Here is a 57,671-nt window from a genome sequence, read left to right as displayed (position 1 = left end):
CGCCACCTGGAGTGGGGACATTGCCGCCACCTTTGAAGAAATGGGCCGCCAGATTCCGGCTGGTCTTAACTTTTCCCTGTCCGGCCTGCCGTACTGGACCACCGACATTGGAGGGTTCTTCGTGGAAAACAAATATGACCGCGGCCCCATGGCCCCGCAGGCCCAGGAAGAGTGGCGCGAACTGCAGACCCGCTGGTACCAGTACGGCACCTTCACGCCGCTTTATCGCTCTCATGGCCAGTACCCATTCCGGGAGGTCTACAACATTGCCCCCGAGGACCATAAGGCCTACCAGTCTATTGTGTACTACAACAAGCTGCGCTACCGCCTGATGCCATACATCTACTCGCTCACCGGGCAGGTGTACCACCAAAACTCCACCATTATGCGCCCGCTGGTAATGGATTTCGGCGGGGATAAAAACGTGCTCAACATCAGTGACCAGTTCATGTTCGGGCCTAGTCTGTTGGTGAGTCCAGTGCATGAGGCCAAGGCCACCAGCCGCAAGTTGTACCTGCCTGCCAATACCGGGTGGTACAGCCTTTATGACGGAACTTACCAGAAAGGCGGTCAGCAGATCACGGCCGCAGCCCCTTATGAGCGCCTGCCGCTGTTCGTGAAAGAAGGCTCTATCCTTCCTTTCGGGCCTGAAATCCAATACACTACTGAGAAGCCCGCCGAAACCATCACGCTCTACGTGTATGGCGGCAAAGACGCTTCTTTTGAGCTCTACGAAGACGAGAACACCAACTACAACTACGAGAAAGGCAAATTCGCTACCATTCCCATCACCTATAACGAGGCCTCCAAAACCCTTACCATGGGTAAACGCCAGGGCGAGTTCAATGGCATGTTGCAGAAGCGCACTTTCAACGTGGTGTTGGTGCAACCCGCCAAAGCCAAAGCCCTCCAGTTTGACGGCAAAGCAGATGCCACCATCGCTTACACCGGCAATGCTACCTCGGTAAAACTGAGATAATCCTTACCTGATCCTATACCAAATTATTCACGTCATTCTTTTACCTATGAGAAAATACCTACTGCTTACCTGGTTGCTCTGTTTGTGCGGGGTAGCCTTCGCCCAACATACCGTCAGGGGAAGAGTCACGTCCCAGGAAGACGGCGGGGCTGTGATTGGAGCCACTGTGAGTGTGAAAGGCAACGCCACCCTGGCCACAGGTACAGACGTGGAGGGAAACTTTCAGCTGAGCCTGCCCACCGGAAATGAAACCCTGGTAGTCACCTATATCGGGTTTGTCACGCAGGAGGTAGCCGTGAATGGCAGACCACAGGTGAACATTGTGTTGAAGACCGATGCCAAAGCCTTGGAAGAGGTAGTGGTAGTGGGTTACGGGGTGCAGCAGAAGAAACTGGTGACCGGTGCCACTGCCCAGGTGAAAGGGGATGACATCCAGAAGCAAAGCACCACCGATCCTCTGCAAGCTCTGCAAGGCCAAGCCTCCGGGGTGCAGATTTCTTCCACTTCGGGGCAGCCCGGCGAAAGCATGCGCGTGGTGATCAGGGGTCTGGGTACCATTGGCAACGCCAGTCCATTGTATGTGGTGGATGGTGTGTTAACCGGTGATATCTCTTACCTGAACCCCGCCGATATCCAGTCCATAGACGTGTTGAAAGATGCGGCCTCCGCGGCGATTTACGGGTCGCAGGCAGCCAACGGGGTAGTCTTGATTACGACCAGAACCGGCAAGAAAGGGCAACCCGCGCAAATCACCTTTGACTCTTACACCGGGCTGCAGAACCTGGGCAGAAAGCAGGAGATGCTCAATTCACGCGAGTATGCCACCATCATGAACGAAGCCAATGTGAACTCCGGCAGGTTGCCCGCCTTTACCAATGAGCAGATCGCGGCCATGGGAGAGGGCACCGATTGGATTGACCAGATCTTCGTGAAAGATGCCGTAACGCAGAACTACTCTTTAGGTGCAACCGGTGGTACAGACATGACTACTTTCTCTACCGCCTTGTCTTACACCGGGCAAGAAGGCATAGTAGGCGGCAAGAACCTGTCCAACTATGAGCGCTACAACTTCCGGTTTAACTCTGAGCACAGCTTCTACAAGGATATCCTCAAGTTTGGCGAGCATTTAACTTTTTCCTACATCAAGAGAAACGGCATCAGGGTAGGGAACCAGTATAACAACTCCCTGCGAGGTGCCTTCAATACCAGCCCTTTTGTTCAGGTGTATGATGCAGAAGGCAACTTCTTTGATAACAGCAACTCTACCTGGTTCAACGGGGAGGCCAACCCCTACGCACAGCTAGTGTATGACAACCAGAACCGCCGTAACAACCAGCGGCTGCTGGGCGATGTCTACCTGGTGTTGGAGCCCATCAAGAACCTGAGATTCAGAACCAGCTTCGGGATAGACTATAGCGCCAGTGAAAGCCGGTCCTTTACGCCTATCTACAAGTTGTCTATCTATGCCTTCAACAACAACTCACGGGTAAACCAATTCCAGGGCAAAGGTCAATCCCTTATCTGGGATAACCTCTTAACCTATAACTTCAACGTCAACACAAACCACAACTTTGAGGTGATGGCGGGTACTTCTGCTTTCAGAAGCGACGGGGCCCAACTTTCCGGAGCCAACATCAACCTGGTGCTGAGTGACCTGGAACACGCCTACCTGACCAATGCCTCCAATACCGATGGAACAACCATAGACCTCACTGGTGAGCCCTGGGCCCAGGACAGAAGAATGTCTTACTTCGGGAGATTGAACTACAACTTCAAAGAAACCTACCTGATCAACGCTACCTTCCGGGCCGACGGCTCGGCCAGATTCGGGAGAAACAGACGTTGGGGTTATTTCCCGTCCATCTCTGCCGGTTGGGTGGTAACAAACGAGACCTTTGCTGATGGGGCCGGAGATTGGCTGGACTACTTTAAACTGCGCGCCAGCTGGGGCCAGGTTGGTAGCCAGAATATTGATCCTTACCAGTTCGTGTCTTTGGTGACGTTTGCCAATACCAACTACATCTTCGGGGACAAAGAGGGCATCCTCACTCCCGGAGCCTACATCAGCAGATTGGGTAATGATGATGTGAAATGGGAAACCTCAGAGCAAACCAACATCGGGTTCGATGCCAACTTCCTGGCGGGCAAACTGAGTGTCAACTTTGACTGGTATGACAAAACTACCAAAGACTGGTTGATCAGGGCCCCAATTCTAGCCACGGCCGGGGCCGATGCTCCTTTCATTAACGGGGGGGACGTGAAAAACTCCGGGGTGGAGTTAGCACTGGCTTACAACAGCAACGTGGGCGACTTCAATTACAGCATTGGCGTAAACGGTGCCTACAACAAGAACCGCGTACGCGAAATCCCTACCAATGACCAGATCATTCACGGAGATCCTAACGTGTTGTTTGACAACTCCCTGGAGTTCTACAGAGCGCAGAACGGATACCCCATCGGCTACTTCTGGGGTCTGAAAACCGATGGCATTTTCCAGACCGAGGCAGACGTAGCCGCCTACAGAGGGGCAGAAGGCAACCTGATTCAGCCCACTGCCCAGCCAGGCGATGTGCGTTTCGTGGACCTGAACGGCGACGGTGTGATTGACAATGCAGACAGAACCCAGATCGGGAACCCGAACCCAGACTATACCTTCGGGATTAACCTGTCTGCTAACTACAAAGGCTTCGATTTCTCTTTGTTGGCATCTGGCGTGGCCGGAAACCAGTTGGTGCAGTCTTACCGCAACCAGGCCAGCCAGTATCCAAACTTTACCACGGCCATCTTGGACCGTTGGCACGGACCGGGCTCTTCCAACACCATGCCCCGCGTCACCACCGATAACAGAAACTGGGCTACTTTTTCAGACCTGTACATCCATGACGGCGATTTCCTGAGAATCAGCAACATTTCCCTGGGGTATGATTTCGGTAAACTGATCAATAAAAGCTATTTGCGCCAGGTGCGGGTGTATGCCTCTGTGCAGAATCTGTTCACTTTCACCAAGTATGAGGGAATGGATCCGGAGATTGGATACAGCAACGGGTTTGCCAGCGGGGTAGACCTGGGGTACTACCCACGCCCCAGAACTGTTTTGGTAGGCACAAATATTAAATTCTAATTCCAAGGAGGTTCATAGAAATGAAAAATATAAGCAAAGCAATTCTCTTGGCGGGCGTCTTATCCTTAGGTGCCTGTAAGGACAGTTTCCTGGAGGTTGACCCCATCACCAACGTAACGGATACAAACTACTACAGAACCCCGGAAGATGCTTTCAGGGCGTTGGTGGGCTGCTATGATGGCTTACAGATCATTTGGGCCGAAGGGATTAGTTTACCGGTGGCTTCTGAGGTAATGTCAGACAATGCCTTCGGGGGGACCGGGGCCTCAGACGGATTCGGGTACCAGATGCTGGACGAGTTTGACAGAGCCCGCTCTCCCGCCGATCAGAACCTGTTTGGATCTAACTGGACCGCCTACTACAAAGCGGTTTTCCGGTGCAATACCCTGATCGGGAAAATGGACCAGATCAACTGGACCGGAAGCGAGCAACTGAGAACGGCCTATGAGGCCGAAGCCAGGTACCTGCGGGCTTTCCTGTACTTTGACATGGTGCGTCTGTGGGGAAACATCCCCTTGATCACCGCTCCCACCACCGAGAACGTGCCCCAGGCCAACCCAGATGAAGTATACAAACTGATCGCCGAGGACCTGAAGTTTGCCGCCGAGAACCTGCCGGCTACGAATTATGCCGCGCAGGCGGTAGGTAACCGAGGTCGGGTAACCAAATGGGCCGCAGAGTCTCTCATTGGCCGGGTGTATCTGTATTATACCGGCTACTACGGTAAGTCAGATTTGGTGGGTACCGTTTCTCAGGCCCAGGCTTTGGCTTATCTGGAGGATGTGATTTCCAACAGCGGACATGGTTTGGTAGAGAACTTCGCTGACCTATGGCCGGCCGCGTCGGTGGCCAACTATGCCGGCGAAGACAACAAGGAAACGGTTTTTGCGGTGAAGTACACCTACACCAGCGACTACAACGGAAACACCGACGGTAACCACTGGATGGTGATGCTGGGCATGCGCGAGCAATTCAGCTACCCTTACGGAAATGGCTGGGGCGGCGGCACGGTGAACCCTAAACTCTGGACGGCCTACAGCACCAATGATACCCGTAAGGCGGCTTCCATTATTTCCATCGCGGATGAGAACATAGCTTTTGTGAACCAAGGAAAACAGCGGGAGTACACCGGTTACTACAACAAGAAGTACAGCCCCATGGTAGACGAGCAAGGCAACAGCATACCCGTTGAAAATGGCGCAGTGAACTTCATGATCGGTCAGTTCCAGGACTATGTCGCCATCCGGTTTGCAGATGTATTGTTGATGGCCGCTGAGTTGGGAAGCCCCAATGCCCAAAGCTATTTTGACCAGGTAAGAAGACGTGCCTACAAGGAAAACTTCACCCCGGTTGCTGTGTCAAAAGCGGCCATCATGGCAGAACGCCGGTTGGAGTTCGCCAACGAGGGAATCCGATACTGGGATCTGCTCCGCCAGGGCATAGATGTGGCGGCGAACGCAATCGCTGAGAGCACAACCTTGCTTAACGCCGGCTCTCCGGTGGCCAAGGTGATCGCGGCAAACAAGGTCAGAGAAACCCAGGGCTTGCAGCAGATTCCGTATACCCAGATCACCCTATCTAACGGAGTCCTGAAGCAAAATCCAGGTTGGTAATCGCATTGATGCAGGCAAAATAAATAGGAAGCTTTGGGCCTGATTTTCCAGAAACGTGCTCTAAACGAGACCAGGAATTCAGCCCCAGAAAGCTGCCTCAGACAATCAAAACTTATAAAGATGAAAAAGTTAAAAGCTATTTTCTCCCTCATACTCCTGGGCATGTTTGGTGTAACCGCCTGTCAGGACGATGACCATGCACTGGGGGCGCTGCTTTCCCCCTCGGATATTTCCATTAAGGTAGTCCAGGATTTATCCCTTGACCCCGGTGGAAACACGGTTATCCTGATCAACGAAACCCCGGAGACCATTTCCATGTGGGATTACCAGACCGGCAGGTCTACCCGCACCATTGACACCGTTAGATACGCCTTTGCGGGTGACTACACCATCAAGTTCTCGGCGGTGACCGGTGGCGGTATTGTGGAACTTCCAGCCAAAACCATAACGGTCACCCAGAACAATCTCAACTACGTGAATGACCCGCTGTGGACCGCCCTTTCCGGCGGACCGGGCAATGAGAAAACCTGGATTCTGGACATTGATGCCCACCACTTTGACGGTCCTTTGTACTTCTATGGCACAGACACCGGATGGGAGGGCGTATGTACCAAGGCCGGTGGAGACTGCTGGAACTGGAACCCAGACTACAAAGGCAATTCCTGGCTCATGCCGTATGGTGACTACGGCACCATCACCTTCAGCCTGAAAGGCGGCGCTACGGTGACGGCTAACCATCCTATGATCCCCGGCAAAGGCACCGAGACCGGTACTTACTTCCTGGATGCTGCCAAAAAGACCTTAACCCTAACCGGTGCTTCTATCCTGCATGATGCCAGCCGTGATGCTTGCGTAGCCGATTGGGGTAATATCAGGTTGCTGACCCTGACCGAGAACTCCATGCAGTTGGCGGTGCTGCGCAAAAGCTCCTGCGAAGGACCTGCCTTGCTGGTGTACAACTTCGTGCCTAAAGAGTAGTGCCTGAGAATATTTTAATTTATTGCCTATTATTTCATTAAAGGGCAAAAAGCAGAATCGGTTGGTGGACATCTGTAAAGCTGGTGGTCGCCAGCCGATTCCTTTTAAACCATTTCACCCATTATCTACCTCCACAAACATGATGCGGCAAAAACTGCACCTGCATACCCTGCTTATCACGCTAATGACTTTAGGAGCCTGTACTTCCACAGATACATTGGTAAGAGAACGCTCTGATTTCACCAAAAACTGGTCCTTTAACCTGGGAGATAATGCCAACGCCAAGGAAACCATCTTCAATGACAGCCAGTGGCGCAAACTGAGCGTGCCCCATGACTGGAGCGTGGAAGGCAAATTTGACGAGAAGAACCCGGCCGGCGTTGGAGGCGGCGCTTTGCCCGGCGGCATAGGTTGGTACCGCAAAACCTTTACCGTAGACGCTAAAGACAAAGACAAGCTGGTTTACCTGGACTTCGATGGCGTCTACACCAATTCTGAGGTCTGGGTCAACGGCCAATATTTGGGCAAAAGACCCTACGGCTACATCTCTTTCCGGTATGACATCACGCCGCACCTGAAATATGGGCCGGAGCAGAACGTGGTAGCCGTAAAAGTGGACAACGCCCAGCAGCCTAACTCACGCTGGTACTCCGGGTCCGGCATTTACCGCAGTGTGTGGCTGGTGAAAACCAATCCGGTGCACGTAGACCAGTGGGGCACGTTTGTGACCACGCCGCAGGTATCGGAGCAATCTGCGAGGGTAAACATTATTACCAGCATCAGAAATGCCAAACAGCAGGGCGGGAACATCACCTTGCGCACGCTGGTGGTGGATGCCCAGGGCAAGGAAGTCGCCCGCACTGCCTCAGAGAAAGTAGATTTGCAGAGCGAGGTTACGGAGGTGAAACAGGACCTGACCGTGACTGATCCAAAGCTGTGGTCGGTGGAGAATCCGTACCTGTACAAGGTGGTGACGCTGGTGGAGCAGAACGGCAAAGTGGTGGACAACTACGAGACGCCACTGGGCATCAGGACCTTCAATTTCGATGCGAAGACCGGTTTTACCCTCAACGGCAAACCCATTAAGATCAACGGCGTCTGTAACCACCATGACCTGGGAGCTTTGGGCGCGGCCATCAACGTGCGGGCATTGGAACGGCAACTGGAGATCATGAAGGGCATGGGCGTGAACGGCATCCGGACCTCGCACAACCCGCCGGCCCCTGAGCTGCTGGACCTCTGCGACAAAATGGGCTTCATTGTCATGGATGAGTCCTTTGACATGTGGAAGAAAGAGAAAAGCAAGTATGATTACAGCCTGGCCTGGGACCAGTGGCACAAACGTGATCTGGAAGATTTTATTAAACGCGACCGCAACCACCCCAGCGTGTTTATCTGGAGCGTCGGCAACGAGATACCGGAGCAGTGGGCCCCGGAAGGAACCACCATTGCCAAAGAACTGGTAAGCATCGTGAAAAACCTGGACACCACGCGTCCGGTGACGGTGGGCATCAATGAGCCCACGCCCAATAACACTATCTATAAATCAGGCGCCCTGGATTTGTTTGGCTTCAACTACCACCACCAGGATTTTGAGAAGTTTCCGCAGACCTTCCCGGGGCAGAAATTCATCGCTACCGAGACAGTATCCGCTTTGATGACCCGCGGGCACTATGACATGCCCTCAGATAGCCTCCGCCGCTGGCCCATCAGGTGGGATCTGCCTTTCACCACCGGCAACAAAGACCTCACTGTCTCGGCCTACGACAACGTGAGCACGCCTTGGGGTTCTACCCACGAGGAGACCTGGAAGGTGATGAAAAAGCACGCCTACCTGTCCGGACAATACATCTGGACCGGGTTCGATTACCTGGGCGAGCCCACGCCATACGGCTGGCCGGCCCGCAGCTCTTACTTCGGGATTGTGGATCTGGCCGGTTTCCCTAAAGACGTGTACTACATGTACAAAAGCGAGTGGACGAAGGGGCCGGTGCTGCACGTTTTCCCGCACTGGAACTGGGAGCCCGGCAAGACCGTGGATGTGATGGCCTACTACAATAACGCCGATGAGGTGGAGCTGTTTTTGAACGGCAAATCGGTGGGCGTGAAGAAGAAACAGGGCGATGACCTGCACGTAATGTGGCGCCTGCCTTTCCAACCGGGCACCCTGAGGGCGGTGTCCCGCGCAGGCGGCAAGGAAGTGCTTTCCAAAGAAATCAAGACTGCCGGCGCCCCGGCCAAAATTGTGCTGGAAGCCGACCGCACCCAGATTTCCGCCGATGGCAAGGACCTTTCCTTTGTGACGGTGAAGATCCTGGACAAAGACGGCAACCTGGTGCCCCGCGCCGATAACCTGGTTCACTTCACCATAGACGGAAAGGCCACCATCGCGGGCGTGGACAACGGGCTGCAAACCAGCATGGAGTCCTTTAAAGCGAATCACCGGAAAGCCTTCAACGGCCTCTGCCTCGCCATTTTGCAGGCCCAGGAAGAAGCCGGCACCGTGAAGCTGACCGCCACCTCTGAAGGGCTTGCCCCGGCTACCGTGACCATCCAACTGAAAAAGTAAAAGTCAACCCTCTGTTTTAAGCCTGATTCTGAAGAATTAGCCTTAAAATAGAGGGAAAAATATGTTCTTAAAGATAATTTCCTACATGAAAAAACAAGTATCGCTCTTCCTGCTCTTAGTGCTGTTGGTTTGCTACGGAGCCTCGGCACAGAACAAAATCAAGGTGGCCTGCGTGGGCAACAGCATCACCGAGGGGGCTGGTCTTACCCAGCCTTATCCCATGGTGCTGCAGCAACTCTTAGGCGATGGCTACGAAGTGCGCAACTACGGCATGGGCGGCCGCACGCTCCTGAAAAAAGGTGATTTCCCGTTCTGGAACGAGAGCAAGTACCAGGATGCCCTTGCCTGGAACCCAGACATCGTGATCATCAAACTGGGTACCAACGACTCCAAGCCTCAGAACTGGAAATTCAAGGACGAGTTCATCCCAGACTACGTGCAGTTTGTGAACTCTTTCAAAAAATTGCCCTCAAAACCCAAAGTGTACGTCTGTACCCCGGTGCCGGTGTTCGAAGAGAAATTCAGCATCCGGAAAGAGGTGGTGAATACGGAGGTGCTGCCGGCGGTGAAAAAAGTAGCCAAAAAAACCAAGGTAAAGACCATTGACCTGTATACGCCGTTTCTGGGCAAGGCAGACCTCACCTATGACGGTATCCACCCCAATGATGCCGGCGCGGCTTTGCTGGCCCAGGAGGTCTTCAAAGGCCTGAAAATCAAAGCCCCGAAAGCCGCCAGCCGATAACCCCCGTTTCAGGCCTGATTATGCCAAATCAGGCCTGAGACAGAGTTTTTGCTCAGCATAGTTCTGCTGAGAAAGGCTGCGTTTGCCCATTTTGTAACCTATTCTTTACCGTATTCCGCTTTTCAATGCCGCTCCGTTACATTTTCCTTTTGCTGGTTTTACTTTTCACGGGAGGTTCGTTCACGGCCTCGGGCCAGGCAGATTTCTTCAGTCAGCCCAGGAAAGGCTTTGCCAGTTGGCTGCCGGCGGCCAGTTGGGAACACGCGCTGCTTAGCGGTAACGGAGCCATGGGCGCCATGGTCATGGGCAACCCGCATGATGAGACCATCATCCTGAACCAGGCCCAGCTGTATCTGCCCGCCACTGAGCCTAAACCGCCTATTGACCAGGCCAGTCGGCTGGACGAGATTCGCGCGTTAATTCTGGCTGGGAAAGGGGAGGAGGCCGCCAAAGTTCCGGTGGAGCAGAGCATGAAAGAAGGTTACGGTGGCCACCTGTGGTCTAACCCGTACGTGCCCGCCTTTGACGTGCGCCTGCAGATGGAACCATCCAACGTACAGAAATACGTGCGTACCGTAGACTTTGAGACCGGTGAGGCCAACGTCACCTGGACCGATGCCAACGGCACCTACCAGCGCCGCCTGTTCGTCTCCCGCCCAGATAGCGCCATTGTCATTTCCATCAAAGGAACCGGAAAGATCAACGGCCGCCTGTCCTTCGCCCGCCGGCCTGTGGAATGGACCCAGTGGGAGCAGATCAATAAGACCGTGGAGAGCGTGAACATCGGCGCTGCCGATAACAAATGGCTTACCTACAGAAGCGCCTACAAAAAGCGCTGGCCGGGCAGCCTAGAGGGCTACGAAGGCGTGGGCCGGGTAGAGGTGAAAGGCGGTAGCTCACGCACTGAGGGCAACGAGTTCATTGTCCAGAACGCCGATGAGGTGCTGGTGTTCATCAAGATCAACGCGAACTATGACTACGCGCAATCGCAGGTAGACCAGATCAAAGAGCATTTGTCTGGCTTGCCCGCAGATTACCAAACCTTGGTTTCGCGCCACCGCAACGTGCACGGCGAGCTGTTCAATAGAGTAAAGCTTGATCTAGGCGGCGGGGCCGATGCGAACCTGTACACCGAGGCTTTGAACCTGAAAACCAAAACCGGGCAGGTGGCACCCGCCATCATTGAAAAGCAGTTTGATGCCACCCGCTATCACATCATCTCGGCTACCGGCATCAATCCGCCTAACCTGCAGGGCATTTGGGGCGGTACCTGGTCACCGGCCTGGTCGTCAGATTTCACCCATGACGGCAACGTGGAGGTCGCCATCTCGGCGCTGCTCACCAGCCGGGTTCCGGAGTTGATGCTGGCTTACTTTGACTACCATGACAAGCGCCTGCAATTCTACCGAGACAACGCAAAAAGGATGTTCGGGACGCGAGGCATCCACGTGCCCTCGCACACCAGCAGCCACGGTTGGGATAATCACTTTGACCCCATCTGGTGCCTCAGCCTCTGGACAGGCGGGGCCGGCTGGACCGCCAGCTTTTACAACGATTATTGGCTCCACACCGGCGACCGCAAGTTCCTGAAGGAGCGCGCCTACCCGTTCATGAAGGAATCGGCGCTGTTCTATGAGGATTTTTTGAAAACTGGCCTGAATGGAAAGTACGTGTTCAACCCGTCATACTCACCTGAGAACAACCCGGCTAATTTCAAGTCCCAAGCCAGCATCAACGCCACCATGGACGTGATGATCGCGAAGCAACTGCTTAGGAACTGCATCTCGGCCGCGCAGGAGTTGAAGACTGACAAGGCCCAGGTGAAGATCTGGCAGGAGATGCTCACCAAAATGCCCGCCTATGAACTGGACGAGGCCGGTGCCTTGAAGGAATGGCTCTGGCCTGGACTGCAGAACAACCACCAGCACCGGCACATTTCGCACTTGTACAGCCTCTATGACCAGGTAGATCCAGACTTTAAGAACAACCCTCAGTTGCTGGCAGGAGCGCGCAAAGTGGTGGAGGAGAAAATGAAGTTCCGCTACAAAGAAAACGGCGGGGAGATGGTCTTCGGGATGGCGCAATTGGCTTTTGTGACCGCCAACCTGGAAGATGCGCCTACCACCGCCCAACTGATTGACTGGCTCTCGCGCTTCTATTGGACCAACGGCCTGGGCACCTACCATAATCCGGGTTCTTTGTTTAACATGGATTTGAGTGGCGGTTACCCCTCGGTGATCATGCGGGCGCTGGTGTACTCAGAGCCGGGTTTGGTGAAGGTGTTACCGGCGGTGCCGGAGACCTGGCAAACCGGCAGCATCTCCGGTTTGCTCCTGCGCGGCGGGGTGGAAGTAAAAAGCCTTGCCTGGAGTCAGCAGGAGGTAACCCTGGTGTTGCAGGCTCCTAAAAAGCAAAGTGTCGCGCTGCAAGCCCCTAAAAACATGCTATTGGTTTCCGGCGCGAAAGCCGCCAACGGACAAAGAACCAATAAAGTGGATCTACCCGCTAACAAAGAAATTAAGCTTGTTTTCCGGGCGAAGTAGGTTCACCTTCCGGTGATTTTGTGAAAAGCCATTGTTTCTAAAACAGCAAGGGCCGCAGTTTTCCATACTGCGGCCCTTGCTGTTTTAGACCTGTTTTCAGGAAAGTAGCCTTATAATGTGCGGACATCAGCATACTTATTTCGAAAACCCATGCAGATACTGGCGCTAGGATGTTCCTCTTTAAAGCAGTTGGAAAAGTCTCGCCAGCGAACTTGAATGCTTCAGCGGCAAGGGAGCTGTTAAGAAAGTGGTTTGCCACGACAAAAGTAAATGCGATTCGGGGCTGTTTTCATCAAAACACCCCCGAATCGCATTTATAGTATTGGGCTAACCTGGAGGTTGAATATCTATTTGATGAACGCCTGATAGCGGCGGAGGGCTTCAATGTAGTAATAATCGCCGTAGGTGAGGGGCGTGTCTACTTCTGTGCCGGCTGGGTGGTGTCCCACGCCATGCTTCAGGATAAAGCCTCCGTTTGTGCCTGGTGCCGCGCGGTAGGTGTCTGTTGATAAAGTTTGGAGGATGGTCTCAGCGGCGCTGAAGTACTTGCGGGCCGCCGCATTCGGGGCATAGCGGCAGAGTTCCAGCAGGGCGGCCGCGTTGATGGCCCCGGCAGAAGCATCCCGCAAGGCATTCGGAATATTGGGAGCATTAAAGTCCCAATATGGGATCTTGTCTTCGGGTAGGTTGGGATGGTTCAGCATGAAATCAGCCATATGGATGGCTTGGGTCAGGTACTTCGGGTCTTTGGTCTCGCGGTACATGACTGTATAACCATACAGGCCCCAGGCCTGTCCGCGCGCCCAGGCAGATTCATCAGCGTAGCCTTGGGCAGTTCTCTTTTGTTGCACCGCTCCCGTGGCTGGGTCATAATTGATGACGTGGTAGGAGCTGTAATCTAGCCGGAAATGGTTTTTAAGCGTGGTGTTGGCGTGCGTAACGGCAAGTTTGTAGAAAGAAGAATCCCCGGTGGCCCGGGTGGCCCAGAACAGCAGTTCCAGGTTCATCATGTTGTCAATGATCACCAGAAACTCATTCTTGTCAGAGTCCCATGATTTAATGGCTCCAACTTTAGGGTTGAACCTTGAAGAAAGCGATTTGGCACTGTTCACCAGGATGTCTTTGTACTCGGCTTTTGGCGTTATCTCGTTTGCCTTGCCAAAACTGCAATACATCATAAACCCCAGGTCATGGGTGGAAGTGTTGAATTGTTCTTTCTTCAGGGCCTCTAACATGCGGTTCGCTTCTGAATTCAGTTGCTTGTCGTTGGTGGCCTGGAAAAGGTAAAGCAAGGTGCCCGGATAGAAGCCGCTGCACCACCAGTCAGAGCCGCTGGTTTCCAAACTGTCTTTTTTGGCGTGATAGGTCTTCGGGAATCTGTTAGCCGGAAGCTTTGCTGCCAGAATTTTGTATTGAGCCGCGGCATCCTGGTAGATTCCGGAGATGGTCTTGGTGGGGATGTTCGTTTTCTGGGGAACCTCTATTACAGCTGTTTTGCTGGAACTGCAGTTAAACTGCAGAAATAGCCCGCTTATCAAAAGCGCCTTCATTAAGATCCGGGTCATTCGCATGGTTGGTCAGGGAGGAAGTGTTCTACCTGCAAGGATAAGGTTTTAGTTGTGAACCGCAATGGAGGGGTAGGTTGTTTTGGAGACCTGTATGGACCTTTAAGTACTTGGGAGTATGATTTCCAAAACCTCAGCCTGTTTGTCTATGTTTTGCCAACAGTTCAAGCGCTTATAAGATATATCAGCAGCCCTTGGGCTTGCTGCTCCCTGCCAAAAGAAACAACTTACTTACCTTCTTTTTAGCAATGATGTAATAGTTGTAACAGTAGAATATAATGGCTGCCCATTTTGGGAGGATCTATTATTGAAAAGCCTCTACCCTGTACTATGTCTGAGCGAAAGTTTAGAGGGTGCCTGCTCAAGCTCTTGGCAGAAAGGAAGTGTTTTGTAAAATCGTTAAGTAAAAAGCATTATAGGTGATTTTTTAAGTGATTTTACTTTTAAGTATTGCAATAAATATAGCAATGTAGTTGCTTTGATAAGGATAGAATAATTGGGTGTGCTTAAAAATGTTATAAACTAAAAATAGGGGGGAGGGATGATTTGTAAACAGAAGAGTAGGTTATTCTTTTTAAGAAAAAGTTGGTTCTGGTGCCATTTTGCTTGTTTGGCGTTAAAAATGGACCTGGTTTTTCTAAAATTTTCAATGGATTTAACATTTGATGCCCTACCCTGAAACATTGATGGGCGTTTTTGAAGAAAGAAATGCCTAGATTTATCATATTGAAAAAAGGAGAGTTGCCTTAGAAATATCTTGTTAAGTAGTATTTCAAGTTCCTCTCTGAAAGGGGAGACTACTTTGCAAGGTGAAGTTCATGCGAGGTATAAGAGTGAAGCCGCAGCAAGTAAGCCAAGCACGCTCGTTAGGATCTTCTCCTGGCTATTTCTTCGCTGGCGTTTCAACTACTTACCAGCCTGATTACAATGAGGTGTAAATATTGAGTCAGTAAAGGGTAAATAGGATAAAAGAATACCAGTTTAGAGGTCTTCCTGACACTTATATATAATCAATTACTTATCAGAAAAACACCTTTTTACTTAACTCAGGCAACATAGATACCTGTCTTGGTCTGTTTTTCTGCTTTGTATAAATTTGAAATAATCTGAACTGCATTATGAATTCTCTAAAAACAGATATTTTAAAGAAGAGTAAATTTTGTTTATGGAAATGGAATTTGTTTTCTATATTTATGCCAACGTTGGCGTACATGGTTAGGTTAGACTGCCGCAATCAATCAAAGAATTGATAAGAAAGTATTATACGACGGCTTTAAATCTTCTTAGATTTGTAAGGTTACTGAAAGTGTTTGGAGGGTGCTGAAGGATGGAGAGGAACGTGACTGGTCTAAAAAGTGACTTTTGGTCCAAACAGGAACAAAACATATGGAGGTTCTCCCCTAAAACCTCTGGTAGAGCATTAAAAGGCTTATTCTACTTGATTTTACTTGACACCAATTTCTTAAAGTTAATCTCCTGACTAGAGTGCATCTAGTGAGTTTTTATTATTCACCACTATACTATGTTTACTACCTAATTCAAATTACCCTATGATTCAAAACTTATACTCAGACAAAAATTACCAAAAAAGTAATTACGTCTTGAAATCTAAGAAAGTCTGGATGATGATAGCCATGGTATTGGCTATTCTGACCCAGGCTTTTGATGGTTTGGCCCAGACAGCCAGACGGACCATTACTGGTAGAGTAACCGCGGCTGCTGATAACTCAGGTATGCCAGGCGTGAGCGTAGTAGTAAAGGGTACCACCACTGGAGCCTCTACAGATGCGAACGGAAACTTCTCTTTGGAGGCAGGCAATGCCGATGTGTTGGTAGTGACCTTCATTGGCTATGTGTCTCAGGAAGTGCCGGTAGGGAACAACACTAATATTAATGTGAGTTTGAGAGAAGATGCTCAGACTTTGAACGAGGTAGTAGTAACCGGTTATGGTGAACTGAGAGCCAGTGATGTGCCTGCGGCGCAGACTAGTATCGGTGCAAAAGCCATTGAAAGAACTGTAAACACTACGGTAGAGCAAGCTATCCAGGGACGTGCACCAGGGGTGTATGTAACTCAGAATACAGGTGCTCCGGGTGGTGGTATCTCTGTGAACATCAGAGGTATCAACTCTATCAACGGATCTAACGAGCCATTATATGTAATTGATGGTGTTCAGGTTCAGGGTGCTACTTCTACTTCAGGTGTTAACCCATTGGCCTCTTTGAACCCATCTGATATTGAAAGCATGGACATTTTGCAAGGTCCTTCTGCTACCGCTATCTATGGTTCACGTGGTACCAACGGGGTAGTTTTGATCACAACAAAAAGAGGTAAAGCTGGTGACTTGAAAATCAATTACTCTTTCTTGAACAGTGTGCAAACTTCACCTAAGCCACTGGATGTAATGAATCTGCGCGAATACGCCCAGATGGATAATGAGTACAAAGCGTTGGCAGGTGGTGCGGTACGCGAAGACTTCCTTGATCCTTCTATCCTGGGTGAAGGAACCAACTGGCAGCGTGAGTTATTCAACAACGCGCCAATGAACAAGCACCAGTTGAGCCTGAGCGGCGGTAGTGAGAACACCAGATTCTATTTGTCAGGTGAGTACCTGGATCAGGAAGGTGTGGCCGTAGGATCAGGATTTGATCGTGCTTCAGTTAGGTTGAACCTAGATAGCAAAGCCCGTAAATGGCTTAACTTAGGTGCTAACTTGAACTTTGCCCAAACAAACGAGCAGATTTCTACAACTCAGTGGGATATCATCAATAATGCCATTCAGTTATCTCCAGCCATTCCGGTAAGAAACCTTGATGGAACCTACGGTGGTGGTGAGCCTAGACTTAACCCAGATGGTAGTGTTTCTGAGGCTGAGCGTTTTACCCCAGCTAACCCTATCGGTTTAGCGAACATTATCACCAACGATATGGTGAGACGCCGGATCTTGGGTGGTCTGAATGCAACTGTAAACCTGGCTGAAGGATTAGAATTCCGTACCTCGTTCAATGCTGATTACGGAACCGGGTTCGGTACCACTTTCTTGCCAACTTACACCTTTGGTTATCAGAGAAACGTAATTGCCCGTCTGGATATCCGGAACGAGACTAATACTTATTGGAACTGGAACCAGATGTTGCAATACGCCAAACAGTTTGGTAAGCACAGCTTAACCTTGATGGCCACTCACGAATCACAGGCCTCTACCTGGCAGAACACTACCCTTGGCAGAAGCGGTTTCAATACAAACGAAATCATTGATATCAATGCCGGTGAGCAAAATGCCAACCAAAGAACCGGTGGTGGACAAGGTGACTGGGCTATGGAGTCTTACCTGGGTCGTGTGAACTATAACTTTGGAGACCGTTACATTCTGCAAGGTGCATTCCGTGCCGATGGTTCAGCAAACTTTGGTCCTGACAACAGATGGGGTTATTTCCCTTCCATATCCGCCGCCTGGCGCGTGTCTGAAGAGCCATTCTTTGCTATTCCGGTAGTAAGTGATTTGAGATTGCGTTTTGAAACTGGTTTAACCGGTAATCAGGGAGCTGGCGGTAACATCTATGCAAGACTTCAGCAGTACCCAACAGAGTGGGGATCTGGGTTCTTGGCAGCCAACTATCCTAACCCAAATTTCAAGTGGGAAGAGACCTTAACCAATAACGCTGGTATCAACCTGGGCTTATTTGAGAACCGTGTTCAGATTGAGGCCGACTACTACATCAAGAAAACAGACAACGTAATCGTTAGAAGCTCCCTGCCTTGGTACATGGGATCTACTGGTAGCGGTTCCGTTCAGGCTCCTTTGGTGAACTTTGGCGCCCTTCAAAATAAAGGCTGGAGTGCATCATTGAACACTGTTAACATTGATAAAGGTGGTTTCAAATGGGAAACAAACCTTAACATCTCCCACTTCCAGGCTGAGGTTACTAAACTCTATACCGAAACCAGTGTAGTGGCCCGCAATGCCCCAGACTGGTATATCCAACCACTTTGGTCACAAAGAACGGTAGTAGGTGAATCTCCTTGGTTCTTCTATGGTTACATTGAAGAAGGTATTTTCCAGACGGTAGAAGAGGTGCAAAACAGTGCCCGCCCTGCTGATAGCCAAGGAAAGCCTTTCCCAGTTGGAGAGAATAGTGTTTGGGTTGGTGATGTGAAATTCCGTGACCTGAATGGCGATGGAGTAATCACTGAGCAGGACATGACCAAAATTGGTAGCCCATGGCCTAAATACTTTGGTGGTTTCACCAATGATTTCACTTACAAAGGCTTTAACCTGAGCGTGCTTTTAACCGGAACATTTGGTAACGATGTGTACAACTACGTTCGTTTCCGTAATGCAAACCCTAACAACATCAACGTAGGACAGAACATGTTCAGAGAAGCTCGGGACTATGCCAGAGTGAATTCAGAAGGTGTGTTGGAAAACCCTGGTACAATTGTGCCTCGTCTTTCTGGCGGTGATGTGAACAAGAACTTTGCCCGTCACACAACTAAATATGTAGAAGATGGCTCTTTTGTGAGAATCAAGAACATCTCTTTGAACTACAGTTTACCTAATTCACTTGTTGCCAGACAAAAATTTGTGAAGGCAGCCAGAGTAGGTGTTAGCGCTCAAAACCTGTATACTTTCACTAAATACACCGGTTACGATCCTGAGGTTGGTACATATGTTGGACCAAATGTTGGAAATGATAGTGCACCGATTGGGGTTGATACCGGCCGTTATCCAATTACCCCTATCTATTCTTTCAACATTGGAATTGATTTCTAATTTTAACTGCAATACATAATATGATTAATAGATATATTTTAGCCGGGGCCTTTGCCGCTCTGGCTATGTTCACCGGCTGTAAAGAAGACTTTTTAGAGAGGCCACCACTGGATACGCTTACTGACGGCGCTTTCTTTAAGACCGATGCCCAGGTTCTGGCAGCTACTGCTCCTCTATACAACGTGGCTTGGAAAGATTACCATGATCAGGCTTCTTATTACATAGGTGATATCCGGGGTGGTACCTTGTTCTACCCATGGGAAGGCCCGGCAGAGCGCAGAGACAATGTGTTCTTCAGAGCTACCGGCGTTTCTAAATCCACCTTGTGGGCTTACCAGGCTTGCTACAATGTTATTGCGCAGTCAAACATGGCTATCTATAACATTAACAAGCTAGCTGGCCCAGATGTAACTGCAGCCGCTAAAAACCAGGCAATTGGAGAGGCGCGTTTCATGCGTGCAACTGCTTACAGCATTCTGGTAACTACCTTTGGTGAAGTTCCAATCATTACAGACAACGTTGCGGACTTAAATAACGCGGAGAAAGTGCGCAATACCATTCCTAGTGTATGGGAGTTCATTACCCGTGATTATTTGTTTGCAGCAGAGAATTTGCCTCTTACCTCTACCCAACCCGGAAGAGTAACCAGATGGTCGGCTGAAGGTATGTTAGCCCGTACCTATCTTACCCGTGCCGGTGTTGGTGCTTCAGGTGGTCAGAGAAATCAGGAATTCTTAGACAAGGCTAAAGAATATGCTCAACGGGTAATTACCCAAAGCGGCAAAACTTTGATCAGACCTTACGAGAACCTTTTCAAATACCCATACGACAACAACGCGGAGTCTTTATTTGAAAACCAGTGGGTATTTGGTGAAAACTATGCGGCCGCTAACACCATGGCTTCTCAAATTTACCCAATGGGTGAAATAGCCGTGAACAACGATGGTTGGGGTGGTAACTACAGCGCTACCTGGTGGATGATGAGCTTGTACGAAGGCCTGATCACCAACCAGGAAGATAATGACCCGGCTAACGATGGACTAGCCAAAGGCTTTACCATGGACCAGCGGTTAAAAGCCACCTTTATGCTGCCAGGTTTCAATTATCCTGAAATTACTGTGAAAGATCCTTCCGGTAAACCAAAAGAGAAGTTGACTTGGGCTGCACCAGGCGCAGGAGCCACCAACAACTACGCTGTTATCAAAAAGTATGTGGTTGGAAATGAGTATGACTTGGGTGGACAAGCCGCTCAGCAAAGATATCCGCACAACACCTATATGTTGCGTCTGGCAGAGATGTACCTGACTTATGTGGATGCCGCAGTTGGAAATGCCGAGTCAACATCTGATCCGGTGGCTATCCAATACCTCAACGAAATCCGTACCCGGGCCGGTTTACAACCTATTGCCGGGCCAATCCAGATGAACCGTAACTACCCATTGTCTGGAGAAGACCAGGTGTTTGAAGAGTGGGTGAAGGAGTTTGCCATGGAAAATCTAACCTGGTATGAGTTAGTAAGAATCCATTACTATAATCCACAGAAAGCATTCAATATCATCAACAACCAGGACCGTGCCTTGTTCCTGGCGGCGCCGGATCGTTTTCCTAACCCAACCGGTTGGACATTTACCAAAACCTCTTGGGTTACTGAACGGACTCCTAATGTCAGCGATGCTAATTTCTACATGCCGCTGCCATCTGTGGAGCTTAGCCAGTCGCCAAGCTTAGGCCAACCAGCCGTTGATTATGAATTTAAGGACTAGAAATTAAGATTCAGATAAGAGAATATTTGTATGAAAAGTCAATTGAAATATTTCCTGTTCCTTTTTGTTGCCTTGGTGATGACAGGGACTTTCACCAGCTGTTCGGAAGATGATGATCTTCCGAACGGCGGTAAACCCATGATTAGCTATGTGCGGGTTACCCGCCCAGCAGCATCTGATTCCCTTGTTGTGAAGGCCGGACAGGGACAAATGATCGCCATTATTGGTGAGAACCTGCAAGATGTCCGTGAATTATGGATAAATGACCGGGAGGCAGCGCTGCAGTCTACCTTTATCACCAGCACTTCTATCATCACCCGTGTGCCATCAGACATCCCAACTGAAATCACAAACAAGATGCGTCTGATATTCGCAAACGGTGAGGTTTTGGAACATGATTTTACGGTAGATATCAGCGAGCCATTACCTACTTACATGGAAAGTGAGTTCGTAAACGCTGGTGAAGTTGCAACTATCAGAGGAAGCTTCTTCTATGAGCCGGTACACGTTTTCTTTACCGGTGCCAATGGGGCTCAAGTAGAAGGAGAGGTTGTTGACGTATTGCCTAACGAAATCCAGGTAAGAGTACCAGCAGATGCCCAGCCAGGACCTCTTACTATCAAGAGCAATTTTGGCGAGACAGAGACTTCTTTCTGGTTCCGTGATAACCGCAACATCATTGCCGATTATGAAGACACTGATTTCGGCGGCTGGTGGCATGGTCCAACTTACATCACCAGTGGTGGATCAGGTATTGACCCAATCAGTGGGAAATTCCTGCGCATTGACAAAGAGAATACAGGCGGTTGGTTTGAGGCATGGGTTGGTGAAGGAACGGTAAAAGAAAAAACCAAAAACATTCCGGCTGATGCTTTTGCAAACCCAGGTAACTACGTGCTTAAGTTTGAGATGAATACAGTTTCTCCGTTGGCTTATAACGGTATTCGGATCATGTTCAGCAGTAATGGTGGTCCTGGAAACAGAGATTTAGCTACTTATACCTGGGCAGCAAACATTGATACTAAGAACAAGTGGCAAACTGTAACTATTCCTTTCAAGGATATCCATGAGGCTAATAACAAAAACGGTAACACGTTCACCTATAATGCCAGTGGTTACGCAGTTTCCTTCCATTTCGTAGGCCCAGGCACTAAAGCCCAGTTTGCGATGGACAATGTACGAGTAGTACCAAATGTTATCCCATAACGAAACCCTCTGATAATTGACGTATGAAGAACTTTTATAATATCAAGGTATTACTACTGGTATGCTTGTTCGCGACATTCGGATTCCTGCAGTCATGTAATGATGATGAGGAAGATGTAAACTCAGGACAAGTAGAATTGTTGAGCTTTGGCCCTACGGGAGCCAAGCATGGCGAGAAACTCAAATTCATTGGTCATAACCTGAACAAGGTTGAATCTATTGAGTTTGTAGGTGCTTCTGTTGCCAAAACTCAGTTTACCTCGCAATCTTCTGACCTGATTGAGTTGGTTATCCCAAACACAGCTGAAGAAGGTAGGGTAACCCTGAAGGTATCAGGTGGCGAGGATGTTGTTTCTAAAACCGTGCTCAGCTTTGAAGTGCCGGTGACTATTGCATCAGTAACGGCAAAAGCTAAGCCAGGAACCAACATTACCGTGACAGGTAACTACCTCAACTGGGTAGACAGCGTTCAGTTTGGCACCCTGCAGGATAGCATCGTGACCACATTTGTAAGCAAGTCTATGACTGAACTAGTGCTTAGAGTTCCAATGAGCGCCAAAACAGGATCTTTGACTTTCTTTACCGGTGGTACTGAGCCAATGGCGATTGAGACTGAACAGTCGTTAGACGTAACTTTGCCTACAGCTACTGCTTTTTCGCCTGCTTCTCTAAAACACGGCGAAAACCTGACCATCACTGGTACAGACCTTGATTTAGTAAAAGAAATTGTGTTTACCGGGGTTGGAACTGCCAAAGCCACCAGCTTCGTTAGCCAATCTGCTACCCAGATTGTGGTGACTGTTCCAGACAACGCCTCTGCTGGTACGCTTAAATTAGTGGCAAAGTCAGGTGTGGAAATGCCTACCACCCAAAGCATCACCATTACCTTGCCGGCAATCACCAGTATGTCTCCTAACCCTGTGGATCCAGGAGCTAACCTGACCATTACCGGAACTAACCTTGATCTTGTAAAAAGCGTGAATTTCACAGGTGGTGCTTCTGTATCTAACTTCGTAAGTAAATCACCTACCCAAATTGTGTTGAAAATGCCAACCCAGGATATCTTGAATGGTGTGGTTACTTTCATCACAACCCGTAATTATTCAGTAGCCACCGGGCAGACCCTTAGAATCAACATTGACCGTCCGCCGTACTTCATCTATAATGATGCATTGAACTCTGAGTGGCAGTTATGGGGTGGTTGGGGTAAATCCTCCGAGGATGTAGCCAATGCAGAGCAGGTGTCTAGAGGTGCTAAAGCAATCAAAGTAAGCTTCAATGATGCCTACGGAGCGTTCCAATTGCATCCAAACAATGCTAATGTGTTTGATGGGTATACTACCATTGTGCTTTATGTACGTGGCACGGTAAATAGCCGCGGGGCAATCCAGATCAAGAATATGTCTGATGTTACCGGAACCGATGCTCCATTCGATATTGTAGCAGGTCAATACAGACGGATTGAAGTTCCGATCAGTGCTTTGGGTAATATCACTGGTGGAATCAAAGAATTCTACATCAAGAACTACGGTACCAACCCTAACACCTTCTACATTGATGATATTGAGTTGCGGTAATTGAGCGCTTAACAGCTATAAACAAAAAGGGAGAGCAATTCTGCTCTCCCTTTTTGTTTATAGTTGAGTTTCACAATTGAATTCCCATGGCCAAGGCAATCTACAGGAATTCATTAGGCATCATTTTCTCTTGGTTTCCAGGAATTAGATACGCTTGTGCTTAATTAAAAAAAGCCGCTGCCTGTTTCGGAGCTGTTTTCTTAAAAACAAACCCAAAACAGGCAGCGGCAAGATCATCGGCTATCCAAAGCCGAAACAGATTAATCAGGCTGGTTCTACCAGGGTGCCCTTGAGCCAGGCGAAAGCCTCAGAGTAGTCTGTAAAAGTGCGCAAATCGATAGGGAAACGCAGTTCCTGCCGGGCTTCTTCCACTTTGTTCTCGCGGGTGGAGTTGGGCGTAAGGATGCGGGCCATCTTCTCCAGCCTGGTCTGCATGAGGTTTTGCCCAAATTCTTTGATGACTTCTTTGTACTCAGCGCCGGGTATATCCAGAGAGGCGCGGCTGGAGTCAATTAACAGTTTCTTAATATCATAGCTCTTGATGTGGTCTACCAATATTTGGAGGGCCTGCCGTATCTCTGGAACCAGAAAGTCCTGGATATCGGGCCACTTAATGAACAGGATATCGGTGGCGGGGTCATAGTCTAGGGTGATTAAGCCACTCTGGTAAATGATCATGGACTAGCTAAGGCGTTAGGTGCGTTTGCGATGGTTGGCTGTTTTGGGCTTGTTTTCAGGAAAATAGGTCCTAAATGGTAAAGAGAATTAGAGGCTCATGCGCGTAATTTCCTTGGGATAGCACACGTAGTATTTCTCTACTTTCTTGCTCAAAGCCTGGATATTGGGTAAGTCTGAGGCTTTGGCCACGTCCACCACCAGGCTTGCTTTTGTGAGCACGTTGATGTTCTCGCCGCCAGACTCATAGGCGTTGTTGCTGATCTTGCCTTCCACCACCATGTAGTGTGCCTCCTCGGGGGAAATGTTAAAGTGCTCCTGCGCCAATTCGCGTACGCCTACCAGGAACTCTATGTCAAACGGGGTAGGGGAGAGCATGATCTTGAAGAGCTTACGCTCCAGCATGGAGGTTGACAGGTAACTCAGGATACTGTCGGGGTGTTCTGCCCAGGCTTTGATGGCGCTCCAGACATCGTAGTCATCCAGCGACACAAAGCGTTTCATAATGCTGGGGTCCCGCTCAAAATCCAAAATGGAGAGGCTCTCGCGCAGGAAGAACTGCAGGTTGGGGCTAGCGGGTACGTGATCGCCGCGCCGGGTAAGTTCACGGGCACGCTGCATGATCTTCATTACCATCTGCTCGGCGCTGGTCACGGTCTTATGCATGTACACTTGCCAGTACATGAGGCGGCGGCTCACCAGGAAACTCTCAATGGAGTAAATGCCCTTTTCCTCCACCACCAATTGGTCTTCGTGCACGTTCAGCATCTTCAGCAGGCGGTCGGCGCCAATCTTGCCCTCCGAGACGCCGGTATAGAAGCTGTCGCGGTTCAGGTAATCCAGGCGGTCCACGTCCAGTTGACTGGAAACCAATTGGTGGAAGAAGTGCCGGTGGTAATTATCGGTGAAGATGTCAATGGCTAGTTGCAGGCGGCCGCCGAACTCCTTGTTCAGGAGCTCCATAAGATGCAACGAGATGCGCTCATGGGGCACCTGGTCAAAAATGGCAGTCTCCAGCGCGTGCGAGAAAGGGCCGTGGCCCACATCGTGCAGCAGAATAGCCGCCATGGAGGCTTCGCACTCTTTGTCGGTAATGATGTTATCTTTGCCGGCCAGGCTCTGCAGGGCTATGTTCATGAGGTGCATGGCGCCTAGGGCATGGTGGAAACGGGTATGCAAAGCCCCGGGGTACACAAACTCAGTCAACCCCAGCTGCTTTATCCGGCGTAGGCGCTGGAAATAGGGGTGTTGGATGATGTCAAACAGCAGGTCAGACGGAACTGTGATAAAGCCGTAAACCGGATCGTTAAAGATTTTTTTCTTATTCAAGATAACTTAGTTCTTGTAGTGTCCGTTGTCGGTAAATGTAGCATTATGTAAATTCTACGGAAAGTGGCCTGGAAAGGCGAATTTTTCCGGAAGAGCCGCTGGATGCGCAAGCCTAAACACAAGCTATGAAAACCAATAACTAGCCATGCAAAGATATACTATTTTGTGGGCGGACGACGAGATTGACCTTCTCAAGCCCCATATTCTCTTCTTACAGGAGAGAGGTTACGACATTACCCCCGTGAATAGCGGAGCTGATGCCGTAGAGAAGGTGCAGGAACAAACCTATGACCTTGTTTTCCTGGATGAGAACATGCCCGGCCTGAGTGGTCTGGAGGCCCTGGGTGAGATCAAAGCCGCGCGGCCCACGCTGCCGGTGGTCATGATCACCAAGAGCGAGGAAGAGCACATCATGGAAGAGGCCATCGGGTCTAAAATCGCCGATTACCTCATCAAGCCTATCAACCCCAACCAGATCCTGCTTTCCGCGAAGAAGATCCTGGACAACCGCCGCCTGGTGGAGGAAAGAACCAACAGTTCCTACCAGCGCGATTTCCGGACCTTGGGCATGGCCTTTGGCGAGCGCCTGAGTTACCAGGAGTGGGCCGATGTTTACAAGAAACTGGTGTACTGGGAACTGGAGATCGCCGATACTGCGGGCAAAAGTATGGCCGAGGTCATCAACATGCAGAAAGACGAGGCCAACACCAACTTCGCCAAGTTCATCATGGATAACTATGAGGAGTGGGTGAACGATGAGACCGATGAGATTCCGCTCATGAGCCACCGCATCTTCAAGGAACGCGTGTTCCCCATGATGAAGGAGAGCGACACCCCAGTGTACTTTGTCTTGATAGATAACCTGCGCTATGACCAGTGGAAGGTGCTTGAGCCCATCATCACTGATTATTTCAACGTAGAGCATGAGGAGATGTATTACTCTATTCTGCCTACCACCACAGCCTACGCCCGTAACGCTATCTTCTCCGGCATGCTGCCCGCCGACATTGCCAAGCGGTACCCCAACCTGTGGGTTTCTGACGATGAGGAGGAGGGTAAGAACCTGCACGAAGAGGATTTCCTGCAGATCCAGTTCCAGCAGAACAAGGTTAACGACAAGTTCAGCTACCACAAAATCACGAACAACACGGCCGGCAAAGAACTTCTGTCAAAGTTCAGTAACTTGGACAACAACAAGCTCAACGTGATTGTCTACAACTTCGTGGACATGCTCTCGCACGCCCGTACCGATATGCAGATGATCAGGGAACTGGCCGCTGACGAGGCCGCTTACCGTTCCCTCACGCGTTCCTGGTTCCTGCACTCGCCGCTGTTTGACACGCTCAAAGCCATCGCCGATAAGAAGGGCCGCCTCATCATCACTACTGACCACGGTACCGTGCGCGTGAAAAAGCCGTTCAAGATTGTGGGCGACCGCAACACCAACACCAACCTGCGCTACAAGCACGGCAAGAACCTGGGCTTCACCGAGAAGGATGTGCTGGTGTGCCGCAAGCCGGAGCGTTTCCACCTGCCCAAAAGCAACGTGTCCACGGCCTACGTCTTCGCTATGAACGATGACTTCTTCGCCTACCCCAACAACTACAACTACTACGTGAACCACTACAAAGACACTTTCCAGCACGGCGGGGTGTCTTTAGAGGAGACCATCATTCCATTTATAACGCTTTCTCCTAAAAATGCCTGAGCCAGCAGCGCGCCAGAAAACTATTAATATTCTCACAAAAGCGGATTTACCCCGGGCCGCCGCTGAATTATTGTCATTTATCGGACAAAAAAAGATAATTTTGTTTGAGGGTGACATGGCGGCCGGTAAAACCACCTTTATCAAGGCGATATGCGCCCAGAAAGGAGTCCGGGAGCCGGTCAGCAGCCCCACGTTTTCCCTCGTGAATGAGTACGAGGCAGCCGATGGGGAACTCATTTACCATTTTGATTTTTATAGGATCGAAAACGAGGCCGAGGCATTGGACATCGGGGCGCTGGAGTACTTCAGCTCCGGGCATCTATGCCTGATTGAGTGGCCGTCTAAGGTAACTGACCTGTTGCCCCAGGAGGGGATTGAGGTAACTATTGCAACCGGAGAAGCCGAAGAGGCGCGTATTATTAGTTTGAGCGTATATGATGGAGGAATTGACGGAGAAGACCGGGTTTGAGGCCCTGACTAAGGCAACTGCCCGCGGCCTGATGCCCAAAGAGTCCATGCTGGCGATAGAAACCCGCAAAAGGAATCTGTTTATTGGCATCCCCAAAGAGTCTTCTTTACAGGAAAACCGCATCGGGCTTACCCCGGAGGCGGTAAAGCAGTTGACGGACCATGGCCACGAGGTCTGGATTGAATCCGGGGCCGGCGCTCCCTCCAAATACTCAGACCACGAGTTTTCAGAGGCCGGCGGGGTTATTGTTTACTCTACAAAAGAAGTCTACGAGGCAGATATCCTGCTCAAGATTGCCCCGCCTACCCTGGCAGAGATGGATTACTTCAAGCCGGGTCAAACGTTGATCTCGGCGCTGCAGATAGGTTCCCTTACCTCAGAATACATCAATGCCCTGGCCCGTAAAAAAATAAACGCTATCTCTTTTGAGCTGCTCAAGGATAAATCAGACACCAAACCCGTAGTGCGGGCCATGAGCGAGATTGCCGGCAGCACGGTCATGCTGATCGCCGCCGAATACCTGAGCAGCAGCAACGAAGGAAAAGGCGTGATCTTGGGCGGAATCACGGGTGTGCCGCCTTCCAAGGTAGTTATCATAGGGGCCGGTACCGTGGCCGAGTACGCTACCCGTGCCGCCCTGGGTCTGGGCGCTGAGGTAAAGGTGTTTGACGATCATCTGTATAAACTGCGCCGCCTGAAGCAGAACGTGGGCACCCAACTGTTCACCTCTACTCTGGATCATACTATTCTGCACAAAGAAATCCAGGATGCCGATGTAGTTATTGGAGCCGCCATTGCTGAGGATGGTCAGGTGCCCTGCATGATCTCTGAGGATGTGGTAGCCAAGATGAACCCGGGATCCGTAATCATTGACGTGAGCATTGACGAAGGCGGCTGCTTTGAAACCTCTGAGATGACCACCCATAAGCGGCCGGTGTACCGGAAGTATGACGTGATCCATTACTGCGTTCCCAATATTCCGTCGCGCGTACCCCGTACCGCCACCAAAGCCCTGAGTAACATCTTCACGCCCATGTTCCTAGAGATTTCCAAATACGGCGGCGTAAACGAAGCCCTCTTCACCCACGAGCATTACCGCAGCGGCGTCTACATCTACAAAGGCAGCCTCACCAACGCTTCCATCGCGAAGAAATTCAACATGCGCTACAAGGAACTAAGCCTGATGATTGCCGTGCGCAATTAGTCTATCTTTCTTTGAATTAGCCTCTGGTATTTAAAACTGAAAAGCTGTTTTAGGCTTCCTTTCTTGAAAAGGTGCTTAAAACAGCTTTTGGCTTTTTTTGGGCAGGTCTTAGTTTATTGATACGGGTTGTTTCGGGTTTATTGAATGAAGGGGCAATCCCTTGTGGTTGCCCTTTTGTTTGCCAATACAATTTAGGTTATTGGAAATACCCCAACAACGAAACACGCATTCCGTCCCCCTTTGAAGGGGGTAGGGGGATGACAAAGACGCTTAAAGAACCTACCTACTCTTGCCACCGAGAAAGGGCAACCACAAGGGATTGTCCCTACATTGATCAGATACCGTCTGCATCAGATATTGTGGCGACAAGGCGTGCCTTGTCTCTACAATATCTTTGCAATGTCGCAGTTCAGCAAGATTTAAGCTATAGACGTTCTAGGGTTGTTTTTGGAAAATTAGCAGCAAAACAGAATCAGGAGTTTCCCGGTAAGGAGAGAGTCAAAAGTGCTTTCCAGGCTTCTGTTACCCGGCCTTCTTCCAGGAACTGTTGTGCTAAAAGATGGATTTGCCGTTCTGCCTCTGGCGGGTTGTTCTGGTGCTTGTGAAGCAGGTAAGCGTATAGGGGATCTTTGGTGAAAGCTTGTACTTCTTCTTGTGTGGGGAGGGAGGAGGTGTTGCCAAGTCGGGCGAGGTTGTTGCCGGTGAGCACGGGGCTTTGCCGAATGTGGGCGGGCAATTGGTCTATGCCTATGTCTTGGTTCTGCAACGGTTTGGGCAGCTCAAACAGGCAATCTCCCTGCGCCCGGAGATACCAATTGCCGCCCAGGCGAGCCACGGCATCCAGTTTGAATGGATCAATGGTTTTGCCATCGGTGCTGAACACTTCCTCTTGTACGTGCAGGAGAACGGCTTCGCAGATGACCAGGTTGGCAGCCCCGCCTTTATCTCCAATCGGTTTTACCTCCAGTACTTTGCATTCAAAGGCGGCCGGCGCTTCGGCTACGCGGGGCGGTTTTACCATAGTGGAGGCCACGGGAGTCAGGCCAGACTTCACGAACTCGTCCACGCCCTTGTCATACTCTGAGCTGGCCAAAGACATCTGCTCTACAATGGCGTAATTCCCGATGTTGATGACCACTTCGCCCGTTTCCAGCACATTGTCCAGCGTATGTTTGCCGGTGTTGTCCCGTACCCGGCGGGCGGGCGAGAAAATAAGAACCGGCGGATTAGACCCAAAGCAGTTGAAAAAGCTGAACGGACTCAGGTTCACGTTCCCTTCTTTGTCTACCGTGCTGGCAAAAGCAATAGGCCGTGGCGCAATAGCCCCCAGCATGAGACTATGGAATTCACCGGTAGATATTTCTTTGGGGTCAAAAGTTCTCAAGGCAGATTTGGAGATTTGAAGATGAGGAGATTTGAAGATGTGGAGATTGCTTCCCTTTTTGTCATCCTGGAAGGATCTTGTGGGCGAATTAGAAAAGCGGTCTTTATTGCGTTGATCATCAAGCAGCCATAACAGAGCTTATGAAGATTTATGCCTGGATGTTTCTGACTTTACATCTGCACATACCTTATTGCCGTTCGCTCACAAGATCCTTTCAGGATGACAGGTGGAGGGTGCCTCATCTAAATGGCTGGTAGAATCTGGGTGCGGACTTCACCAAAACCTACTCTGATGCCGTTTTTCTCGGCGTAGCCGCGCATGGTGATGATGTCGCCGTCGTGGAGGAACTTGCGCTCTGAGCCATTGGGCAGGTGGAGAGGCTGTGTGCCGCGCCAGGTCAGTTCCAGCATGGAGCCGTAGGAGTCTGGGGTAGGACCGCTGATGGTACCGGAGGCGTATAGATCGCCTACTTCCAGGTTGCAGCCGTTGATGGTGTGGTGCGCCAGCTGCTGGTTCATGTTCCAGTACATGTGTTTGTAGTTTGACCGGCAGATCACGGTTTCTTCTGGCAGGTTGGGTGCCTGTAAGGTTACCTCCAGGTTGATGTCCAGGTTCTTGTGGCCGCTGTACTCCAGATAAGGCAGTACCCTGGGCTCCTGCACCGGTCCCGCTACTCTAAAGGGCTCCAGCGCATCCAGGGTTACTACCCAGGGAGAGATGGAGGACGCGAAGTTCTTGGCCAGGAACGGCCCCAACGGCACATATTCCCAAGCCTGAATGTCTCTGGCCGACCAATCATTGAACAAAACCAGCCCGAAAATATATTCCTCCGCCTCTAAGGTGGTGAGGGAAGTGCCTAACTCGGTGGGTTGCCCGGTGATAAAGGCTATCTCCAACTCAAAATCCAGCTGTTTGGTGGGCCCAAAGACCGGGAATTCAGCATCGGCAGGTTTGGTCTGGCCTTTGGGCCTTCTGATAGGCACGCCGGAAGGTACGATGGAAGAGGCGCGGCCGTGGTAGCCTACCGGCAGGTGTTTCCAGTTGGGCAGCAGGGCGTTGGCCGGGTCTCGGAACATGGAGCCCACGTTGGTGGCGTGTTCCATGCTGGAGTAGAAATCGGTGTAATTGGGCACCCGCACGGGCATGAGCATCTGCACGTCTTTCTGCTTCAGGAGGCACTCGGCCATGAGGGCGCGGTTGTCCCTTATCTCGGGGTTGTCGTTGCGGAGCAGTTCTGAGATGCGGCCGCGTACCTGCCGCCAGATGGTGCGGCCCAGCGCCATGAAGTCATTGAGGTACGGCCGGTGGAACACGGTAGGGTCTTCCACGTCCAGCATGTCAAAAAGCCCGTGCTGCGTGAGCACGTACACGTCCAGTACATACTCGCCAATGGCCACGCCTACCCTAGGGTCCCGGTCCTGCGCCTCAAAAATCCCGAAAGGCAGGTTCTGAATCTGGAAATCACTCGTAGGGGCAATCTGGATCCAGGAGTGCAGCGAGGGGTCGTTGGCGGTTAGCATGGTGGTAGGGAACGGTGGTCAGGCAAAGATAAAAAGTCTGCGAGAAAAGGGAAGAGGCTTTCAATTTTTGGCTAAGATTACGCAAAATGGCCCCAAAACAAAAAGCCCGCCGGGTGCAGACGTCAAAAAACATCTGTACCCGGCGGGCCTGTATCTGGTAAAAGCGGTTTGCCTAAACGTCCATGGGGGTGAGGTTCACGGCCTGGATGCCTTTGATCTCTGGCACGGCGCGCATGATGGCTTGCTCAATGCCGCCCTTGAAGGTCATGGCAGACATAGGGCAGGAGCCGCAGGCACCCATCAGTTCCAGCACCACCACCCGTTCTTCCGTGATGTCCAGGACTTTCACATCGCCTCCGTCTGTTTTCAGGTACGGGCGAATGGAGTCCAGGGCCAGCTCTACCTGCTGGATTAAAATCTCTTTTAATGCGATCTCTGCCATTATCTTACGCTTTAATTTCTACTACTTTGGTTTTGCCCAGGCTGGCGTTCCTCACGGATACCTGCCGGGCCACTTCCTGCGCTACGCCTTCAAAAGCCTGCGAGGCGGGTGAGCCTTCCTGCAGGATCTGCGGCGTGCCCTGGTCACCGCTCTCGCGGATGCTCTGCACCAACGGAACCTCGCCTATGAACGGAACGCCGTAGCGCTCTGCCAGGTCGCGGCCGCCGCCTTGCCCAAAGATATAATATTTATTCTCTGGAAGCTCAGCCGGGGTGAAGTACGCCATGTTTTCCACCAATCCAAGGATTGGCACGTTGATCTGCGGCTGCCGGAACATCTGCAAACCTTTCACGGCATCGGCAATGGCTACTTTCTGTGGGGTAGTCACAATGATGGCACCCGTTACCGGTACTGTCTGTACCAACGTCAGGTGAATGTCGCTGGTTCCCGGAGGCAGGTCAATGAGCAAATAATCCAGTTCGCCCCAGTCTACCTCGGTGATGAATTGCTTCAGGGCAGAGCTGGCCATTGGGCCGCGCCATACCACCGCGCTCTCGGCCGGGGCCAGAAACCCGATGGACATGAGCTTGATGCCGTACTTCTCAATAGGCTCAATAAGGTTGCGGCCATCGGGCATGCGGTACACCGCCGGACGGGCATCTTCCACCCCAAACATGGTAGGCACCGACGGACCGGAGATATCGGCATCCACCAGACCAACTTTAGCGCCTGATTGGGCCAACGCCACGGCCAGGTTTGAGGTCACCGTAGACTTGCCTACGCCACCTTTACCGGATGCCACGGCAATGATGTTCTTCACGCCTTTGAGCAAAGCCTGGTTGTCTTGCCGCGCCGAGGTCACGCGGGAGGTCATGTTCACCGTCACGTTCGCATCCTTGTCCACCATGGTGTGGATGGCTCTGATGCAGGCGTTGCGGATCAGGTCTTTGAGCGGACAAGCCGGGGTAGTCAGAATCACGGTGAAGGCCACGTCCAGACCGTTTATTTGCACGTCCTCAATCATGTTCAGGGTCACCAGATCCTTGCCCAGGTCTGGTTCCTCTACATAGCTGAGGGCTTTTAATACGTCTTCTTGGGTAATTGCCATAGGTTCTACAGCGCTAAAAAATCGCTTATACAAAGATACACACTATCTGTTTAACAAGCTACCAGAAGCCGTTTTAAGGCCGGTTTCCTAAAAGTAAGGCCGAAAAGAGAATTTGTGAAAAGGCCCGTGCAACCATTGAAGCCGGAGAGGGGTCATGAAGACAAAGGCCATATCCTGGGTTTGAGAATAAATCTTATAAACTCCCCTATGATGCGTTTAGGTAAACCCCATTTCCGGCAAGTAAGATCCGCCCTGGTTCTTTTGAGTACCATCCTGGTTTTGGGCTGTTCTGACGCTTCTGAAGATCCTGCCCTTTCTTTGCAAGGCTCCTGGATGCTGTCACAGGTAGCGCCTGCGGCCTACAACAATTTCGCTGCTCCAGACCTGAGCATGTGCGCTGACCTGGTCTTCACCAAAGAGGAGGAACCCGCAGAGTCTAACCGGTTGTGGGGCTACAAAGTGAGCGGGGAGCTGCCCGTAAATTCTTACCAGGGGAATTATCAGGCATCACAGGAAGCGCTTTATAACCAGGCCGGCCAGATAGACTTTGTAAACCTGGGAAACACTGAAGTGGCGGCTGTACCTCCTATTAAGCAATTTGAAGCCTACTACCTCCAGACCTTACAGGACGTGGATAAGTTTGAGGTAAAGAACGACGTACTCACGCTTTGGGTATCTGGGAAAAACCAGAAACTGGTGTTTGTAAGAGGAGCCTCCTCGTGCGGGAAAAACAATTAATCTGTTTGGGGCTTCTTTTTAAAGAATATGGCTTAAACGAGGCAAAGTGAAATACCTCTTTACACTTTCAATTAACTGTCAAAACCTATAGCAGATATCTATGAAACGGTTACTGTTTTACTGTTTGGCACTGATGACCTTACTGGGCTGCGAGCCAGAAGACCAGTCTCCCTTTGAGCCGGATTATCTGGTGTTCGGGCATTTTTACGGTTTTTGCGGCGGCGAGCAGTGCGTGGAGATCTTCAAAATACAGGGCAGTCAGCTCTTTGAAGACACCAGAGACCAGTACCCTAACAGGAATGGACCTTATGACGGTAATTTCGTGCGGAAGAGCGAGGTCTTGTATGAAAAGGTAAGGGATTTGCCCTTCAGTTTCCCGCCGCGGCTGCTTCTGGAAAACGATACCATCATTGGGATGCCCGATGCTGCAGACGGGGGCGGCATTTACCTGGAGATCAGCAAAGACGGGCAACGGCGGTTTTACTTCATAGACAAAACCAGGTACCAGGTCCCCGATTACCTGCACCCTTACCTGGACCAGGTAGAAGCCGCCATCAATGAGTTGAAGTAATGGATCAGTGGCCAGGAATCAATTATACTTCACCATATTCTATATTCTATCTCCCTAAATCTAACCACTATGCAAACTCCCCTGAAAAAACTTTTCCCTTTGCTGACGGTGTCTCTGTTACTGGTTCTGCTCACCGGCTGTTGGAAGAAAGATGATCCGGTTCCTGAAGACAAGGATCTCTTTGGCTCCTATGTTTTGCAGTACATAGAATTGCCGCAGGAAGGCGGCGGCGTCACCCGGGTAGAAGGCCAGAACATCCGGTTACATCTCACCAACGTCTCAACCTACCAGCAGGCCAACGAGCCCTTCGCCTATGATCTGAACGGCGATATGCTGGTGAACCAGTATTTCGGGCGGTACAACATCACGGGTGCTCCCATTGTGCCCTCAGATGATCCGCTGGACCAAGTGCTGGAGGTACGCCAAGTGGGCACCACCAAGGTAGGCGGTACCCCAGAGCAAATGGCCTTGGAAGAGCTCTACCTGAGCGCGCTGGAAGAGGTGAACCTGTCCCGCCTAAGCAATAACGGGAACCAGTTGGTTTTGCACTCCCGGTACCAGAACGCCCGCCTGTTTTTCGTGTCCCCAGAGTATTGCTCTCTCCCCCAATAAGTAAACGCTTTTTCATAGAAGGACTGTTTAGGGCTGTTTTACCAAAACCAGTACTAAAACAGAAGTAGACTAACGCCAGCCTTTTAGGTTGGCGTTTTTATTATCCCTGGCTGAAATCGTCTACTTCAGCCTCAATCTGGAAGTGCTTACCATCTGAAACCAACCCCAAAATCTGTATCTTTGTCTACCGCCTAATTTTCCTGAGTACCCATGGCCCTGATAAAGAAAGAAGTTGTTGACCAGATCATCCTGCAAGCTGACATTGTGGAGGTAGTGGGTGATTTTGTGAGTTTGAAGAAGAAGGGCCAGAACATGTGGGCTTGCTGCCCTTTCCACCATGAAAAGTCCCCCTCCTTCAGCGTAGCGCCTAACAAGGGTATCTACAAGTGCTTCGGTTGCGGAAAGGCCGGTAACTCGGTGCAGTTCATCATGGACATTGAGGGCACCAGCTACGTGGAGGCGCTCAAGTACCTGGCCAAGAAGTATAGCATTGACATTGAGGAAGACCAGAGCCCGGCGGCAGTACAGGCCCAAAACGAGCGAGACAGCCTCTATATTCTGTCTGACTTTGCAAAAAAATACTATGTAAACGCCCTCCACAAGCACGACGAGGGGCAGAGCATAGGCGCGCCGTACTTCAAGCAGCGCGGCCTCTCGGCGGCTACCATCCAGAAGTTTGAGCTGGGCTACAGCCTTGACTCCTGGGACGATTTCACCAAGGCGGCCCTGGAAAAAGGCTACCAACTGAAATACCTGGAGGAAACCGGCCTCACCATCGTCAAACACGAGGAAGGCAAGCAGTATGATCGTTTCCGGGGGCGGGTGATGTTCCCCATCCACAACGTCTCGGGCCGCACCATCGGGTTTGGCGCGCGTACGCTTAAGACCAACGACAAGAAATCACCCAAATACGTCAACTCACCGGAGTCGCCCATCTACCATAAGTCTGATGTGCTCTACGGCATGTACCAGGCCAAACAGGCCATCCGGCAGGAAGATAACTGTTACCTGGTGGAAGGTTACCTGGATGTGCTCTCGCTGCATCAGGGCGGTATTGAGAACGTAGTGGCCTCCTCGGGAACATCGCTGACCGAGAACCAGATCAAGCTCATCGGGCGGTACACCAAGAACATCACCGTTTTGTATGACGGTGACCCCGCGGGGATTAAAGCCTCTTTACGAGGAATCGACCTCATTCTGGAAGGCGGCCTGAACGTGAACGTGGTCTTGTTCCCAGACGGCGATGACCCCGATTCCTACATCCGGAAGGTGGGTGACACTGCTTTCAAAGAGCACCTGACCAAACACAGCCAGGATTTTATCTCCTTCAAGTCTGAGCTTTACGCCCAGGAAGCCAAAGACAACCCGGTCAAGAAAGCAGATGCCATCCGGGAAATGGTGGTTTCCATCGCCAAGATTCCAGATGCCATCAAGCGCTCGGTGTTTTTGAAGCAGTGCAGCATTCTGTTCGGGATAGACGAGCAGGTGCTTATCTCTGAGTACAACAAAATCGCCTTAACGGAGCAAAAGAACTCCCGGGCCCAGCAATCGCAGTCCTCGTCTTACAATTCCGCCCCGGCTTCCTACGCACCCGGTTCCTTTGAGGAGATGGCCGCCGAAGCCGAGGCCGCCGCGGCCGCAGAGGCGGCCATGTACGAGGAGGAAGACCAGCAGGAAACCGGCCAGAACGACCTGCTCCGCACCCGCGAGCGCGAAGTCATCCGGTTCATCCTCAACTACGCCGACAAGGAAGTGGAGGAGGGCCTTACCGCGAGCCAGTTCATGCTGGGCGAGCTGGAGGACATTGAGTTTAAGACCCCTATTTATAAAAAGCTGTTTGATCTGTGCCGCCTCAAACTGGAGCAAGGGTTTCTGCCCACCGCCTCTGAGTTCATGCAGCACGAGGAAAAAGAGATCCGCACGGAGGTGGTGGACCTGCTCAGCGAGAAGTACGAGCTGAGCAAAGGCTGGGCCGTGCACGAGATCATTGTGCCGCACGAGAGCGACCTGGTTTCCTACGGCTCTGAGCGCGAAGTGCTGCGGCTTAAGTGGCGAAACGTGCAGCTCATGATCAAGGAACAGATGGACAGCCTGCCCCGCCTCACCGATGCCCAGGAACTGGACAAGACCCTGCGCACCATCAAGGCCCTGAAGGAATTTGAGAAACAGATAGCAGATTTATTAGGCATAGTGGTAAGCAGATGAACTGGCGGCGCCTGAGACTGTACCGGTTCATGTTGGCCTTCGGGCTGATCATGGCCAGTCTGGTGTTGGGTGTCTGCGTGTACCACCTTCTGGAAGGTTACTCCCTGGGAGAGGCCTTCTACATGACGGTGATTACGGTCACTACCACGGGATTTCAGGAGGTACAGCCGCTCTCTGAAAAAGGACGCCTGTTCACGGCCTTTTACCTGCTGCTCAACGTCTGCATCATCGCCTACACGGTATCAGTAATCACCACGTATCTGTTTGAAGGCGAACTAAAGGCCCTCTGGAAAAACTATATGAATGAACGGGAAATAAAGCGCTTCTCCGGCCACGTCATTGTCTGCGGCTACGGCCGGAATGGCTCCAAAGCCACCCGCGACCTTCTGTCCTGCGGCGAGCAGATAGTGGTCGTTGAGAAAGATCCCGAGCTCCTGAAAGGCCACCATGGCCGGGGCGAGGAGAAGGTGAACTTTCTCAACGGCAACGCCACCGAGGATGAGTTGCTGGAGCGGGCGGGCGTGCGGCAGGCCAAAGCGCTTATCTCCACTCTGCCCACCGATTCTGATAACGTCTTTGTGGCGCTCACCGCCCGGGGCCTGAACCCAAACCTGCAGATTGTGGCCCGGGCCTCAGAGAAAACCACCCAGCAGAAACTCATCAGGGCCGGGGCCGATTACGTGGTCATGCCAGACGAGATTGGCGGCAGCTACATGGCCAGCCTCATCACCCAACCCGAGGTCATCCACTTTCTGGACCTGTTGAACGGCACCGGGACAAAAAAAATGCACCTGGAAGAAGTGCACCTTGACCAGCTTCACCAGGACCTGCGCGGCCTTTCCATCCAGGAACTGGACATCCGCAACCGCTCCGGCGCCACCCTCATCGGGCTTAACCGCAACGGCAACGAGTTCCTGGTAAGCCCCGATGCCGATACCTGCCTCCAGGCCGGCGATGTGTTGATCTTACTAGGTTCCCATGCCCAGATCCAGAACTTTACCCGGCTCTTCTACAAAAACGGGTAACATTGCATTCTTGCGTCATTTCTGAGCAATAACGGTAAAGCCGTTTTGGGCCAGTTTTACAGAAATCTGCCCTAAAACCATCTGGCTTGGTGAATGCCAAAAAGCCATTTGCTTCTGCCTGTTTTTACTTTCTCCCGGTTCAGCCTTTTATCTATCCTTTGCTTCCGGAGAGGGTTCGGATTCCGGTAGAATTTTCCGGTTCTGTGCCACCAAACTCCGCGCGTAATTGTTTCATCTATAGCAGGTATAACAAGCGTTAGTGCCTTGCCGCTGCATGAACGCACAAACCCGTCAAAATCCGCTATCTTTGCGCGCATGAAGGCGGGCGCAGCCGAACTTTATCGCTTGCCGCATAGTAGAAGAAAACACCATGTTAGATAGAATAGAAGACGCAATAGAAGATATAAAAGCCGGGAAAGTAGTGATTGTGGTAGATGATGACGACCGCGAGAACGAAGGCGACTTTATCTGCGCCGCGGAGAAAATAACTCCCGAGATTGTCAACTTTATGGCTACCCACGGCCGCGGCCTCATCTGCGCCCCCCTCACCGAGGAACGCTGCGATGAACTGGGCCTGGAACTGATGGTGGGCCGCAACACCGCCCTGCACGCCACCCCTTTCACCGTATCCGTGGATTTGCTGGGCCACGGCTGTACTACGGGTATCTCGGCCTCTGACAGAGCCAAGACTATCCTGGCGCTCGCCGACCCCAAAACCGATCCGGCCTCTCTGGGCAAACCCGGGCATATATTCCCGTTGCGCGCCCGCAAGGAAGGCGTGATCAGGAGAGCCGGCCATACCGAGGCAGCTGTGGATCTGGCCAAACTAGCCAGCCTGTCGCCTGCGGGGGTGCTGGTGGAGATCATGAACGAAGACGGTACCATGGCCCGCATGCCCGATCTGGAAAAAGTAGCCGAGCGTTTCAACCTCAAGCTGATCTCTATCAAAGACCTCATCAAGTACCGCCTGCAGAAGGAAAGCCTGATTGACCGCGAGATCGCCGTGGAGCTGCCTACTGACTGGGGCGATTTTGACCTGTATGCCTACACCCAGCGCAGCAACAACGCCAAACACCTGGCCCTGGTAAAAGGCAGCTGGGAAGAAGACGAACCTATCCTGGTGCGGGTGCACTCTTCCTGCGTCACCGGCGATATCTTCGGGTCTTGCCGCTGCGATTGCGGTCCGCAGCTGCACAAAGCCATGCAGATCATTGAGCGCGAAGGCAAAGGTGTGATTGTGTACATGAACCAGGAAGGCCGCGGCATCGGGCTCCTGAACAAACTAAAAGCCTACAAGCTGCAAGAGCAAGGCCTGGATACCGTAGAGGCCAACCTGCAACTGGGCTTCGGGACTGATGAGCGGGACTACGGTGTGGGCGCCCAGATCCTGCGGGACCTAGGGGTAACCAAAATGCGGCTCCTCTCCAACAACCCCCGCAAACGGACCGGCCTCATAGGCTACGGACTGCAAATTGTGGAGCAGGTGCCCATTGAGATTGCACCCAATGAACATAACCAGCGGTACCTCACTACCAAACGGGATAAGCTGGGTCACTTAATCTTGAAAAAGTAAAAGAAGCAAAAAGGCGGGGGATTTTCTTCCGCCTTTTTGCTTTTAAAGAACACAAGGTTTCTAATGTTTCCCTTTTTAAGTATATTTAATTGAACACAGGGCCAAGCAGAAGAACCAGAGCAAATTAAGGCCTTAGTGCCCAATCTAAGCCATACAAGAAAATACCTGCATTTGCGTTATAAAGTACTGGGAATAAGACAACCTTCTCAGTTTTTCAAAGTATATTTTTTAAAGAAGCGTATATCATTTTATTTGGAGAAGTATAAAGAAATGAAGATGATGGTAAGAAAAGCGTGTGGGCTTTTGGTAATAGTTTTCCTGTGGGCAGCCAACGCGATGGCGCAATCCACCGGTTTGGTGGATGAGTGGCCAACCGGCAGGGTGTATTTGGCCAACGGGGATTCTATCAGCGGAAAAATAACGTATCACCGATCAGAAGACATGATCAGGGTGAACAAGCCAGACGGCTCAGTGGTGGCGTATTCACCCATCGCAGTGCGGGGGTTTGAGGCCGTGGACAATGACGGCCGTTACCGCCGGGTGTTTGTAACCCAACGCTGGAACCTGGGCAATGACTACAGTGATTTTCTGGCGCCGGCTTTCTTTGAGCAGATCGTGATTGGGAACTATGGCCTGCTTAAGCGTGAAACCATGACCCGCCGTGATGTGAGCCGTGACGCCATGTACAGAGGAGGCTATTATCCTTACGGCGGATACGGAAGGTACCCCATGGGTGGCCCCATGTACGTAGACCAGCGCCTGGATAATTTTTTCATCCTGATGCCCAGCGGCAAGGTGAAAGAGCTCCGCAACGTGAAGAAAGACCTGGAAGTGATCTACGGCAAGAAAAACAACCAGATGAAGCAGTACGTGAAGCAGAACAAACTCAAGTACACCAGCCTGCCTGATCTGGCCAAGATTGTGAGCTACCTGGGAGCTATTTCCCAACCCGAGGTAAAAACCACTGCCGTAGACCAATAAGCGCTTTGGTAAAACATAAACACCCATAAACAACAGAACGCCCCGCTAACCTAGGTTTGCGGGGCGTTCTGTTGTTTATGGGTGTTTTCCTGAAAATAGGCCTGAAACGGCTTTACAGATCGCGGGAGCGGAGCAGTTGGTAGGAGAGGAAGCAGAAAAGCGTTACGTACAGGACTACTGGCATTAAAGCCTGTATGGGGGTGAGGACCTCGGAAGCACCAAGAATCAGTTGCTCCACCTCGGCGTGGGGGTTAGGCGTAAGCGCCCCCAGAGATTTCATGGGAAAGTACTGATCTATCCCGTCCGGGGTTTTCCACTGGATCAGTCGCTCCACCACCAGCGTATAAGCCATGAACAGCATAATGGCCAGACCAGTTTTCCTTACCAGAAAGGCTATGAACATAGCCAAAGACATGTAACCCACCAGTTGCACCAGGTAATAGAAAATAGCCTGCACGTTGGTGAACATTGAGGTTTCGTTTCCGGTGTTGTTTCCGTAGAACAGCCCAAATCCTAGGCCCAAAAAGACCACATATACCGCTATCAGGGCCGCGAGCAAAAGAATGACGCTGTACTTGGCCTGCACCAGGTTGGCGCGCGAGAAACCGTCAATCACCTGTTGCCGCAACGTGCGGAAAGCGTACTCGTCAGAGACAAGGATGATGATGAGAATGCCGGGAATCAGGTTGAGGAAACTGGACACGTAGGCCAGGTGCATCCACAGCTTGGGGAACTGGTAGAGTTCGGCGCCGGCCATCTGCCCGTTCACCATCACGTTGCCGCGGGCATAGAAGAAGACGAAAAGCAGAAAGCACTGCAATACCAACAGTACCCAGAAGGTGGAGTAAGGCAGCAGTTTACGGAGTTCTATTCTTAAAAGAGAGGTCATACAGAATCGGCTTTGATGATTTCCAGGAACTGGCTTTCCAGGCTTTTCTTGCGCACCACCAACTGGCCCAGCGCAATGCCCTGGGAGAAGAAGGCGCGGTTCAGCTCAGAACTGTCGGTCTCCGGTTGAAGGGATAGTTGCAGTTGCTGGTTTACGGGGCGGGCATCGGTCACGAAGGGCAGGGTGCGGGCTATCTGCAGCAATTGGTCCAGCGGGGCACCGCCGCTGATGAACACCAGGTCATTGGCCGCCATGATAGAAGAAACCGGCCCCTGGGCTTTGAGCTTGCCGCTGCGCAGCACCGCCATGTGGGTACAGACTTTCTCCACCTCGTCCAGCAGGTGACTGGCGAGGATGATGGTTTTGCCCTGCGCCGCGATGTCAATGATCAGTTGGCGCACCTCGGCAATACCCTCGGGATCCAGGCCGTTCGTGGGTTCATCCAGCACCAGCACCTCGGGATCACCCAAAAGCGCGGCCCCGATGGCCAGGCGTTGTTTCATGCCTAGTGAGTAGCCCTTGAACCTGTCTCCCCGGCGTTGGGCCAGGCCTACGGTCTGCAGCACCCCCGGAATGCGGGCGTGGTCCACGCGTTTCACATCGGCGGTGATGCGCAGGTTTTCTTCGCCGGTAAGATAAGGGTAGAAATTGGGCGTTTCCAGCAGGGCCCCTATGCGGCGTTTGGTGCTTTGAGAGGCAGGCTGCCCAAACCACTGGTAAGTCCCGGCACTGGCATTGATCACGTCCAGCACAATGCCCAGGGTGGTGGTTTTTCCGCTGCCGTTGGGGCCCAGCAATCCGTAGATGCTGCCCTCGGGTACTTTAATGGATAATTGGTCCAGGGCCTGCACCGCGCCATAGCGCTTGCTCAGTCCCTGAATATCTAAAATGTCTGCCAAATCGGTCTTGGTTCAAAAGGTTGATGCACAAAGCTAGAAGGATTTGTCAGAATTGCGTGAAGGAGGGGGTGTTTAAAACAGAAAGCCCACCAGCTATAGGTGGGCTTTCTGTTTTAAACCTGTTTTCCTGAAACTGCCGCTGAAACAGACAGGAGTTCAGGTAAGTGACCGGCTACTTGTCTTTTTTGGTTTGGACCGGTGGTGGAGGAGGCGGTAGTTTGCCGTATTTTTTCTCAAAGGCGGCTCTTCCTGATGGGGTGTTGTCAAAGCTCTCTACTTCTCCAGACTTGTCTACCACGTAAATGCTTTCGTCGCTGATGCTCAACCCTTGCACCTTGGGGTTGCGCTGTCTGAAATCCTTCGTGACGTCTACGTTGAAAGGCGGTGGCGGAGGGGGCGGGGCTAGAGCCGCGTCAGGGGCCAAGGGAGGCGCTGCCGGATCTGCCGGTACCGGAGGTGGTGGTGGTGGAGCAGGGAGGGTGCCGTATTTTTTCTCCAGGGCGGCAATCCCCTCAGGGGTGTTGGCGTACTGCTCTGTTTTCCCCGATTTTAGGTTCACAAAGACCGTTTCATTGCTCCACCTTAGGTCCTTCACCATGGGGTTGCGTTCCATAAAGGTGCCATACTGGTCCTGCGGTTCCTGGCCAATGGATACTTGCTCCTGCGGAAGCATTTCTCCCAGTTCGGCGCTGGAGCCCGCAATGCCATGGCAGGCGAGCAGCCCCGAGAGCAGCAAGGGTACAACCGCCACGAACCGGAATTTCTGGGCTTTGCCAGAAGGGGTTTTGTTCATCATCATGATTCGGTGTTTTAAAGATGGATAACTGAAAGAGGAGGTAAAAGAAAGCGGGGCCGCACCCGTGGTTTGCAGGAGCGAGAACTGATATTGTTTGCGGTCAATGCCGGCTTGCAGGGTCTGGTGATCGGTGAGGAACTCCAGGTTCTGTTTCAGATCCTGGCGCAGGAGCCACACCACGGGGTTAAACCAGTTGAAAAGCGTGCTGAGCTCCATGAGCAGGATATCCAGCGTATGCCACTGCCGGACGTGGGTATGCTCATGCTCCAGAATGGGTAGCCAGTCTTTGGGCGGGTGCTGACCGGGATTGAAGTAAATGGCCTTCCCGAAGGAAAACGGCGCCAGTTCAGCCTCAATCTGCCGGTAACGGATTCCCTCGTACATGCCATATCCAGATTTCCGGTGGATGTTATACAGAGACGCCATCTGCACCACCAGCCGCACGGCCATCACGCCCACCCCCAACCAGAAGAGCCCCACCGGAACAAGCCAGAAATCAAATCCAGGGGTTTCCGCTGCTAGGGCTTGCGGCATTTGCCAGGTTTTTGAGAAGCTCTGGAGGGTCTGGTAGATCTGTTGTTCCTTTTTGAAAAACCGGGTCAAGTCAATCAGCGGGAGCAAAGGAGGCATCACCAGGCCCGCCAACAGGAACAGGCGGTTCAAATGGTGGAACGTGGTTTGTCGAAGCACCAGCCGGTAAGTGGCGTAGAACAAGGCCAGGCCCACGTTCACTTGCAGAAGATATAGGAGAAGTGCTGGCATATCATTCAGACTTTTGGTTTTCAATCATGTCCATGATCTCTTTCAGTTCCTGCGGGCTGAGCTGTTTCTCCTTCACGAAGAAGGCCACCAGCTCTTTGTAGGAGTTCTGGAAGTAGTTGCCCACGAAGCCCTTCATGAACTTCTTCTTGTATTCCTCGGCTTTGATGAGCGGCGCGTAGCGGTAGGTGTTGCCCAGTTTCTCGGCCTGCACAAAGCCTTTCTTCTCCAGGTTCTTCACCGTAGAGGCTAGGGTGGTGTAAGGCGGTTTGGGCTCCGCAAGTTTGTCCAGGAAGTCCTTGATAAATCCGCCCTCCGTTTCCCAGATCACCTGCATGGCATCCTCCTCCTGTTGTGTCAGTTTCTCCATAGTTGCATTATTTACGACTGTTTCGTAATTCTACGAAATTTTCGTAATAAAGTATCATTCAAGGAGAAATATTTTTCAGCGGAAATGAAAAAGCCCCTTTCTGTGGTGGAAAGAAGCTTTTTCATTTGAAGTAAGAGGTAAGCCAAAGCCTGGAATTCACCACCTTTAATCATCTCCCATATTTGTCATCCTGAAAGGATCTTGTGGGCGAACGGTAATAGTGGCTGTTCTTTGTCTTTCTAGTTCGCCACCAAGATCTTTCCAAGGTGACAGAAGGGGGAAAGGCTTTGATTGAGGGGGAACGGTAATGGCAAAAAGCCAAGGCCATTCTAGCATGCATACAAGATCCTTCCGGGATGACAGAAGGGGAAGAAGTAATAGCAAAAGAAAGAGCCCTAAAACCATTCAGGGTTTTAGGGCTCTTTTATAAAAATCGGTTTAAAAACAATGAGCTATTGCACCGGCAATGCCCCGCCTGTCCAGCGGGCAACCGGGTAGCGCATGTGGGTGTTCTCGTAGTGCGGGGTGTTGCGATACACGAAGTTAAGTTGGGCCTGGGCGCTTTTGGCCAGCGACGGGTCTTTGGCTTTGGCTTCCTCCAGGGCGGCTTTCAGTTTAGGGTCTTTCCGGAGGTATTCGGCGGCCAGATCCTCAAACACGTAGGCCGAGAAATGTTCCTTTTGCCCCAGCATGGAGTCAAAGAAGTTCCAGGCGAAGTAGGAGTCCGGAGCTTGGGGCTCCAGGGTCTCCACCAGGAAACGGTTGCTCACCTGGTTCAGGTACACCACGTAGTCACCGGCGAAGTACTGGATGGGCTGCTGGGTTTTACGCACCTGCACATCTGTGTGCAGGTAGTGGCCTTCGTAGGGACGCTGCCCGGTTTTGTAGTCGGTGATGTAGTAGGTCTCGGGGGTGAGGACGGTGTCTTTGCTCAGGCGCTTGAGTTCCACCTGGTTTTGCTGCAAGCGCTCAATGACCTCGGTCCAGGCCTGCGGAATGATGTAGGCCACGGGTTTGGAGACGGTAAGGGTGGGCTTGAACGTGTCAAAGAACTTCACCGGTCGGGTGAACGGCGCTTTGCGGTCATAGTACAGGCGCTCCAGGCCGGAGACCTCGCTGGCTTTGTATTTGGCTTCGTAGCCTTTGAAGTTGATGGTCTCTACCTGCGTGGTATCTGGTTCCCAGTTCAAGACAAACTGCTGTTGGGTGAGCAAAGCTGCGCGGTCCTGCAAGCGGGCGGTTTGGATGGCTTTTCCGTTTTTGGCCACGTAATCCAGGAACTCCAACATGAGGTCATAGGTAGAGGCCACGCGCTTGTCAAATGCCTTGAGCATGTGGGTCTCGGGGATGAAGCCCAGCGTCTGGAAAAGGGTAGTGTAGCCGCTGGCGTAGCGGGGCAGATCGGCGAAGCCAAAGATGCCGGTCTCGGGGGTCTCGCCGCGCGAGTTCACGTAGGGCACCAATGGCCACTTGCGTTTCTCCATGCCTTTGTAGAGCGCCGGCAGCATCTGTTTTTTCAAAAGCGTGCCCAAAGCGCCGCCCAGTTTGTTGTGCTGCGTGGGGATGAGCGTCATGGTGTACTGGTAATCGGCGCCGTTGCTGGTATGGTTGTCCACGAACACCTCGGGGTCCCAGGTCCGGAAAATGGTGGCGAAGGTCCTAGCGTTTTTGGAGTCTTCCTTGATGAAATCTCGGTTCAGGTCCAGGTTGCGGGAATTACCCCGGAAACCGTAGCTCTCGGGTCCGTTCTGGTTTGTGCGGGAATGGCTGTTGCGGTTCAGGGCGCCGCCCACGTTGTAAATGGGGATGATCACCAACACCGTGTTGTCCAGCTGGGCGCGCAGTTTCTTGTTCTGCACCAGGTCGCGGGCCAGCATCATGGTGGCATCAATGCCCTCAGGCTCACCCGGGTGGATGCCGTTCTGCAACAGCAACACCGTCTTGCCTTTGCGGTGGATGGATTGCGGATCAAAGTCGCTGTCGGTGGAGATGACTACGGTGTGCAGGGGCTTGCCTACATCAGTCATGCCTACGGGCGTCATCTTGATCTCGGGATAAGCCTGGTCCAGGCGATTGTAATAATCAATGCACTCCTGGTAAGTGGCGGTCTGGTTGCGGTTGCTTTTCTCAAAAGGGGTGCGCCAGTCGGGTGCCGGCGCCGGGGACAGCAGGGTGCTAAGGGTAGCAAACAGGGTTAAGAGCATGTGGGTTAACGCGAGGTAAATGAAGCGGTAATGTTAGCCATTCTGAGGGAGAAAAGGAAAGGAGCCCCCAGATTGTGAGCTTCGTAAGGAGTTGCGCTTCATTTCTAACCCAAGCTGCAGTTTGCCGAAGTCATCTTTATTTAAGGCCGTTTGCTAGAGCATACGCTCTGTCTTCTTTCACGAAAGTTGGCTCTTTATAATCTCCATTGCTATTTTTTAAAACATTCAGCTCATAGATAACAGGCTCGCCTTTGTACTTATCTACTTCCTTAAGATTGATGGTGATAGTATCGTTAACCTTATTCCTGAAATCCGGGCAAAGGATGAGGAGCTTATCCTCATAAACCTCTATATCCTCTATGTAAGGGGATGAATATGATTCAAAAATCAAATCTTTACTGTTTTTATCTTCTTCAGAGAAATTAATAAGCCACCTGTAGGAAGAAGTGGCACCTCCGTCCAGAACTTCCCAGGTGATTCTGTTGCCGTTCCAGTTAGCTTCTTTTAGCACACGAGGCTCACTACATGATATTAGCAATCCTGAAATCCACAGATACTTTAATTTCATAGTTTCCTTTTACAGCCAACTACCAGATAGTTCAGACTAGTTGTTTAAAGCCCATTTCCCCAAAACCGCGCCCGAAACAGAAAATCGACCAAAGTCCATGTACTTTTTAGTACAGCCGGTTTTTGGAGGCGTTGCCCAGTATTTTCTCATCCAGGCTGTAGCGGCCCGGACCTATGAAAAAGAGGCTTAAGAAAAGAATTGCCATCTCCAGCGCGTGCGAGGCCCCGTTGATGCCCTCGCCGGCGGTAAAATGGTGGATGGAAGCCATGACCATGGTAATGAACAGCAGCACTAAGATGGGCCGGAAAAGCAGACCCAGCATGAGGAACAACCCGCCCACGGTCTCGGCGAAAGCCGCCATGAACCCGAAGAAAGTGGCGCCCGAGGTGATGCCAACATTGGCCATGGCCGCACCTACCATGGCCCACATTTCCTTGCCACCCGTGATCTTGGGCCAGCCGTGCAGAATAAACATAAACCCGATGCCGATGCGGAGCAGCAAAAGACCCGCGTGTTGGTAAGGATAATAATTGCGCAAAGGAGCCATGGTTAAAAACAGATTAGGGGGTATCAGTTTTTGAATCGGTTTTACGAAAGAAAAGGAAAAACAGCGAAAGTTAGCCCGGCGGGTGCAACCCCCAGGCAATTCAGCTGTCTGTAGAGTAGAAAGGTTCCTGTCGCGCAGCCGCCTTTGGTCAACCTCATGTGTCAAAACCAACATTTAACTTTTACCGCCATGACTAAAAGATTAACCCACCTGCTGTTACTGTTTCTCTTACTACCGGCCCTGGCCTGGGCCCAGACGTCTGTTCCTGCTTCTGAGATTATAGCCAAAATCAACCGCGGCGAGGCTGTTTCTTACCAGAATGCCACCATCACCGGCGACCTTGACCTGACCCAACTGCAGAACAAAACCCTGAAGAAAAATGAGAGCGGAGGCAAACATGACAGCAAGGTATACAATAGCACGGTGACCGCCCCGGTTTCCTTTACCAACTGCACCTTCCAAGGTAATGTGCTGGCCTACTATAACCCCAACAGCATAGACGGTGATGGTCTGAAAGTAAACCTGCAGAACGGGAAAGAAGAGGTCTACAACACCAACTTTGAAAAAGACGTGCGCTTTGAGAAATGCACCTTTGAGAAACGCAGCGCCTTCAAGTACTCGGTTTTCAATGCCGATGCTTCTTTTGCCGGCAGCACGTTCCAACAAGAGGCGCTCTTCAAGTACAGCAAATTCAACGGGAAAATAGACTTCGCCAAAGCCCGTTTCAACGAGGTAGCCAACTTCAAATACGTGAATTTTCCGGCTAAGACAGACTTCAAAGGCGCCTCCTTCAATGAAGAGGCCGATTTCAAATACGCCTCTTTCCCGCAGGGCGGCGACTTCCAGAACGCGGTGTTCAACAGTTTGGCCAACTTCAAATACGCCAAACTCTCTGATCCTATGCAGTGGAAAGGCGCCTCCTTCAAAGGTGGTCAGGACCTGAAGTACGCCTCCTTGAACCAGAAGTCTTTCAGTGCCGCGGCGCTGCAGGAAAGAATCAAGTAACCTGTCGGCACTTGAAGTCCGTTTTAAGCCTCTTTTTAGAAAACCGGCCTTAAAACAGCCATAAGAAAAGCCTGTCAAAGAGAAGGGCCTGCAGTGGTGCAGGCCCTTCTCTTTGACAGGCTTTTGCCTTTGTTCAGGAGTAACCTTAGTAAAGCATAACCCCGGAAACAAGCGTGGAGTTAGGCACATCGTTCACTTTCAGTTTGGCCCACCGCTGCGACGGGATGCCCCGCATGTCCAGCACGAAACTGATTTTGGCATCCTCTGAGATGGCCACAAAGCCGATCTCGCCGGGCGCCACGCTGGTAATCTTGAAGTTCTCTTTCACGTCTCTGAACGTACTGCCAATACCCACGCCGCTCTGGCTCTTGAAGGCGGGGTTCAGGACCGTGATGCGGGATACCTTGCAGGCCGTGCCGGCGCATTCCTGTTCCACGCGCAGATCTGGGCGGTGGCGCTCGCCCAGTACCTCGTAGGCCGCCGTGGTATTGCCCTCTATGGAGTGTTCAATGGACCGGAGCTTGGTCTCACCGTAGACTTTTTTCAATTCATCTATAGACATCCCAATCTTCACCCGACCGGCCTGGCCGCTTTGCAGGGTAAGGTTGAAGAGCGGATTGGCAGCCGAGGGCGGGGTAGAGGCCGTGGAAGGTGCGCCGGGCAGCGGTTCCTCAGTCATTGGCTCAGAGGCAGCGGGGGCAGGAGTGGCACCGTCGGGGCTCTGGGTTGCAGCTTCACCCGCCTCAGCAGATACATCGCCGGCGGCTTCTTCTAACTGCGTCTCATTATTGTCTTGCGCGTTGGAGGCATCTTGCTTGCAGGACGCCAGCGCCAACAGCGTCCCGAACAATAGGATTGTCTTTTTCATAGCCATTCATGTTTCGTACAACATAATTAACGTTTCTTCCCGCAGAACGCAAGCGTTTGCACCAATTGCGCTATTTCAATTTGCCTGTGGTGCGTATACAGACTAATTTGGCTCCAAACTATGAACTGACTATGGAGAAGAAGCCCTTAATTTTAGTTTCTAACGATGACGGAATCACCGCGCCCGGTATTCATACGCTGGTAAAGGTGATGCAGAAGATAGGAGAGGTAGTGGTTGTGGCACCAGATGGGCCGCAGAGTGGCATGGGGCACGCCATTACCATCGGTAACACCCTAAGATTGGATAAATCGCTGGCTTTTGATGAGGTGGAATCTTACGAGTGCTCCGGCACCCCTGCCGATTGCGTGAAGCTGGCCAAGCACCACGTGCTCAAGAACCGCAAGCCAGACCTGGTGGTGAGCGGTATCAACCACGGCTCCAACTCCAGCATCAGCGTGCTGTACTCGGGTACCATGTCGGCGGCCATTGAGGCAGCCATTGAGGGGCTGCCCGCCATTGGCTTCTCGCTCTGCGACTACGGCCATGACATTGACTTTTCGCATACCGAGGAATACGTGGAGCTCATTACCCGGCAGGCGCTGGAGAACGGAATCCCGGCTGGCGTGGCCCTGAACGTGAACTTCCCCAAGAAATCGGCGAAGCCCATTGCGGGCATCAAGGTTTGCCGCCAGGCCCGCGCCAAATGGGAAGAAGAGTTTGACGAGCGCAAAGACCCGCATGGTCGCGTCTACTTCTGGCTCACGGGCAATTTCGTGAACCATGACAAAGGCGAAGACACTGATGAGGCCGCCCTTGCCCAGAACTATGTTTCTGTGGTGCCCTGCCAGTTTGATATGACCTCCAACTACGCTATTACGGTGCTCAACAATGAATGGAACCTGAACCCCGAGGCCGAGCCTGCGGTTAGCTCCAAAACCCTGGAAAGCGGCCGCGCCGAAGGCTAATCCGTTTCAAGCGTATTTTAAAAAAACAAGCCCGAAAACGTCTGACGTTTCCGGGCTTGTTTTTTTACGGCCTCTTCTGCATCCATCTAATAAGTGGTGACAGCCGGAGGAGCACAAAAAAGCCTTTCTATTAATGGCAGAAAGGCTTTTCAAGAAATATGTATTCTGCAGAAACTACGCCTGCTGCGCGATTTTCTTTTTGTTGAATTTCTCAATAGGGCCGTACTGGGCTTTCTTGATGGTGATGCCTGCTACGCGCAGTTGCACTTCCACTGGTGCCAGCTTTTTGGTGAAATCAGAAGAAACCACTTTGCCGTAGAATTCTTTTGCCTCTTTAGATTCACCTTTCTCAAAAGAGTGGGTAGACAGCTTCTTGGTGATAGGCAAACCCGGGATCACCTGGTAGGTAGTGGTCACCACCTCGTAAGAAGGCAGAAAGGGTTTAATGGCTTTTTTGAGTAAACGTTTCATGCAATAATAGTATTAAATAAGAGGGTTTAGTAGAGCGTAAGACAAAGATAGACTTTCTTTAGTTCTCTTGATAGCCAGCCCCTGCATCTTTTTAGGCAATTCTGCCCGAGAGTATAAATGTACCATTGTTAAGAAAGTTTAAAATACTAAAGGCTGCGAAATGAGCAGCTTTTTAATGGTAAGTGATTGGATAAAAGGTGTTTTATCATTTAAAGAGATAGATAAAGTTTAACTGGACTTTTCAAGGATTAGTTGAGATTACTTTTCTGCTTCCGGCTAACAATGAAAGGAAGTTTTTACCTCAGCCTTGTTTCTGCCCTGATTTTGGGAAAACGGCATAAAAACAGAACGGCCTCTGATCCCGAGATCAGAGGCCGTTCTGTTTGATTATTGCTTTCCAGACTGAGGCTTAGCTTTTGGGAGCTTTCTGGTTTACCGTTTTCTCTGCGAGCATCAGTGCATTGTAGGCATTCACCAAGCCACCGGTGCGGGAAAGGTCCGCGAAACGGGCTTTCTTACGGGCTTCGCCTTCCAGGTTAGGGTACAGCGCGGTTTCCTTGGGGTACACCGTCGCCGATTTCAGGATGACATCTTTCAATTCCGCCGCCGTGAGTTCTGGGTAGTAAGACCATACCAGCGCGGCCACGCCGCTCACAATAGGGCTGGAGAAGCTGGTGCCGTCCATTTTGCCGTATTTGTTTTCCGGGGCCAGGGAGACAATGTCCACGCCGGGCGCGAAAAGGTCTACCGTCTGCTTGCCGTAGTTGGAGAACACGCCCACAAAGTCTTTGCCCAGCATCCGCGAAGAGGCGCCTACCTCAATCCAGGTCTTGATCTGGGAACCGTCATTCAATACGCGAGTGGGGTAGTGGGTGACTTTGTCGTTGTCAGTGGCCTCGTTGCCGGCGGCGTGCACCAGCAGCACGTTCTTGGACTCGGCGTACCTCACGGCCTCGTCCACAAACGATTTCTCCGGCGACATAATCTTCCCGAAACTCATGTTGATGATGTTGGCTCCGTTGTCTACGGCGTACCTGATAGCCAACGCAATGTCTTTGTCGCGCTCGTCACCTTCTGGCACGGCCCGCAAAGCCATTATCTGCACATCCTCGGCAATGCCGTCAATGCCCAGGTTGTTTCCGCGCAGCCCGGCAATGAGGCCAGACACCGGGGTGCCGTGGGTTGGGCGCGGGCCCACCACATCGTTGTTCCCGTACTTGTTATCCGTGATGGATTGTGGGTTGTCATTGATGATGGTGCGCGGGTTGAAGGCCAGGTTCAGGTGCTTGTCAAGGTAGGTGTCGGTGTGCTCTTTGTACTTGAGGAAAGCCTCTACTGTGAGGCCCTGGCTGTATTTGCTCAAAAGCCAGTTTTTGGCATTCATCACGTTCTGGTCCGGAGAAGAGATGCGCTGTACGTCCTGTAGGGTGTATTCCTTTGTTTGGAGGTGATTGGCCAGCACATTCTGCACCTGGATGAGGACCTTCTCAAAAGCCGCCAAAGTCTGCCGGGTCTGCTGGTATTTGGCCAGTTCCTTATCGTAGAGCTGTTTGCTTTGCTGGTAGAGCTTGTACTCGGGCTGTTGGGCCAGCGGCACCTCAGAGATGGAGTTTACCTTCTCATAGGTAGGCGCCAGGCGGCGCAACTGGCGCACGTACTCATAAGTCTCATAGCGGATGTTCTCGCCTTTGGCATTGCCCAGGAAACCCCAACCGTTCACGTCATCTACGTAGCCGTTCTGGTCATCGTCCTGGCCGTTGCCGGCCACTTCTTTCTTGTTCGTCCAGATGCGGCCTTTCAGGTCTTCGTGGAGTATGTCAATGCCGGAGTCAATGACCGCCACTACAATGGTCTTCTTCGGCTTCTTGTTGTTCAGCAGTTCTTTGTAGGCCCTGTTCACGCCCGTGCCCTGGATTTTGTCCTGCGTGGGGTCCAGGTTGTGCCAGTTCACGTAGGCCTGGTCAAGTTCCGAGACGGAGGAAACCGGATCATCCTGGGCCAGCGCCGGGAACACAGTAAAGCCAGCCAAAAGCAGGCTGGCCGAGGTTCTTAGTATATTCTTATTCGGAATTTTCATAGCAGCACAACGGCAAAAACCATTCCATGCGTGTGCCCGCCGCCAGGTTTTGCCGTAAATGAAGTGTTCTTTTTTGAAAAGGTAAGACTATTTCGGGTAACCAGCCTCCTGAGCATGCCGGTTTCTATTCTCCTAGTCAAAACCGTTTCAGGCCTGTTTCCCTAAAAACAGGCCCGAAACGGTTGCTGAAACAAAATGGATAATGAAATGGCGAAGTCTACTTAGTCTCCGTCACTTTCTGGTAATAAGCAGTTGGCCCATCTGCGGGCGAGTAGTCTAACAGGAGGTATTCCGCTTCCCCGTTCCCCAGCCACATCTCTTGACCAAACCCTTGGTTACGATTCCCGAAAGTGTGGAATGCCACCGAAGGATCATCAAATTTGACGGCAACGTACCATTGTGTGGCAGTGTGATTGGTTTTGACGGAAAATGACCCGGTCGCTTTCACGCCATTCCGGTACCTGATGACAGAACTATCAGGTTGCAAGTGCAAGACTTCCTCATAGGGTAAGGAATATATATAATCAGATTGGCCCTTATCTGGGCCCGATGAGTCATCTTCACCAGCTTCCATTGACCAATTGCCTGAGAAGGCACGAGCGTCCCTGGCCTATAAGCATTTGGATCTGGCTCGGGGGAGATCTCGTCAGCCGGGGTGCAACTGATGGCCATGAGTAAAAACAGGAAAGGGTAGAGGATATTCTTCATACACATCGCTTTGGCTTTTTTAAATGACCCTGCTTAGGCCCATTAGGTTGCAGCGCCTGGTTTTCAGTTCACCATAATTCATCATTAAAATAATACTTTCAGGCCGATTTTCTAAAAACAGACCACAAATGGAGCAAATCTGAGACAGCTTATGTTAGGGTTGTTCTTCCCCATTGGGTTTGCCCGCCGCAGAGGCTTTTGAAAGTCAGTCTAATCGGGGAAATACTAGTATCTTTGTTTTCTAATTGTAAAACGCACCATGATTTCAGTTGATTCGGTCGCCGTTGAGTTTAACGGCGCGGCTCTTTTTAGTAACGTTACCTTCAACATCAATGAAACCGACCGGATCGCCCTCATGGGGAAAAACGGAGCCGGGAAATCCACCCTCCTAAAGATCATTGCCGGGGTAAACAAGCCTACCAAAGGCAAAGTGTCGGCACCCAAAGATGCGGTGATCGCCTATTTGCCGCAGCATTTGCTTACCAAAGACGAGAGCACGGTTTTTGCCGAGGCTTCCAAAGCTTTCGGGCAGATTCTGGAAATGAAGGCCAAAATGGACGAGCTCAATACCCAGCTGGAAACCCGCACCGATTACGAGTCTGATGCCTACATGAAGCTGATTGAGGATGTCTCTGAGCTGAGTGAAAAATACTACTCCATTGAGGAAATCAACTTCGATGCCGAGGTAGAGAAAACGCTCCTGGGTTTGGGTTTCCTGCGTTCCGATTTCACCCGCTCCACCAGTGAGTTCTCCGGCGGATGGCGCATGCGCATTGAGCTGGCCAAAATCCTGCTGCAGAAACCAGACTTGATCCTGCTGGATGAGCCCACCAACCACCTGGACATTGAATCAGTGCAGTGGCTGGAGGATTTCCTGGTGAACAACGCCAAAGCCGTGATCGTGATTTCCCACGACAAGACCTTCGTGGACAACATCACCAACCGCACCATTGAGGTAACCATGGGCCGCATCTACGACTACAAGGTGCCTTACACCCAGTACCTGCAACTGCGTAAAGAGCGCCGCGAGCAGCAGCAACGCCAGTACGATGATCAGCAGAAGGAGATCGCCGACATCACCGCGTTTATTGAGCGTTTCAAAGGAACTTACTCCAAAACGCTGCAGGTACAGTCGCGCGTGAAGATGCTGGAGAAAATGGAGCTGGTGGAAGTGGACGAAGTAGACACCTCGGCGCTTAGCCTCAAGTTCCCGCCCGCCCCGCGTTCCGGTAACTACCCGGTGATTGTGGAGGAACTCACCAAGAAGTACGGCGATCATACCGTGTTCCAGGATGCCTCCCTGACCATTGAGCGTGGAGAGAAAGTGGCCTTTGTGGGCAAGAACGGCGAGGGGAAATCCACGCTCATCAAAGCCATCATGGGCGAGATTGACTACGAAGGCAAACTGCAATTGGGCCATAACTCCATGATCGGGTACTTCGCGCAGAACCAGGCTTCTCTCATGGATGAAGATTTATCCGTGTTCCAGACCATCGACCAGATTGCAGTAGGCGATGTCCGGACCCGCATCAAAGACATCCTGGGCGCCTTCATGTTCAGCGGCGACACCGTAGAGAAGAAAGTGAAAATGCTCTCCGGTGGCGAGAAAACCCGTCTGGCTATGATTAAGCTGCTGCTACAACCCGTGAACCTCCTTATCCTGGATGAGCCCACGAACCACTTGGACATCAAAACCAAGGACATCCTGAAAGACGCCCTCAAAGCCTTTGACGGAACCTTGATTTTGGTTTCCCACGACCGTGACTTCCTGGACGGTTTGGCCGAGAAAGTATTTGAGTTCGGGAACAAGCGCGTCCGCGAGCACTTCGAAGACATCAACGGCTTCCTCCGCAACAAGAAAATGGAGAACCTCCGCGAGATCGAGAGAAAGACCGTAGCTAGCTAAGCTGCTGATTAGGATACATGAAAGATCCCCATTGGTTAAGGCCGATGGGGATCTTTTGTTTTGAATAATTAAGGTAAAACGTAGCGGCGTTACACTGTAACGCCGTGGTTCCATGAAACAATAACGTCTCAACCCAAACAGGCCTTCTCCTAGGCAGAATGATCATTTGTTAAAAGGTTAGGAACCGTATGTTGCTGTGTAGAACCTCGTCGTTACAGTGTAACGACGCTACAGATTACTCCTTGAAAAATTGATCTTCTTGCCAATTGGCGGGATTAGATAGAATGTAGTTCTCAATGAGTAGTAATTCACGACTGTTTCTAATAATGCGGTCATGGAAGCGAGGCTGCCAACTAAAGGGTTCTGTACTCACGCTTTTTATCATGTTGGTACATGCCGCTTTGTAAGAACCTATGATTCTAGAAATAGAACCTGCTTTGGGAGACAATGCTGCCATAGCATTATTACTGTCTTTTGCTTGTTCGTCAGTCGCTGCCACGCTAACATCTTGTGCAGATTCTGTTACAGGTTTCTCTAACCCAACAATGCCATGCACGTGGTTAGGCATTACCACAAACTCACCCAAAAATACGTGGGGCCAATGATCCTCTAACTCCAGCCAGTACGCATGGGCAATAAGTCCCTCATCAGACAGATCCATTTGGCCGTTTTTCACCTCCCCGAAGTACGGAAGGCGGTCTTTGGTACAGATCGTGATAAAGTATAAGCCTTCCCACCGGTAATCGTAACCAGGAAGGCGGCGGGTCCTCTTACTAAAAGAGTCATACTTCGGCATAAGCTGCGGACCTAAAATCAACGATCCTACCAAAACGGACCAACCACCTGAAAGGATACCATGCCCCTACCTTTACAAAAAACGCCCTCGTAGCGTCGTTACACTGTAACGACGTTGGTGCTACGAAGCAATGCCGTACCAATTCAGATACAGCATAAGCCAAGGTAAACCTCGTTTTAAGCGCCATTTTCGCTAAACAATCTCAAAACACTTTCTGGTATAAATTCTTCTCCGGCTCATTTTCTACGTGCCGTACTTCCAGAATCTCAAAGACATTCTTCTTGATGGTATGCGCGATGTCGCCGGTGGGCAGGTCGTTGCAGTCCAGCCCGAACGGGTCTTCAATCTCCTCGGCCATGAGCTGCACGCCTAGAAAAGCGAAAGCAATGAACATCACAAACAGAATAGCAAAGTACCCGAAATGCGGAATCAGGCCGAAGGGCAGAATGCCGGTGTACACCATGATGTACAGCTTGAGGTACACGTTGTAAGAAAATGGAATGGGTGTTTTTTTGATGCGCTCACAGGCGCCGGTTACCTCCAGCAGGGCTTGCGTATGCACCTTCAGGTTCAGGTGGTCTTCGCCGGCTATGTCGCCGTTTCGGAAGCTCTGCTGAATGCGGTGCTGGATTTGCCAGGCCATAAAGCTGGGCAGGTGCGCTTTGCTGCCGTATAGCTGGTGCTCTTCCGGCGAGAGGAAAATGAGGTCCTCCAACTGTACCCCTTTCCGGAGGTGCTCTTTTAGGGTATAGCCGAAGTTGGCCAGGTGCACGGCCAGAAACCGACGAGTATCCAGGTCTTCTTCGGGGAGGGCTGCGTGTACCATCACGGCCAGGTTACGGCTGTCATTGACCAGGCGGCCCCAGAG

General features: G+C 51.4%; 44 protein-coding genes (2 of these 44 cut by a window edge). 24 read left to right on the top strand and 20 right to left on the bottom strand.

Annotated elements, in window-relative coordinates:
- The 7 genes from J3P34_RS07590 to J3P34_RS07560 all read left to right on the top strand — a co-directional run.
- Positions 1-979, top strand: the end of a protein-coding gene (locus tag J3P34_RS07590) for a TIM-barrel domain-containing protein (RefSeq protein WP_210487601.1). It extends 1,877 nt beyond the left edge of the window; the window shows 979 of its 2,856 coding nt (coding positions 1,878-2,856); its start codon lies beyond the left edge, outside the window; its stop codon occupies positions 977-979.
- A gap of 46 nt (positions 980-1,025) precedes the next feature.
- A complete protein-coding gene (locus tag J3P34_RS07585; protein WP_210487600.1) occupies positions 1,026-4,100 on the top strand; it encodes a SusC/RagA family TonB-linked outer membrane protein in 3,075 nt (1,024 codons plus the stop codon).
- 20 nt (positions 4,101-4,120) lie between these two features.
- Positions 4,121-5,713 carry a RagB/SusD family nutrient uptake outer membrane protein gene (locus tag J3P34_RS07580; protein ID WP_210487598.1) on the top strand — a complete coding sequence of 531 codons (1,593 nt, stop codon included), beginning with the start codon at positions 4,121-4,123 and terminating at the stop codon, positions 5,711-5,713.
- A 120-nt stretch (positions 5,714-5,833) separates the two neighbouring features.
- Entirely contained in the window at positions 5,834-6,691 is an 858-nt protein-coding gene (locus J3P34_RS07575) for a hypothetical protein (protein WP_210487595.1), read from the top strand.
- 139 nt (positions 6,692-6,830) lie between these two features.
- The gene (galB, locus tag J3P34_RS07570; protein WP_210487593.1) at positions 6,831-9,260 is read left to right on the top strand and encodes a beta-galactosidase GalB; all 2,430 of its coding nucleotides are present in this window, start codon (positions 6,831-6,833) and stop codon (positions 9,258-9,260) included.
- Positions 9,261-9,345: 85 nt separating this feature from the next.
- Positions 9,346-10,002 carry a GDSL-type esterase/lipase family protein gene (locus tag J3P34_RS07565; protein WP_210487591.1) on the top strand — a complete coding sequence of 219 codons (657 nt, stop codon included), beginning with the start codon at positions 9,346-9,348 and terminating at the stop codon, positions 10,000-10,002.
- 125 nt (positions 10,003-10,127) lie between these two features.
- The gene (locus J3P34_RS07560) at positions 10,128-12,545 is read left to right on the top strand and encodes a glycosyl hydrolase family 95 catalytic domain-containing protein (RefSeq protein ID WP_210487589.1); all 2,418 of its coding nucleotides are present in this window, start codon (positions 10,128-10,130) and stop codon (positions 12,543-12,545) included.
- A gap of 347 nt (positions 12,546-12,892) precedes the next feature.
- On the opposite strand, the gene J3P34_RS07555 is transcribed toward J3P34_RS07560, so the two are convergent.
- Positions 12,893-14,110 (bottom strand): glycoside hydrolase family 88 protein, encoded by a 1,218-nt coding sequence (locus J3P34_RS07555; protein WP_246853588.1) that lies wholly within the window; start codon positions 14,108-14,110, stop codon positions 12,893-12,895.
- Between the two features lie 1,601 nt (positions 14,111-15,711).
- On the opposite strand from J3P34_RS07555, the gene J3P34_RS07550 reads away from it, so the two are divergent.
- Genes J3P34_RS07550 through J3P34_RS07535 form a run of 4 tightly spaced genes read left to right on the top strand, consistent with a single transcriptional unit; the run spans position 15,712 to position 23,431 of the window.
- Positions 15,712-18,885, top strand: a complete 3,174-nt coding sequence (locus J3P34_RS07550; protein ID WP_246853587.1) for a SusC/RagA family TonB-linked outer membrane protein — start codon at positions 15,712-15,714, stop codon at positions 18,883-18,885.
- A gap of 20 nt (positions 18,886-18,905) precedes the next feature.
- On the top strand, positions 18,906-20,648 hold the full coding sequence (locus J3P34_RS07545; protein ID WP_210487587.1) for a RagB/SusD family nutrient uptake outer membrane protein: 1,743 nt from the start codon (positions 18,906-18,908) through the stop codon (positions 20,646-20,648).
- A 30-nt stretch (positions 20,649-20,678) separates the two neighbouring features.
- Positions 20,679-21,854: a glycan-binding surface protein gene (locus J3P34_RS07540; protein WP_210463669.1), complete on the top strand. Its 1,176-nt coding sequence runs from the start codon at positions 20,679-20,681 to the stop codon at positions 21,852-21,854.
- A gap of 23 nt (positions 21,855-21,877) precedes the next feature.
- Positions 21,878-23,431 carry an IPT/TIG domain-containing protein gene (locus tag J3P34_RS07535; protein ID WP_210487585.1) on the top strand — a complete coding sequence of 518 codons (1,554 nt, stop codon included), beginning with the start codon at positions 21,878-21,880 and terminating at the stop codon, positions 23,429-23,431.
- A 264-nt stretch (positions 23,432-23,695) separates the two neighbouring features.
- On the opposite strand, the gene J3P34_RS07530 is transcribed toward J3P34_RS07535, so the two are convergent.
- On the bottom strand, positions 23,696-24,109 hold the full coding sequence (locus tag J3P34_RS07530; protein WP_210463671.1) for a hypothetical protein: 414 nt from the start codon (positions 24,107-24,109) through the stop codon (positions 23,696-23,698).
- A gap of 87 nt (positions 24,110-24,196) precedes the next feature.
- Positions 24,197-25,435 carry an HD domain-containing protein gene (locus J3P34_RS07525; protein WP_210487583.1) on the bottom strand — a complete coding sequence of 413 codons (1,239 nt, stop codon included), beginning with the start codon at positions 25,433-25,435 and terminating at the stop codon, positions 24,197-24,199.
- A gap of 145 nt (positions 25,436-25,580) precedes the next feature.
- On the opposite strand from J3P34_RS07525, the gene porX reads away from it, so the two are divergent.
- Genes porX through J3P34_RS07510 form a run of 3 tightly spaced genes read left to right on the top strand, consistent with a single transcriptional unit; the run spans position 25,581 to position 28,816 of the window.
- Complete coding sequence (gene porX / locus J3P34_RS07520) at positions 25,581-27,143, top strand: T9SS response regulator signal transducer PorX (protein WP_210463673.1); 1,563 nt, start codon at positions 25,581-25,583, stop codon at positions 27,141-27,143.
- Positions 27,136-27,612 carry a tRNA (adenosine(37)-N6)-threonylcarbamoyltransferase complex ATPase subunit type 1 TsaE gene (gene tsaE, locus J3P34_RS07515; protein WP_210487581.1) on the top strand — a complete coding sequence of 159 codons (477 nt, stop codon included), beginning with the start codon at positions 27,136-27,138 and terminating at the stop codon, positions 27,610-27,612. Before porX ends, tsaE begins: the two co-directional genes overlap by 8 nt.
- Positions 27,581-28,816, top strand: a complete 1,236-nt coding sequence (locus tag J3P34_RS07510) for an alanine dehydrogenase (protein WP_210488490.1) — start codon at positions 27,581-27,583, stop codon at positions 28,814-28,816. The genes tsaE and J3P34_RS07510 overlap by 32 nt, the downstream gene beginning before the upstream one ends.
- Positions 28,817-29,288: 472 nt before the next feature.
- Here the strand turns inward: J3P34_RS07510 and J3P34_RS07505 are convergent, their stop codons facing one another.
- The 4 genes from J3P34_RS07505 to J3P34_RS07490 all read right to left on the bottom strand — a co-directional run bounded on the left by J3P34_RS07505 (position 29,289) and on the right by J3P34_RS07490 (position 33,270).
- Positions 29,289-30,200 (bottom strand): flavin reductase family protein, encoded by a 912-nt coding sequence (locus J3P34_RS07505; protein ID WP_246853586.1) that lies wholly within the window; start codon positions 30,198-30,200, stop codon positions 29,289-29,291.
- Positions 30,201-30,442: 242 nt separating this feature from the next.
- Positions 30,443-31,720, bottom strand: coding sequence for a fumarylacetoacetase (gene fahA / locus J3P34_RS07500; RefSeq protein ID WP_210487578.1), 1,278 nt, complete (start codon positions 31,718-31,720; stop codon positions 30,443-30,445).
- A 172-nt stretch (positions 31,721-31,892) separates the two neighbouring features.
- Entirely contained in the window at positions 31,893-32,162 is a 270-nt protein-coding gene (locus J3P34_RS07495; RefSeq protein ID WP_210463677.1) for a NifU family protein, read from the bottom strand.
- Positions 32,163-32,166: 4 nt separating this feature from the next.
- On the bottom strand, positions 32,167-33,270 hold the full coding sequence (locus J3P34_RS07490; protein ID WP_210463678.1) for an Mrp/NBP35 family ATP-binding protein: 1,104 nt from the start codon (positions 33,268-33,270) through the stop codon (positions 32,167-32,169).
- Between the two features lie 207 nt (positions 33,271-33,477).
- Here J3P34_RS07490 and J3P34_RS07485 point away from each other — a divergent pair, with 207 nt between their 5' ends.
- From J3P34_RS07485 to J3P34_RS07455, 7 genes are all read left to right on the top strand, one after another.
- Positions 33,478-34,008: an META domain-containing protein gene (locus tag J3P34_RS07485; RefSeq protein WP_210487576.1), complete on the top strand. Its 531-nt coding sequence runs from the start codon at positions 33,478-33,480 to the stop codon at positions 34,006-34,008.
- Positions 34,009-34,108: 100 nt separating this feature from the next.
- Entirely contained in the window at positions 34,109-34,579 is a 471-nt protein-coding gene (locus tag J3P34_RS07480; RefSeq protein WP_210487574.1) for a hypothetical protein, read from the top strand.
- 69 nt (positions 34,580-34,648) lie between these two features.
- The gene (locus J3P34_RS07475; protein ID WP_210487572.1) at positions 34,649-35,191 is read left to right on the top strand and encodes an META domain-containing protein; all 543 of its coding nucleotides are present in this window, start codon (positions 34,649-34,651) and stop codon (positions 35,189-35,191) included.
- 210 nt (positions 35,192-35,401) lie between these two features.
- The gene (gene dnaG / locus J3P34_RS07470; protein WP_210487570.1) at positions 35,402-37,396 is read left to right on the top strand and encodes a DNA primase; all 1,995 of its coding nucleotides are present in this window, start codon (positions 35,402-35,404) and stop codon (positions 37,394-37,396) included.
- Positions 37,393-38,421, top strand: a complete 1,029-nt coding sequence (locus tag J3P34_RS07465) for a potassium channel family protein (RefSeq protein ID WP_210487568.1) — start codon at positions 37,393-37,395, stop codon at positions 38,419-38,421. The genes dnaG and J3P34_RS07465 overlap by 4 nt, the downstream gene beginning before the upstream one ends.
- Before the next feature lie 370 nt (positions 38,422-38,791).
- Positions 38,792-39,994: a bifunctional 3,4-dihydroxy-2-butanone-4-phosphate synthase/GTP cyclohydrolase II gene (locus J3P34_RS07460; protein ID WP_210487566.1), complete on the top strand. Its 1,203-nt coding sequence runs from the start codon at positions 38,792-38,794 to the stop codon at positions 39,992-39,994.
- A gap of 276 nt (positions 39,995-40,270) precedes the next feature.
- Positions 40,271-40,975, top strand: coding sequence for a hypothetical protein (locus J3P34_RS07455; RefSeq protein WP_210487564.1), 705 nt, complete (start codon positions 40,271-40,273; stop codon positions 40,973-40,975).
- Between the two features lie 112 nt (positions 40,976-41,087).
- On the opposite strand, the gene J3P34_RS07450 is transcribed toward J3P34_RS07455, so the two are convergent.
- The 7 genes from J3P34_RS07450 to J3P34_RS07420 all read right to left on the bottom strand — a co-directional run bounded on the left by J3P34_RS07450 (position 41,088) and on the right by J3P34_RS07420 (position 48,007).
- Positions 41,088-41,864 carry an ABC transporter permease gene (locus tag J3P34_RS07450; protein ID WP_210487562.1) on the bottom strand — a complete coding sequence of 259 codons (777 nt, stop codon included), beginning with the start codon at positions 41,862-41,864 and terminating at the stop codon, positions 41,088-41,090.
- Entirely contained in the window at positions 41,861-42,763 is a 903-nt protein-coding gene (locus tag J3P34_RS07445) for an ABC transporter ATP-binding protein (RefSeq protein ID WP_210487560.1), read from the bottom strand. Before J3P34_RS07445 ends, J3P34_RS07450 begins: the two co-directional genes overlap by 4 nt.
- Positions 42,764-42,935: 172 nt before the next feature.
- Positions 42,936-44,321 (bottom strand): M56 family metallopeptidase, encoded by a 1,386-nt coding sequence (locus J3P34_RS07440; protein ID WP_210487558.1) that lies wholly within the window; start codon positions 44,319-44,321, stop codon positions 42,936-42,938.
- Between the two features lies 1 nt (position 44,322).
- Positions 44,323-44,688, bottom strand: coding sequence for a BlaI/MecI/CopY family transcriptional regulator (locus J3P34_RS07435; protein ID WP_210463689.1), 366 nt, complete (start codon positions 44,686-44,688; stop codon positions 44,323-44,325).
- A gap of 452 nt (positions 44,689-45,140) precedes the next feature.
- Complete coding sequence (locus J3P34_RS07430) at positions 45,141-46,892, bottom strand: M14 family metallopeptidase (protein WP_210487556.1); 1,752 nt, start codon at positions 46,890-46,892, stop codon at positions 45,141-45,143.
- Positions 46,893-47,028: 136 nt separating this feature from the next.
- Positions 47,029-47,460 (bottom strand): hypothetical protein, encoded by a 432-nt coding sequence (locus J3P34_RS07425; protein WP_210487553.1) that lies wholly within the window; start codon positions 47,458-47,460, stop codon positions 47,029-47,031.
- Between the two features lie 106 nt (positions 47,461-47,566).
- Positions 47,567-48,007, bottom strand: coding sequence for a DoxX family protein (locus tag J3P34_RS07420; protein ID WP_210487552.1), 441 nt, complete (start codon positions 48,005-48,007; stop codon positions 47,567-47,569).
- Positions 48,008-48,196: 189 nt separating this feature from the next.
- On the opposite strand from J3P34_RS07420, the gene J3P34_RS07415 reads away from it, so the two are divergent.
- Entirely contained in the window at positions 48,197-49,012 is an 816-nt protein-coding gene (locus J3P34_RS07415; protein WP_210487551.1) for a pentapeptide repeat-containing protein, read from the top strand.
- A gap of 145 nt (positions 49,013-49,157) precedes the next feature.
- On the opposite strand, the gene J3P34_RS07410 is transcribed toward J3P34_RS07415, so the two are convergent.
- Complete coding sequence (locus J3P34_RS07410) at positions 49,158-49,880, bottom strand: hypothetical protein (RefSeq protein ID WP_210487550.1); 723 nt, start codon at positions 49,878-49,880, stop codon at positions 49,158-49,160.
- 131 nt (positions 49,881-50,011) lie between these two features.
- Between J3P34_RS07410 and surE the strand changes: the two genes are divergently transcribed.
- Entirely contained in the window at positions 50,012-50,845 is an 834-nt protein-coding gene (gene surE / locus J3P34_RS07405; RefSeq protein WP_210487549.1) for a 5'/3'-nucleotidase SurE, read from the top strand.
- Positions 50,846-51,019: 174 nt separating this feature from the next.
- Here the strand turns inward: surE and J3P34_RS07400 are convergent, their stop codons facing one another.
- From J3P34_RS07400 to J3P34_RS07390, 3 genes are all read right to left on the bottom strand, one after another.
- The gene (locus J3P34_RS07400; RefSeq protein ID WP_210463696.1) at positions 51,020-51,316 is read right to left on the bottom strand and encodes a hypothetical protein; all 297 of its coding nucleotides are present in this window, start codon (positions 51,314-51,316) and stop codon (positions 51,020-51,022) included.
- Positions 51,317-51,725: 409 nt separating this feature from the next.
- Positions 51,726-53,393 carry a S8 family peptidase gene (locus J3P34_RS07395; RefSeq protein ID WP_210487548.1) on the bottom strand — a complete coding sequence of 556 codons (1,668 nt, stop codon included), beginning with the start codon at positions 53,391-53,393 and terminating at the stop codon, positions 51,726-51,728.
- A 217-nt stretch (positions 53,394-53,610) separates the two neighbouring features.
- Positions 53,611-53,886, bottom strand: a complete 276-nt coding sequence (locus tag J3P34_RS07390) for a hypothetical protein (RefSeq protein WP_210487547.1) — start codon at positions 53,884-53,886, stop codon at positions 53,611-53,613.
- 474 nt (positions 53,887-54,360) lie between these two features.
- Between J3P34_RS07390 and J3P34_RS07385 the strand changes: the two genes are divergently transcribed.
- Positions 54,361-56,007 (top strand): ABC-F family ATP-binding cassette domain-containing protein, encoded by a 1,647-nt coding sequence (locus J3P34_RS07385; protein WP_210487545.1) that lies wholly within the window; start codon positions 54,361-54,363, stop codon positions 56,005-56,007.
- A gap of 235 nt (positions 56,008-56,242) precedes the next feature.
- Here J3P34_RS07385 and J3P34_RS07380 read toward each other — a convergent pair whose 3' ends face one another.
- Positions 56,243-56,668 (bottom strand): transposase, encoded by a 426-nt coding sequence (locus J3P34_RS07380; RefSeq protein WP_210487543.1) that lies wholly within the window; start codon positions 56,666-56,668, stop codon positions 56,243-56,245.
- Between the two features lie 337 nt (positions 56,669-57,005).
- Positions 57,006-57,671, bottom strand: partial view of a bestrophin family protein gene (locus J3P34_RS07375; RefSeq protein WP_210487542.1) — the 3' portion only. Its footprint extends 261 nt past the window's final position; 666 of the gene's 927 nt are visible here — the last part of the coding sequence; the start codon falls outside the window, past its right edge — the gene reads right to left on this strand; its stop codon occupies positions 57,006-57,008.

It is taken from the genome of Rufibacter aurantiacus (genome assembly GCF_017916345.1).
In the GTDB taxonomy this organism is placed as follows: Bacteria; Bacteroidota; Bacteroidia; order Cytophagales; family Hymenobacteraceae; genus Nibribacter; species Nibribacter roseolus.
The sequence above is the reverse complement of the archived record's forward strand: the minus strand, read 5'-3'. Positions and strand labels throughout refer to the sequence as shown.

What these genes read in the sequence shown, in the direction of transcription:
- J3P34_RS07585 (WP_210487600.1), top strand. Translation starts at nt 1,026, where the DNA reads ATGAGAAAATACCTACTGCTTACCTGGTTGCTCTGTTTGTGCGGGGTA.
- J3P34_RS07580 (WP_210487598.1), top strand. Translation starts at nt 4,121, where the DNA reads ATGAAAAATATAAGCAAAGCAATTCTCTTGGCGGGCGTCTTATCCTTA.
- J3P34_RS07575 (WP_210487595.1), top strand. Translation starts at nt 5,834, where the DNA reads ATGAAAAAGTTAAAAGCTATTTTCTCCCTCATACTCCTGGGCATGTTT.
- galB (WP_210487593.1), top strand. Translation starts at nt 6,831, where the DNA reads ATGATGCGGCAAAAACTGCACCTGCATACCCTGCTTATCACGCTAATG.
- J3P34_RS07565 (WP_210487591.1), top strand. Translation starts at nt 9,346, where the DNA reads ATGAAAAAACAAGTATCGCTCTTCCTGCTCTTAGTGCTGTTGGTTTGC.
- J3P34_RS07560 (WP_210487589.1), top strand. Translation starts at nt 10,128, where the DNA reads ATGCCGCTCCGTTACATTTTCCTTTTGCTGGTTTTACTTTTCACGGGA.
- J3P34_RS07555 (WP_246853588.1), bottom strand. Translation starts at nt 14,110, where the DNA reads ATGACCCGGATCTTAATGAAGGCGCTTTTGATAAGCGGGCTATTTCTG.
- J3P34_RS07545 (WP_210487587.1), top strand. Translation starts at nt 18,906, where the DNA reads ATGATTAATAGATATATTTTAGCCGGGGCCTTTGCCGCTCTGGCTATG.
- J3P34_RS07540 (WP_210463669.1), top strand. Translation starts at nt 20,679, where the DNA reads ATGAAAAGTCAATTGAAATATTTCCTGTTCCTTTTTGTTGCCTTGGTG.
- J3P34_RS07535 (WP_210487585.1), top strand. Translation starts at nt 21,878, where the DNA reads ATGAAGAACTTTTATAATATCAAGGTATTACTACTGGTATGCTTGTTC.
- J3P34_RS07530 (WP_210463671.1), bottom strand. Translation starts at nt 24,109, where the DNA reads ATGATCATTTACCAGAGTGGCTTAATCACCCTAGACTATGACCCCGCC.
- porX (WP_210463673.1), top strand. Translation starts at nt 25,581, where the DNA reads ATGCAAAGATATACTATTTTGTGGGCGGACGACGAGATTGACCTTCTC.
- tsaE (WP_210487581.1), top strand. Translation starts at nt 27,136, where the DNA reads ATGCCTGAGCCAGCAGCGCGCCAGAAAACTATTAATATTCTCACAAAA.
- J3P34_RS07510 (WP_210488490.1), top strand. Translation starts at nt 27,581, where the DNA reads ATGGAGGAATTGACGGAGAAGACCGGGTTTGAGGCCCTGACTAAGGCA.
- fahA (WP_210487578.1), bottom strand. Translation starts at nt 31,720, where the DNA reads ATGCTAACCGCCAACGACCCCTCGCTGCACTCCTGGATCCAGATTGCC.
- J3P34_RS07495 (WP_210463677.1), bottom strand. Translation starts at nt 32,162, where the DNA reads ATGGCAGAGATCGCATTAAAAGAGATTTTAATCCAGCAGGTAGAGCTG.
- J3P34_RS07490 (WP_210463678.1), bottom strand. Translation starts at nt 33,270, where the DNA reads ATGGCAATTACCCAAGAAGACGTATTAAAAGCCCTCAGCTATGTAGAG.
- J3P34_RS07485 (WP_210487576.1), top strand. Translation starts at nt 33,478, where the DNA reads ATGATGCGTTTAGGTAAACCCCATTTCCGGCAAGTAAGATCCGCCCTG.
- J3P34_RS07480 (WP_210487574.1), top strand. Translation starts at nt 34,109, where the DNA reads ATGAAACGGTTACTGTTTTACTGTTTGGCACTGATGACCTTACTGGGC.
- J3P34_RS07475 (WP_210487572.1), top strand. Translation starts at nt 34,649, where the DNA reads ATGCAAACTCCCCTGAAAAAACTTTTCCCTTTGCTGACGGTGTCTCTG.
- dnaG (WP_210487570.1), top strand. Translation starts at nt 35,402, where the DNA reads ATGGCCCTGATAAAGAAAGAAGTTGTTGACCAGATCATCCTGCAAGCT.
- J3P34_RS07465 (WP_210487568.1), top strand. Translation starts at nt 37,393, where the DNA reads ATGAACTGGCGGCGCCTGAGACTGTACCGGTTCATGTTGGCCTTCGGG.
- J3P34_RS07460 (WP_210487566.1), top strand. Translation starts at nt 38,792, where the DNA reads ATGTTAGATAGAATAGAAGACGCAATAGAAGATATAAAAGCCGGGAAA.
- J3P34_RS07455 (WP_210487564.1), top strand. Translation starts at nt 40,271, where the DNA reads ATGATGGTAAGAAAAGCGTGTGGGCTTTTGGTAATAGTTTTCCTGTGG.
- J3P34_RS07450 (WP_210487562.1), bottom strand. Translation starts at nt 41,864, where the DNA reads ATGACCTCTCTTTTAAGAATAGAACTCCGTAAACTGCTGCCTTACTCC.
- J3P34_RS07440 (WP_210487558.1), bottom strand. Translation starts at nt 44,321, where the DNA reads ATGCCAGCACTTCTCCTATATCTTCTGCAAGTGAACGTGGGCCTGGCC.
- J3P34_RS07435 (WP_210463689.1), bottom strand. Translation starts at nt 44,688, where the DNA reads ATGGAGAAACTGACACAACAGGAGGAGGATGCCATGCAGGTGATCTGG.
- J3P34_RS07430 (WP_210487556.1), bottom strand. Translation starts at nt 46,892, where the DNA reads ATGCTCTTAACCCTGTTTGCTACCCTTAGCACCCTGCTGTCCCCGGCG.
- J3P34_RS07425 (WP_210487553.1), bottom strand. Translation starts at nt 47,460, where the DNA reads ATGAAATTAAAGTATCTGTGGATTTCAGGATTGCTAATATCATGTAGT.
- J3P34_RS07420 (WP_210487552.1), bottom strand. Translation starts at nt 48,007, where the DNA reads ATGGCTCCTTTGCGCAATTATTATCCTTACCAACACGCGGGTCTTTTG.
- J3P34_RS07415 (WP_210487551.1), top strand. Translation starts at nt 48,197, where the DNA reads ATGACTAAAAGATTAACCCACCTGCTGTTACTGTTTCTCTTACTACCG.
- J3P34_RS07410 (WP_210487550.1), bottom strand. Translation starts at nt 49,880, where the DNA reads ATGAAAAAGACAATCCTATTGTTCGGGACGCTGTTGGCGCTGGCGTCC.
- surE (WP_210487549.1), top strand. Translation starts at nt 50,012, where the DNA reads ATGGAGAAGAAGCCCTTAATTTTAGTTTCTAACGATGACGGAATCACC.
- J3P34_RS07400 (WP_210463696.1), bottom strand. Translation starts at nt 51,316, where the DNA reads ATGAAACGTTTACTCAAAAAAGCCATTAAACCCTTTCTGCCTTCTTAC.
- J3P34_RS07395 (WP_210487548.1), bottom strand. Translation starts at nt 53,393, where the DNA reads ATGAAAATTCCGAATAAGAATATACTAAGAACCTCGGCCAGCCTGCTT.
- J3P34_RS07385 (WP_210487545.1), top strand. Translation starts at nt 54,361, where the DNA reads ATGATTTCAGTTGATTCGGTCGCCGTTGAGTTTAACGGCGCGGCTCTT.
- J3P34_RS07380 (WP_210487543.1), bottom strand. Translation starts at nt 56,668, where the DNA reads ATGGATCTGTCTGATGAGGGACTTATTGCCCATGCGTACTGGCTGGAG.